The following is a 56907-nucleotide window of genomic DNA, read 5'->3' as shown; positions in this document are numbered from 1 at the left end:
GAAGTGGCCAAGCGTAGCGACAAACTCGGCGCACTGATTGCAGCGCTGCCCATGGTGACTGTGCTCGCGATGGTCTGGATGTATGTTGAGCATCAGCCGGCAGACAAGATTGCCAACCATGCCTGGTACACCTTCTGGTATGTGCTGCCCACCTTGCCGATGTTTCTGTTGTTTCCGTTCCTGTTACCCCGTTTGGGATTCTGGTTGTCGCTGGCGGTCAGTGCCGTGCTGACCATGATCTGTTTTGTTTCCCTGGCACTCGTAATGAAACGATTCGGCGTTGGTTTAATGTAATTTCAATGGCCAGATCAGAGCACATGTCTGATTGTTTTGAGCGAGATCAAAAATCCATTATTTAGGATAAATCTTTCAGTCACAGTTCAGGTTGCCCCTCTAGCATTCTCCGCATAACAGCCTTTTGCGGAGAATTCACTTTGCGTTATCTCAGACACCTTCCAAAACTGGGCATGGCCACGATGCTGGCCATCTCAGCCTTGCCCGCAGCGGCCCAGCAGGAGCTGGGCCTGACGTCGGCCATTGAAATCGCCATACGAAATGATCCCTGGCTGCAAGGCAGCGTTTATCAGGAACAGGCCCTCAGGGAAGAAGCGGTGGCGCAGGGCTCGCTGCCTGATCCCCGCTTGACGCTCGGTCTGGCAAACCTGCCAACAGACACCTTCGACCTCGGGCAAGAGGCAATGACACAGGCCACCGTTGGCATTACCCAACGCTTTCCCCGGGGGGACAGCCGCCGGATTGCCAAAACCAGGGTGCTGCAGATGGCATCAATACAACCTCGCCAGCGAGACAATCGCGAACTCAAGGTGACCGAAACAGTCACCCACCTGTGGCTGGATGTCTGGCGCGCTCAGCAAAGTGTGCAGCTGATCGAGAGCAGCCGTAGCCTGTTCGAGCAGTTGGAAGACGTTGCCCAGGCTGGCTACCGCTCGGCCACAATGAGCGCCCGGCAGCAGGACGTGATTCGCGCATCCGTTGAGCTGACCCGGCTGGATGACCGGCTAACTGCGCTGTCAGCAGAGCTCAGTTCCAGCCGTGAGGCGCTGGCGGAGTGGGTGGGAGCATGGGTTGACGAAAAAGCTGGAATCCGTGCCGACCTCCTGTCTGTTGACGACACCATACCGCCGTATTTGACAGCACTGTCTGCGAACGGCAGTCCGAAGGTCGATAGCGTGCTGGCGATCGACCACCCGATGATTCGTGCCACGGATGAACTGATTGAGGTGCGGACTCTGGAGGTTGACCTGGCGAAACAGGCCTACAAACCGGAGTGGTCACTGTCTGCGCAATATGGATACCGCGACAAGGCTCCTAACGGCCAGGACCGGGCGGATCTTTTCTCCGTCGGTATCAGCGTTGATCTCCCACTATTCACCAGTAACCGCCAAGACCGGAACCTCAAAGCCTCCGTGGCCCGGGCAGAGACCGTTAAAACCGAGCGTATGCTGCAGCTGCGCCAGTTGCAGGCGTTAGCCCGCAGTGCAGTGGCGCGCATCGAGCGCCTGGATGAACGCATTACACGTTACCGGGAAACCCTGCTGCCTCAGATGGAGCAGCAGGCCGAAGCCGCCCTGAGTGCTTACAACTCTGACGATGGTGATTTTGCCGAAGCCGTGCGCGCGCGTATTGCCGAGCTCAATGCCCGCATCGAGCTGTTTCAGATGGTGGCCGAGCGTGCCAGGTCGCAAGCCAGCTTCAATTACGTCACCGCCGGCGCGGATAACGCCCCCCTCTTTTCATCGACTCGTTATCAGGACTGACAACTATGGCCAATTTCATTCGCCCTCTGGGTTTTCTCGTGCTGGGCGGTTTCGCCGGTGCCGGCTTTAGCTGGTGGCTGGCGGCTGGCGCAAGCATGGACCACACCTTGGATCCTGCACATTCACAGGCCCGTGAGCCGCTTTACTGGGTGGCCCCCATGGACCCGGATTTCAGAAGGGATAAACCGGGCAAGTCGCCCATGGGGATGGACCTTGTACCGGTTTATGCGGACGACGGGGCTGCGGATGACTCAGCGGGCACCGTCCGGATATCGCCCGCGGTAACCAATAATCTGGGTGTGAGGACCGGCACGGTTATCCAGGGGCGCCTGCCACTAAACATCACCACCGTCGGGCACGTGCAGTATAACGAGGACGCCATGGCCCATGTGCATCCCCGTGTTGAGGGCTGGGTTGAGGCGCTGTATGTGAAGGCGGAGGGGGAGCCGGTTGAACAGGGCAAGGCCTTGTACTCGTTGTATTCGCCCACCCTGGTTAACGCTCAGGAGGAACTGGTTCTGGCGTTGAACCGGGGCAACGAGAATCTGGTCCGTGCTGCAGAGCAGCGTCTATTGGCGCTGAATGTTCCAACCAGCCTGGTACGGAGCCTGAAGGATACCCGCGAAGTGCGCCGTACCCTGACCGTCTACGCACCGGCGACCGGGGTTATCGAGAGTCTCAATGTGCGCGAAGGGATGTTCATCAAACCCGGCAACCAGGTGGTGACCATTGCCTCTCTGGACGAGGTCTGGGTTCTGGGCGAGTTGTTCGAGAGCCAGATTGCCGCAGTTAAGCCCGGCGATCGGGTAGTGATGACACTGGACTATATGCCTGACCGCCAGTGGCGAGGGCAGGTGGATTATGTCTATCCGGAGATCAACACAACAACTCGCACGGCCCGGGTCAGACTGCGTTTCACAAACACTGACGGCACTTTGCGCCCGGGTATGTTTGCCCGGCTGAACATACAGGGAGAGCGTGGCGACCGGCGCATGCTCGTGCCCCGTGAGGCGGTGATCCGCACCGGCCAGAGTGACCGCCTGGTGCTGGCCCTGGAAAAAGGAGCGTTCAAATCGGTTAACGTCCATGTTGGGCGGGTAGGTGAGGAGTATGTGGAAATTCTGCAAGGGGTAAGGCCCGGCGACACGGTGGTCACCTCCGCGCAGTTTCTGATCGATTCGGAATCCAGCAAAACCTCTGACTTTCTGCGTATGTCGCCCCGACCGACGGAGATGGATCACAGTGCCCATGGTATGCAGCATGAAGGGGGCCACTGATGATCGCGTCGCTGATTTACTGGTCGGTTCGTAACCGTTTTCTGGTCGTCATGGCAGCACTGCTGCTGACCGGTCTGGGACTGTACTCCCTGAAGAACACGCCAGTGGATGCACTGCCGGACCTGTCGGATGTCCAGGTCATCATTAAAACCAGCTATCCGGGACAGGCGCCTCAGGTGGTAGAGGACCAGGTTACTTACCCGCTGACCACCGCCATGCTGTCGGTGCCGGGGGCGCAAACCGTTCGAGGCTATTCGTTCTTCGGTGACTCCTACGTTTATGTGATCTTTGACGAAAACACCGATATGTACTGGGCCCGCTCTCGGGTGCTCGAATACCTGTCGCAGGTGGCGCCGAATCTGCCGGAGCAGGCCCGGCCGCAATTGGGGCCTGACGCTACCGGTGTGGGCTGGGTGTACCTGTACGCGTTGGTAGACCGCACCGGGCAGCACGACCTGAGCCAGCTCCGAAGCCTTCAGGACTGGTTCCTGAAGTATGAGCTGCAGACGGTACCCGGCGTTTCGGAAGTGGCCACTGTGGGTGGCATGGTCAAGCAATACCAGGTACAGGTGAGCCCGGAAAAGCTGCGTACCCTGGGGATTCCGCTGTCCCATATTGAAACCGCCATAAAGCGCGGCAATCAGGAAGTGGGGGCCTCTGTCATTGAAATGGCAGAGGCCGAGTACATGGTGCGGGCCTCGGGCTATATCCAGTCCCGGGAAGATTTGCTCTCGATTCCACTGGGACTCGACGACAACGGCACCCCCGTTTTGTTAAAGGATGTTGCCAGCGTTGAAGTGGGGCCACAGATGCGCAGGGGCATTGCCGAGTTGAATGGCGAGGGCGAAACGGTTGGCGGCGTTATAGTGATGCGTTTTGGTGAAAACGCCCAGGAGACTATACGGGGTGTGAAAGCCAAACTGGAGGCTTTGCAGGGGAGTCTGCCGGACGGTGTCGAAGTGGTCACGGTGTATGACCGCTCCGGTTTGATCGATCGCGCTGTGACCAACCTCTGGAACAAATTGCTGGAAGAACTTCTCGTTGTCGGGCTGGTGTGCGTGATCTTCCTGTTCCACGTGCGGTCTTCGCTGGTGGTGATGATCAGCCTGCCAGTCGGCATTCTGACAGCCTTCATCGTGATGTACTGGCAGGGCATCAATGCCAACATCATGTCGTTGGGTGGCATCGCCATTGCCATAGGCACCATGATTGACGGTGCCATCGTGATGATCGAGAACATGCACAAACACATGGAGCGTACACCGCTGACCAGGGAAAATCGCTGGCAAGTGGTGGCGAAGGCGTCGGCCGAGGTGGGGCCGGCGCTGTTTTTCTCATTGTTGATTATTACCGTCAGCTTTGTGCCGGTGTTTGTGCTGGAAGCCCAGGAGGGCCGCATGTTCTCGCCGCTGGCCTATACCAAAACCTATGCCATGGCGGCCAGTGCCGCTCTGGCGGTCACGCTGGTGCCGGTGCTCATGGGTTACTTCATTCGTGGCAAGGTGCTGTCGGAGCACCGAAATCCTGTAAACCGGTTATTGGTGTCGGGCTACTTGCCAATGCTGAAGGGTGTTCTTAAGTATCCCTCAACAACCCTGGTAGTGGTGGTTCTGATTCTGGCGGTAGGGCTGTGGCCTGCCTCCAGGATAGGCAGCGAATTCATCCCGCCTCTGGATGAGGGTGACCTGATGTACATGCCAACCACCTACCCGGGCATTTCCATCGGCAAGGCTCGGGAGTTGCTGCAACAGACCGATCGATTGATTGCCTCGCTACCGGAAGTGGAAACGGTGTTTGGCAAGGTTGGCCGGGCAGAGACCGCGACAGATCCTGCCCCGTTGACGATGATTGAAACGTTTATTCAACTCAAACCACGCGACCAGTGGCGTGAGGGGATGACCACCGAAAAACTGAAGCAGGAATTGAACGCCCTTATCCAATTTCCCGGCGTTACCAACGCCTGGGTGATGCCAATCATTACCCGGATTGATATGCTGGCGACCGGGATAAAAACGCCGGTTGGCATCAAGGTGGCCGGGCCTGAGCTGGCAACGATCGAGGCAGTGGGCAAGCAACTGGAAGCCATTCTTTCGGAGGTTCCCGGTACGGCATCTGTGTATTCGGAGCGCGTTGCCGGTGGCCGTTATGTTCAGGCTGATATCGACCGATTACGGGCGGCGAGGTATGGCCTCAACATTGCCGATGTTCAGCAAGTGATCGCTTCAGCCGTGGGCGGAATTAACGTGTCTCAAACCATCGAGGGGCTGGAAAGATACCCTATCAATGTGCGTTATCCTCAGGATTACCGTGACTCCCCCGAAAAGCTCCGGCAGCTGCCGATCGTGACGCCGTCCGGCCAACGCATTGCCTTGGCGGATGTGGCCGACATTCGGATTGAGGACGGCCCTCCAGCAATAAAAAGTGAGAATGCCCGGCTTAATGGCTGGACCTTTGTGGACATCGAGGGTGTTGATGTGGGCAGCTACGTAGAGCAGGCCATGGCGGTTGTAAATGATGAACTGCAGCTGCCGGCAGGCTACTCCGTGGCCTGGTCCGGCCAATATGAATACATGCTCCGGGCCAAGGAAAGGCTGACCTATGTGGTCCCGCTGACCCTGGCGATCATTGTCATCCTGTTGTTTATGAGCTTCCGCCGCATTGCTGAGGTGGCGATGATCCTGGGCACACTGCCGTTTGCTCTGGTGGGCGCAGTCTGGTTTATGTATCTATTGGGTTACAACTTTTCGGTTGCCGTTGGAGTGGGATTCATTGCCCTGGCGGGGGTTGCCGTAGAGATCGGGGTCATCATGCTGGTGTACCTTAACCAGTCTTACCAGTCCATGCTTGAGAGTTGCGAGCAAAAAGGTCTTGAGCCCAGGCGTGAAACTCTCCGGCATGCCGTTCTGCATGGTGCCGGGTTGCGGGTTCGGCCGATCATGATGACCGGAAGTTCCATCATCATTGGGCTGTTACCCATCATGTTCGGCACCGGGACGGGCTCGGAAGTGATGGGGCGCATCGCAGCCCCGATGGTGGGTGGAATGGTCAGTGCTATGCTGCTGGCATTGCTGGTGATTCCGGTGCTGTTTTACCTCTGGAAACGAAGGGGCCTTGCGCACCGATGACCTGCGTCAATTCTTGCCAAGAGAGGTTGTAGGTTTGGCCGCTATTTCAGGTTCGATTCAGTTTTATGGTCTTAACTGTAGTAGACACTCATCAACTGTGATGAAAAGGAGAATGTCATGAACCGGTTTACAAGGTTAATCGCATGTTCCGTCCTCGTTTCCGCACCCCTTCTGGTGTTTGCCCAGGGCAACTCCGGGCAAATGCCGCGGGGTGGCATGATGAACCAGGAACAGATGCAACAGAACATGTCGCAGATGCAGGAAATGATGCAGGAAATGCGCAACGCCAAGTCGGATGCGGAGCGCCAGCGTATTCGTGAGAAGCACATGGAGTCCATGCAGCAGCACATGCAGATGATGCGTGGTGGCATGATGGGGCAGGGCCAGGGAATGATGGGCCAGCACCAGGGCCAGATGGGCGGTGGCCAGGGCATGGGTAACCAGCCGAAAGGTCAGTCCGGCGGCAAAGGGCCTCGTTCGGGTGGCGCGGGTATGGAGCCGGAACAGCGAATGGAAATGATGGAACAGCGCATGGAGCATATGCAGATGATGATGGAGCAAATGCTGGAGCACCAGGCGCAGGGCCAGAGAGGACGTTAAATAGCTCACTGACATGGAGCGTTTATGACCCTTAGAAAATACCCTGGCGATCTGTTGTTGCTGGGGCTCTTTTTACTGCCTGTCGTAGTTGTTGCTCCGGCGTTGCCCTGGGGCAGCCAGGGCTGGCTGTATTCGCTGGCGGAGCTGGCCGGGGTGTTTGCCCTGTCAGCGTTTCTGCTGGCGGGTATACTGTCGGCCCGTGTTCCCGGTATGGATCCCTGGTTTGGCGGCTTGGTGCGGCTATGGACCATTCACCGCTGGCTGGGGTTCTCGGCCTTTATGCTGGTGATGGTCCATGTGCTGTTGTTGGCACTGGCCACCTTGCCGATGTCTCTTGGCACCAGTGTTGCCACGCTGTTCCCGCCCCTGAGTCATTGGGAGGTCTGGGTTGGCTGGGCCGCCTTACTCACCATGTTGGTTTTCATCGCCCCCACGCTCGGTTTCTTTGGCATCCTGCACTATCAAAACTGGAAACGCCTGCATCTGCTGTCGGCGCCGGCACTGGTGTTGGCGTTGGTGCATACCCTGATGCTTTCAGCTACAGCCTGGGTCTGGTGGTTGCTCTCGGCCCTGGCTTTGGCGGCCATCGCCTGGCGTAAGTTATTGTCACCCCGTCTGGCCAGGAAACCCTATGTGGTAGAAGGCACCGACAAACTTGCCCGGGATGTGGTGGAGCTGCGCCTGCGCCCGAAGGGTAAGGGGATTCGCTGGCAGGCCGGGCAGTTTGTGTACCTGACACCGATGGACTCTTCCCTGGTGGCCGGGTACAGGGAAGAACACCCTTACACCATCGCCTCGGGCTCCGGGGATGATGAACTAAAAATCGGCATTAAAGCCGTCGGCGATGCCACCCGGGCATTGCTTGATATCAAGCCGGGGGCAGAGGTGCGCATCGAAGGCCCTTACGGAACCTTTTTTGAGAATGAGGCTTTGGCGCAGAAGGGTGCTGGCCTGCCCGGTGAACCGCGCAAGCAGTTGTGGTTGGCCGGCGGTATCGGCATCACGCCGTTTGTCTCTGGCGCGCGGGACAGGGTTGGGAACAGTGCGGTTCAGGCGCCGGATGCCTGTTTGTTCTATCTGGCCAACCGGCCGGAAAGGGCCTATTACCAGGACGAGCTGGTCCGCATTGCCGAGGCCTGTGATGGCTTTGAGGTTCACACACACTACATGAACGAACACGGCGTAATCACCCGGGATTATCTGGCCGAGCGCTGCCCGGATTTCGCCGAACGGGACATCTACCTGTGCGGGCCGCCGGGTATGATCAACCACCTGCAAACCCTGCTCAGGCACGAAGGCGTGCCTGCCCATCGCATTCACACGGAGGCGTTTGATTTCCTATGACCAGCAACCGAATTGCCTATACAGGATTTGTTGCCTTTGTCAGCGTGGTGCTGACATTGGTGGTGGTTAACCTGGTTCAGGGCAACCCCGAACCGACAGCAGGCGGTACCGCTGAGAACGCCAATGGTGAGACGGTTTTCCGGCTCGATCAGGTGGCGGAACACAATCATGCCGGTAGCTGCTGGAAGGTGATTAGCGGTGTGGTGTACGACCTCACCGAGTACCTGCCGAATCACCCCACCGAGGAAGAGGTCTTCACCCGCTGGTGCGGCAAAGAGGCAACATCAGCCTGGCTCGATAAAGGCAACGGCCGGCCCCACAGCCCCCGGGCCGCTGCCCGGCTGGAGGATTATTGGATAGGTGTGCTTGAAGGCGGCGCCCCGGCACCAGCACCAGCTGAAAGCGTAGAATCGGCCACACAGCCCGCCACTGGCGATGACCGCCTTGGCCGAATGCTGCTGGGTTTGGCGCCGGGTAATTATCTGGATGGCACCTACCGGGGCAACTTCATCGACCGTGGGTTGATTCAGGTAAGCCTGCAGTTCCGGCTTGAAGGCGGGCGAATCAAGGGGATGTCCTACCGCCACCTGTTCTATCGGGATGAAGACTATTTGAAGATGGACAGTTCCGCCGAGCTTTACCCGGTTTTGCGTCAGTATCAGCAGATCACGGAGCGCCTGGAAGGCGAGCCGATGGAGGCGATTTTCCGGTTGTATGAGCCAGAGAACGTGGTGGATGATATTGACGGCTACACCGGCGCAACGCTTCGTGGTGCCAAGGTGATCAGTGCTTTTCGTGATGGTCTGAACCGGGGCGTCTACAGCTGGTAAGCCGGCGGTAGTGGACAGGTGACTGGGCTGCCTGCGGGGCTTGTTTTCCGGCCGGCGGGCAGACTGTGTTAGGCTTTTGGGAACTTTAACAGGGAGTTAGCGAACCAAGACCCTGTTGAACCCCGGGACAGGAGACCCTATGCAGTCAGCGCCATCGTTACCCGCCCTAAGTTTGTTGCTTCGTGGCGCTGCGTTATTGGTGGTTTGGTGGGCGCTAACGCTCGGTGAAACGTCTGCCCTGGGCTTTGGCCTGGGGGTGACCGCGTTGGTGGCCTGGCTGTCGGTACGCCTGTTTCCCCCATCCGGTTATCACCTCCGGCCCCTCGGGCTGATGTTGTTTCTCGGCTATTTTCTCAGCCGCTCGGTGGTGGCCGGTCTGGATGTCACCCGGCGTTTGCTGTCACCGGCCTTGCCGGTTCACCCCGGTGAAATCACCCTGACCCTTTACTTGCCCGAGGGCAGCCCTCGCTGGCTGCTGGCCAACACCCTGTCCCTTATGCCCGGCACCCTGAGCGCTTTGCTTGAGGGCGATCAATTGACCCTGCACTGCCTGGATACCCGAGAGCCAGTAGAGCAGGACGTGCGGGAGACTGAGCGGCAGGTGGCGCGGGTTTTCGGGCTCTCCCTGAACGACATCGGGAGGGCGGTGCAGTGACCCTGATACTCAATGCCGTTGCGGCCTTCCTGTTGCTGACCCTGTTGATTGCCCTGATCCGCATCTGGCGGGGGCCGGAGCCGGCGGACCGGATGTTGGCATCACAACTGTTTGGCACAACCGGCGTGGCCCTGTTACTGGTGCTGTCCTATGCCCAATCCATGCCCGCACTGATGGATGTGGCGCTGACACTGGCGGTGTTGTCGGTACTCGCGATCGTGGCGTTTGTGACCCGGGTGGTGCGCATCGAACAGCCCGTGGATGATGATGGAGGCCGCCATGATTGATTCTGCCGTGATTGCGGTTCAGGTGGTGTTGTTGGTTCTCGGTTGTCTGTTTTTTGCCGTGGGCACCCTCGGCCTGTTCCGATTCTCCGACACCCTGACTCGTATCCATGCCCTGACCAAGGTGGACAACCTCGGGTTGGGCTTTATTGTGCTGGCGCTTTTGCCACTGGCGCAGTCGCTGGCGGGTGGCGTAAAAATGGTATTGATCTGGGCCGCAGCTCTGGCTGCCAGCGCAACGTCTGCGCACCTGATTGCCCGCGCCGTTCATGTGCGCCCGGAGCATTCCGCGGTTGAGGAGGCAGCTGATGATTGACTGGCTGGTGGACTCCATCTTGGTGCTGGCGCTGTTGTCGACCGCGATCGGGGTGTTGTGGTCTGCAAACCTGTTTCGGGCGGTGGTGATGTTTATCGCCTTTGGCCTGCTGATGGCACTGGCCTGGGTTCGCCTGCAGGCGCCGGACATTGCCCTGGCAGAAGCCGCCATCGGCGCCGGCCTGACCGGCGTGTTGCTGCTGGATGCGGCCAGGCATTTGGGCTACAACCGGCGTTGCGGTGGTGAAGGCAATGGCCAGGGCGGGGCGTCGGAATGATGCGTTTTTTTGGCGTTACCATCCTCGCCGCCGTGTGTCTGGCCTTTGCCGGTGCCCTGATGATCACGGTCTGGCACATTTCTGGTACCCAGGCGCCGGTCGACCTGCCCGGACTGCTGGTGGAGAACCTGGAGGCCAGTGGGGTAGAGCATCCGATCACCGCTGTGCTGTTGAACTTTCGCAGTTACGACACGCTGCTTGAGATCGGCGTGTTGGTCATCGCCGGGATTGCGGGTATCTCCATGGCGAAAACGACGTCCCTGGAAGATCCTCTCCTGCGCACTTCAGATTCCTTGTTGTATGCCCTGCAGCGCTGGTTTGTGCCGCTGATGCTGGTACTTGCCGGCTACCTGTTGTGGGCGGGTTCCGACCGCCCCGGGGGAGCTTTCCAGGCCGGGGCCGTGTTGGCGGCGTCGGGCGTGATGATGCGCCTTGGCGGGATCCCGATGGAGTTTCTGCGACCCGGCGTGTTGTTGCGTTTGGGGCTGGCCCTGGGCTTTTCCGTATTCCTTCTGGTGGCGGTGGCCAGTGCCCTGGCCGGCGATGCGTTCCTGGCGTACCCGGAAGCCTTTAACAAACCCCTGATCCTGGTCATCGAAACCGTGCTTACGTTCTCCATTGCGATGGTATTGCTGGCTCTGTTTGTGTCGGCACCGGTTAACGGCGCTGAAGAGCCGGAAGAAGGGGAGCGCGGATGACCTCGGCCTTGTTGTATGCATTCGCTGGCGTTGCCTTATGTGGTATTGGCCTGTTCGGGTTTTTGCGCCTGCAGCACCTGCTGCGCAAGTTGATGGCGTTCAACCTGATCGGTTCCGGCGTATTCCTGATCATGGTGGGCCTGGCCCAGCGCAATGGTCAGCCAGATCCTGTGCCCCAGGCCCTGGTGCTCACGGGCATTGTGGTGGCTATTGCAGCGACGGCACTGGCTGTGGTGTTAATCCGCCGGTACTACCATTTGTCAGGCCAGACTACGCTGGCTGAGCCGGCCCGGGAAAATGCCAGGCCCAAGGCTCGGGCTGTGAACCGGGAGGGTGCTCCCGAATGACCTTGTGGTTAATGGCGGGATTGTTGTTCACACCCCTGGCCTGGGCGGTGCTGACCCTGTTGCTGGATTTCAGCAAAGGCCGGGTGGTGACCTGGCTTGGAATCCTGGTGCAGGTGTTGGTGTCTCTGGGCTTGTGGGCCGCCGTGGCCAGCGACGGCGGGTTTCTTTACCTGCTTGGCGGTTGGCAGGCGCCACTGGGCATTGAGCTGCGGGTGGATGGCCTGGCGGTAACCTTTGTGTTGCTGACGGCCCTGGTCGCGGCCGCTTGCGGCTGGCACGCCAGCATCTACCTGGACCCTGGCAAGCCGTGGCACCGCTATTTCTGGCCGCTGTTCTGGTTTCTTTGGGCCGGGCTGAATGCGGTCTGGCTGGGCGGCGATCTGTTCAATCTGTATGTGGGGCTGGAGCTGATCAGCCTTGCCGCCGTGGGGCTGGTGGCGTTGGGCGGCCAGGCGGATGCACTCAGGGCTGCCATTCGCTACCTTATGGCGGCTTTGCTGGGTTCCCTGGCGTACCTGCTTGGTGTGGCCCTGATCTACGGCCAGTTTGGCACCCTGTCGCTGGCAGGTGTGACCGAGCTGATCAATAGCGGTGATGTTCAGTCGGGCCTGACCTTCCCGCTGATTCTGATGTTACTGGGCCTGGCCCTGAAAACCGCGCTGTTCCCGATGCACGGCTGGTTGCCGCCGGCCCATGGCATCGCCAAGTCGCCGGTCAGTGCGCTGTTGTCTGCGTTAGTGGTCAAAGCCTCGTTCTACATTGCAGCCAGGCTTTGGCTGGACCTGGGAGGCGACCTGGGTGGCTACGCCATGGCTCAGTTGATAGGCGTGCTGGGTAGTTTGGCGGTTATCTGGGGTAGCTGGCTGGCGTTCCGGCAGGCCAAACTGAAACAGGTAGTTGCCTATTCCTCCGTGGCGCAGATTGGCTATCTGTTTTTGCTGTTCCCGCTCACCTGGGGCGTCACCGACGCCATATCCCAACAGGCGCAACAGGGCATTACCCTGCAGGTGGTCAGCCATGCCCTGGCCAAGGCCGCGATGTTCCTGGCGGCCGGCAATCTGATCATGTCGGTAGGCAGCAACCGGGTAGATGCCCTGGCGGGTGTCAGCCGGTTCCTGCCATTTTCGCTGTTTTCCTTCGGGCTGGCCGGGGTGTCGTTGATGGGGCTGCCGCCTACCGGGGGCTTTGCAGCGAAGTGGTTGCTCCTCCAGGCCAGCCTGGCCAGTGGCCAATGGTGGTGGCTGGGGGTTCTGCTGGCCGGCGGCTTGCTTTCTGCCGCCTATGTCTTCCGGGTTTACCGGGCGTCGTTCATTGAAGCGACAGACACGGACCAGTTCTATCACCCGTCCAGGAGCCTGGAGGTGATACCGATGATCCTGGCGTTGATGTCGCTTGGCCTTGGCCTGGTGGCAGAGCCGGTGCTGTCGGTGATGTCCCTGCCGTTTGAGGGTGCTGGCCAATGACCCTGAGTGTATTAATGCCGGTTTTCGCCTTGATGACTTCGTTGCTGGCGTCGGTGGTTCTGTTCGCGCTGCCGGAGAAAGGGCATCGTCTGAGAACCATCATTAACCTGGCAGCCGCCATTCTGAAGATTGCCCTGGTTGGGTTGATGATCTGGGGTGTGGCCCAGGGGCGCGAGTACGAGGCCGCGTTCACCATGGTACCCGGTGTGGAATTCGTGCTGAGGGCCGATGCGCTGTCGATGTTGTTTGCCGGGTTGTCTGCCCTGCTGTGGTTACTGACCACCATCTATGCTGTGGGCTATCTCGAGGACTCCCCGAACCGGAGCCGGTTCTTCGGGTTCTTCAGTCTGTGTGTGGCCAGCACCATGGGTATTGCCCTGGCGGGCAACCTGTTCACCTTCTTTCTGTTCTACGAAATGCTCACCCTGTCCACCTATCCGCTGGTGGTCCATCGTGGCACGACCAAAGCGCTACGAGCCGGGCGTAACTACATCATCTACACCCTGACCGGTGGTGCGGTTTTGCTGTTTGCCATTGCCTGGCTGCACGGACTGGTGGGGGATCTCAGGTTCCAGGAAGGGGGCTACTTCTCAGACATTGACCCATCCATGCAGGGGCCTCTGACGATCATTTTCGTGCTAATGATTGTCGGACTGGGGGTAAAAGCAGCCCTGGTGCCATTCCACGGCTGGCTGCCCCAGGCAATGGTAGCGCCGGCACCGGTCAGTGCCCTGTTGCATGCCGTGGCGGTGGTGAAAGCTGGTGCCTTTGGCATTATCCGCGTGGTCTTTGAGATCTACGGGTTGGAAGCGGCCAAAGACATGGGGCTGCTGGCCGGGCTTTCGGTCGTGGCAGCCTTCACCATTATCTATGGCTCCACGCGTGCCCTGTACCAGGTTGACCTGAAACGTCGACTGGCGTTTTCAACGGTCAGCCAGGTGTCCTACATCGTGCTGGGGCTGTGCCTGTTCGGGCCCGTGGGCGTGGCCGGTGGCCTGGTGCATCTGGTGCATCAGGGCATCATGAAGATCACCCTGTTTTTCTGTGCCGGTAATTACGCTGAAACCCTCGGAGTGCACCGCATCGATGAACTGGACGGCGCCGGCAAACGCATGCCGGGCACCTCGGTGGCGTTTACCCTGGGCGCCTTTGGCATGATTGGTGCCCCACCGTTGGCGGGGTTTATTACCAAGTGGACCATGGGCAGCGGTGCACTGGCGGTCGGTATGGATTGGGTAGTGGCGGTGCTGGTGATCAGCAGCCTGCTCAATGCGGCGTATTTTCTCCCGATACTGCACCGGCTCTGGTTTGCTGAACAGTGCGAGCCGTGGCCCCACGAGCGCCGTTGGGGGCGCCTTGAAACCAGCGCCTGGCTGCTATGGCCGCCGTTGATTACTGCCGCTCTTATGCTGGTAGCCGGGCTGATTGCCAACCTGCCATTCAGCCCCCTGAGTTGGGCTGAGTTGATTGTGGCAAGGGAGGTGGCGCTGTGATGTTTGCGTCAAACCTCTTGCTGTTGTTGGCGATTATCCTGCCGCTGGCCTCGTTGTTACTGGCGCTGCGACCCGATTGGCAGCAGGCTTATCGTTACTGTTTGCCCTTGTTGCCCTTGCCCGCCTTGTTGGCAGGCCTGACATTGGGGCCAGACGCGTCCCTTGAACTGCCGGGGCTGCTGTTAGGCGGCCGGTGGGGGCTGGATGAGCTGCGCCAGGTATTCCTGGTTCTGACGGCAACGCTTTGGCTGGTGGCCGGTGTCTTCGCCGTCGGCTATCTGAAGGTACATTACCTGCGGCGTTTCTGTGTGTTCTGGGCGCTCACCCTGGCCGGGAATCTGGGGCTGGTGATGGCCCAGGATATTGCCAGCTTCTATAGCTTCTTCGCCCTGATGACCTTTGCCGGTTATGGCCTGGTGGTGCACGAGGGAACGGGAGAGGCCAACCACGCGGGGCGCGTCTACCTGGCCATGGCGGTGGTGGGTGAAATGGCCATTCTGTCGGGCCTTCTGATGGCCGCACAACAGGCCGGTAGTGGCTTGTTGGCCGATCTGCCTGCCGCCGTGGCGGAGGCCGACCGGCGCTGGTTGATCATGTTCCTGTTGTTGGCGGGATTCGGGGTGAAGGCGGGCCTGCCACTGCTGCATTTCTGGTTGCCCCTGGCGCACCCGGTCGCGCCGACGCCAGCCAGTGCGGTGCTCAGTGGCGCCATGATCAAAGCCGGCCTGTTGGGTTGGCTGGTCACTTTGCCGTTTGGTGAGGTGTCTTTGCCGGATTGGGGCAATGCGCTGGTGATCCTGGGCGCTGTCGGTTCCCTGGGTGGTGCTGTGCTGGGTGTGCGCCAGCGGCGCCCGAAAACCGTGTTGGCCTATTCCAGCATTAGCCAGATGGGCCTGATGACACTGATGGTGGGCGCAGCGCTGGCCAATACCGAGTATGCGGGCCCGCTGTTTGCGGTGATGGCGCTGTACGTGCTGCATCATGGCCTGGCCAAAGGTAGCTTGTTCCTCTCTACTGCCATGGCGTTGCCGGCGGGACGGGGTGGTCAATGGCTGTTGTGGCTGATGATCGCATTGCCGGGGCTGTCGCTGGCGGGGCTGCCGTTTACCAGTGGCGCTGCCAGCAAGCTGGCCATGAAGGAACTGCTCAAGCCGGGCAACTTCGAGTTTGCGATGGCACCCTACCTGCCCATGCTGATGAGTGCAGGTGCCGTGGCCACCATGCTGCTGGTATGGCGTTTTTTGTGGGTGCAGCGGGCAGCTGCCAGTGTTGGCAGCAATCCTGCGTTTATGTGTCTGGGCTGGGGCCTGGCCACGGCTGGCAGTCTGGTACTGTTCTGGTGGTTGCCCTGGCCCGGGGCCGTGCAGGATAAAGCCTGGCTAGCCACCATGGTTCATGAGGCCTGGAGCCTGTTCTGGCCCATTCTGGCGGCCACGGTTATCGCGGCGCTGGCCTGGCGTTCAGTCAAACAGCGATAGCTGGTTGTCCGGCGGCGGCTGGCTTGCCGGTTTCGGCCGTGTTTGATGCGGCCCCTTGCGGCTGCCGTGGCGGTGCAGCACCCGGCCAGTCTCTTCCCGGCTGACGTGTTGTTTTCGGAAGTCGCCCACCGCTTTGCGCGCCGCCCGGGCCGCCTGTTCATGGTCACATACCGGCGCAATGTAGGTGTTGCCGCCGAACTTCGCTTTCTGGGCGGGTGTCATTAACCAAGGGGTATGGATCATTTCTTCGGGAACCCCGGCCAGCTCCGGAATCCAGCGGCGGATAAACTCGCCGTGCGGGTCCAGCTTCTGGCTTTGCAGCACCGGATTATAGATGCGCAGGGCGTTGATGCCGGTCAGGCCGGATTGCATCTGGGTCTGGGAATAGTGAATGCCCGGCTCGAAATCGGTAAACAGTCGCGCCAGGTGCAGGGCAGGTTCACGCCAGTGCAACCACAGTTGGTAGCTGGCTACCGCCATCAGCATTGCCCGCATTCGGAAATTGAGCCAGCCGGTGTGTTGCAGGCTGCGCATGCAGGCATCCACCAGAGGCCAACCGGTTTGACCTTGTTGCCAGCGCTGCAGCCGTTCGGAATCGTTCGGCCCGGTTTTCATGCCCTCCAGTTCCCGGTGCATGGCGCGAAATTCCAGCTCCGGTTCGTCTTCGAGTTTCTGGATAAAATGACAATGCCAGTGCAACCGGGAGCGAAAGCTGGTCAGGCTTTTCTGTTTCCGGGGCAGGGTATTACGGTGAATGCCGGCATCCTTGGCCTGTTGGTAAATTTCTCGGAGGCTGACCGTGCCATAGGCGATATGAGGGCTCAGCCGGGAGCAGGCGCGCACGGCGGTATTGGGGCTGGAAATATTGTACTGGTAACCCACGCAGCGGCGCTCAAGAAACGACGCCAGTAACGTCTCGCCGCGAATGCTGCCACCAGTTTGTCGATCCGGGCACCGGTCTGCTGCGGTGGCGCCGGGTTCGATACCGCGCCAGGCTACACCTTGGATGGCGCCGGCAAACGGCACGGAGCCAGGTGCCTCAAGTACGGGCTGCCGCATCAGTTCTGTCCAGGCTTTGTCCCATATGTCCCGGTCTTTGAGCCGGCGTACCACCCCGAACTGGTTCCACTCCCTGAACTCAATCTGGTTGTCGGAGCACCACTTTATAACCGCTTTGTCGCGCTCGAAGGTCCATTGCCCACCGGTTTCCTGATGGCAAAACACACGCTCAATGGCATGGCTTGCCTTAAGCTCTCTCAGGGCTGCGATGACGGACCCTCGCAACACTACCAGTTGGTTGCCCGCTTTGCGCAACTGCTTATCGAGGTCATCCAGGGAATCCTGGATAAAACACCATTGGCGCCCGCTGGTATCCGGTTGCTGCCAATAGTTGTCTTCAATCACGTACAGTGCAATAACCGGCTCACCCAGATTGGCGGCCGCTACCAGCGGGGCGTGATCGCGGGTGCGCAAATCCCGCTTGAACCAGACCACGGTGGTCATGGCTGCAGGCTCCGGTTACGGCGGCACCGTTCGCTGCAATAGCGAACCTGGTCCCAGTCTTTTGCCCATTTCTTGCGCCAGCTGAAGGGGCGCTGGCACACCGGGCAGGTTTTCTCGGGCAAGTGTGGTTTTTTGTGCATTCGCGACTTTTGGTTTTAACTGAATGAATGTGGGCAGATATACGTGACTGAAACGGCAAAGGTTTTGTTATGACCACACTGAACGAAGGCATTCAACCCCCCTCGGTTCTGATCTTTGACTGGCACGGCACTTTGGTGGACACCCACGATGCCATGTTCAGCGCCATGGAAGATATGTTGCCGCAGCTGGAAGATCTGGGGCTGGTGGAAAAGTTGCTGCCGGAGGAGCTATGCCGCACACAGGATGATGCCCGGCTGGTGCGTTACATCCGTATCTTCCGGCGCCTGCACCCGAGGATTCTGGCGGAGCGGCGGGTGTCCAGAACCGATATCTTCAATGCCATCTTCGGTGATAACAAAGCGGCCAAGCTGGTTGCCCACGAAGCCTACAACAACGCCTACCGGAAATATTTTGGCCAGGTGAAGCCCTTTCAGCCGGGTGCCTATGAGTACCTGTGCGCGCTGAAAGCCATGGGCATCAAACTGGCGGTATCGACCAACCGCAACCGGGAGTTTCTGGACAAGGAACTGGAAACGGTAGATGAGGGCCGATGGCACCATCTGTTCGACGCAACGGTATGCGCCGATGATGTAACCGAATACAAGCCCGACCCTCAGGTGATTCTCAAAACTCTGGAGAAGCTGGGTCTACCAGCAGATGCCCGGGCCTGGTATGTGGGCGATAGCTATGTCGATATGCTCACCTCTCACAGTGCCGGGGTGTCCGGCGTGTTCTACAACGGCGCCTGCTGGGAGCCAGACCGGATTTCGAGCTGGTTCACCTCCCGGGATGCACCGGCGGCAGTGCTGGACAGTTTTGAAGACCTGATGGATTTGCTGGCGTTGCTGGAGCGGGAACAGCCTGAGGCGTTCGCCGCCAGCCCGGCGGAAGTGCGCCCGAAGCCCTTCCCGCCACCCGAACGGCCGGAGCCCCGTATTGAGCCGGATTGGCACCCGGCGTTGGTGAAGCTGATTCGCCCGGCGGTGGTGTTGTTCGACTGGCATGCCACCCTGGTGGACACCCTGGACGCCATGTACCACGCGGTAGACGATATGCTGCCGGATTTCCACACGCTGGGGCTGATGAACCGGATGGTGGCGCCGGAAGACAGCAAAACTCCGGAAGATGCCCGGCTGGTGGCCTATGTACGGGAGTACGCCAAGTTGCACCCCAAGGTAAAGGCAGACCGGAAAATCTCCCGCACCGATATTTTCGAGGTGCTGTTTGGGGACGATCAGCAAGCCAAGCAGGTTGCCCACAAGGCGTTTAACCACCACTACCGAAAGCACTACGGCACGGTGAAGGCCTTTGAGCCGAAAGTCCGGGAAGTATTGGAGGGGCTGCGACGACTGGGCATGCAGGTGGGCGTGATCACCAACCGGGATAGGGAGTTCTTTGAGCACGAGCTGGCGGCGGTGGAAGACACCGGTTGGACCCATCTGTTCGATGTGGATGTGTGCGGTGACGACACGCCCCTGAGAAAACCGCACCCGGATCAGTTACTGCTGGCGGTGCAGAAACTGGATTACCCGCCGGACCCGAGTGTGTGGTACGTGGGAGATTCTACTACCGATGTGATTGCCGCGAAGCGGGCAGGTATGACGTCGGTGTTCTTCAACGGTGCCCAGTGGGACTTGCCCTGGCTGAACCGGATTTTTCCGGGCACTCACAAACACCCGGACAAACCGGACGTGGTGGTCAATGATTTTTCCGAGTTCTGGGCTTTGGTGCTGGCCTGTGAGCTGGGGCCGGCCTGAGGGTGTTACTCGGCTACCGGTAACTCCATGGGGACCTGCTCAGAACGAGCCCGCGCCAGCCGTTCGTAGTTGTGCAGCGCCTTTTCGATGGCCAACCCCATGGCCAGAATACCTTCCAGGCCGTTATTCGGCTCTTTCAGGGGGATGGGCACACTGACGATAATCTGGAACTGGCGGGTAGACGCATCGTAGCGAATGGGTGATATCCACAAATCGGATTTGCGCTCCATACCACGTTCGGTTTCAACGGCAATTTCCTGGAACTTTGGCTCGTCGCCCTGCCAGTAATCGGATGACAGCTGACTCATGGCAACCAATGCGCCCTTGTTGTCGGTCAGCAAAAGTTCCGTTACCAATCCGCCTTGCTCGTCTTGCCACTGCTTCAGGGCCTGAGATGCCGGTAGCCCGAGTATCTCAGAGGCCAAGGGTGTCGGTTGCTCAGGGGCGAGAGCCTGCCAGAGGGTGTCCTGGGTGAGAATCTCTGTGAAGCTGTCGTAGACTGGCCCCTGATGAATTGCCTGAGCCAGATTCAGACGTTGCTCCAGGTCTTGTATGAGCCCCCTGGCTTGCCCTGCTACATGCTGATACTCATCTGCAGACAGCAGCATGTGCTGCTCCATACACGCCGGCAATTGACGGTTGAATCGGGTCAGGACCCCCGGGTGTTCGCTGACAAATCGTCGGTTGAGATAGAGGTGCAGCGGGGCGTAACGAAGGAATTCCCGGTTCAGCGTTTGGCCAAGTGCCAGTGAGTCTTCGCGCAGTGTCTCCATCACCTGTTGATCCATCAGTGCAAGGTCAATTCGTTGGCGTTTCAGCAAAGCCGGTAATTGTTCGGTTGAACTGACGGTCACAAACGGCTCAAAGCCGTTCTGGATGAGCCAGACTTCTTCGTTGCTGCCACCGACAACACCGATTTTTGCAGTTGTCGGGTCAGGGCGTTGGCCAAGGTAAAACCAGTACCATTTTTCCAATGCCACCGGGTGGCTGATATCCGCTGCCTCATCCATATCGGGTGATGGATCTACGGCAAAGTAGCCATCCACGAGTTGACGCTGCAGTGCGAAGCGGGCGCGGTTCTGGGGCATCAGGCGAATGTTTACCTGCGCCCCCGCATGTTCCATGGCGCATCGAACGGTCTCGACCGTTTCCCCGGTCACCTCCGGGCCGCCTGGGATCGGGTTGGCCTGCTGGTAGGGGGGAGAGTCAAATGTATATAAACTGAATGTTTCATGGTCTGCAGCAACTGTCCACGGAATCAAGGTGAACAGTAATCCTGCTGCTATGGGCCTGATAGACATGCCGGACTCCAGCGTCCTTATTGCTGACAATTTGCCGATGGATACAGCATAGCAGTCAACCGGCTTATTTTCTCTTAGCTGTTTTTCCCAGGTAGGTTACAGTTGCTCAAGATTGGCAAGCAGCCACTCCCCGCGGCTGAGAATGGCACGGCGCCGCTCATCTGGCTGTTTATCCCAGTTCCGATACATCATGGCCATGCGCGGATTGTTGGCAAAGTCATCCCGATGGCGGTCGATAAAATGCCAGTAAAGTGCATTAAACGGGCAGGCTTTCTCTCCAGTGGCATCTTGCACCCGGTAATGGCAGTTCTGGCAGTGGTCCGACATGCGCTGGATGTATTTGCCACTGGCGGCGTAGGGTTTGGAGCCCAGATAGCCGCCATCGGCGTGTATCACCATGCCCAGTGTATTGGGCAGTTCCACCCAGTCGAAGGCGTCGATGTAGACCGCCAGGTACCAGTCACAGATGTCCTCCGGATGTATGCCGGCCAGCAGGGCGAAGTTGCCGGTCACCATCAGGCGCTGGATGTGATGGGCGTAGGCGTTTCTGGCGGTGGCATCAATGGCTTTGTGCATACAGCGCATTTTGGTTTCACCGGTCCAGTAGAACCAGGGCAGGCTGCGCTGGTTGTTCAGCCGGTTCTCTTTGGCGTAACCCGGCATCAGAAGCCAGTAAATGCCGCGAACAAACTCGCGCCAGCCGATGATCTGGCGGATAAACCCCTCTGCCGCGTTCAGTGGCGCCCGCCCGGAATACCACGCTTGTGCCACCGCCTGGCAAACGTCCGTCGGGTCCAGTAATCCGGTGTTCAGATAGGGGGACAGGATGGAATGGAACAACCAGTCTTCGTGGTCGGACAGCGCATCCTGATAGTCACCGAAACAGGGCAGGGCGAAGTCGATAAAGTGTTCCAGAGCTGCCTGGGCCTGGTCCGCCGTGACGGCAAAATGGAAGTCCTCTGAGGTGCCGAAATGGTCGGGAAAGTACTCCTCTACCAGCTGGATCACCTCTCGGGTAACCGAATCCGGCTCCACGCGAAACGGTGCCGGCGCGGGCGGTTTGCCGGACCATTTCTTTCGATTGTCGGAATCGAAATTCCACTGGCCACCCTCCGGTTTGCCTTCGGGTGTCATCAGCAGGCCGGTTTTTTTGCGCATTTCCCGGTAGAAGAATTCCATGCGCAGTTGTTTGCGACCCTTGGCCCAGTCGGCGAACTCCTGTTTGCGGCACGCAAAGCGGGTGTCTGGCCGAATCTCCACTGGAATACCCAGGTGTTCGTGCCACTGGCTGATCTGCGAGTGCAGCCGCCATTCACCGCACTCGGTGGTGATCAGTCTCTCGGGCCTGTGCTCTGCGGCGAGCTTTGAAACGACCGCTTCCAGGGATTGTTCCGGGTTATCCGGATGGTAGTGCTGGTAATGCACGTGCCAACCTTGTTGTTCCAGTTCCCGGGCGAAGTGGCGCATGGCGCTGAAAATATATATCAGCTTTTTCTTGTGGTGATTGGTGTAGCTGGCCTCGTCATGGACTTCGGCCATCACCACCCGATCGTTGTCTTTATCTGCGTCTTCGAGTGCAGAAAGCTGGAGGCTCAGCTGGTCGCCGAGAATCAGAATCAGGTTGGCCATGGCATCGGCTCCGGTGTTGGCATTATCCCAAAGGGGTAGGCTGAATACGCCATGGGCGCAAGGGTGGTTCAGTGCCTATGCTGATAGACTCCAGATGATACGCATCAACTGATGCTCGGGGCCGATAGGGCATAATGGGTGCTTTCCGGCTTGCCGACCTTTTCTGACGACAGAGTTTTAACTATGGCTTCCAACAACGCTGCAGAAAACAACCTGCCCGCCTTCATCTGGGATGAGGCACTGATACGCCGCTACGACCTCAGTGGTCCCCGCTATACGTCCTATCCCACGGCGGTCGAGTTCACCCAGAAGTATGGCATCGAAGACATGGTGAAGGCCGCCGGCCGCAGCAAGGCGTCTGGTGGCCCTATCTCTTTGTACACGCACCTGCCGTTCTGCGCGCACCTTTGCTACTACTGTGCCTGCAACAAGGTGATCACCAAAAAGCGCGATAAGGCCATGCCTTACGTAGAGCGAGTGCTGAAAGAAGCTGCTATCCAGTCAAAACTGTTCGGGGCGGACCGCCCGGTGCAACAGTTGCATTGGGGCGGCGGCACGCCAACGTTCTTGCCCCGGGATGTGATGCAGCATCTGATGGCCGGTTACTCTGAACTGTTTAACCTGCAATCTGGTGATGAGCGGGATTACAGCGTCGAGATTGACCCTCGGGAAGTGGACCAGGATACCCTGTCGACCCTGTGGGAGCTGGGCTTTAATCGCATCAGCCTCGGCGTTCAGGACGTAAACCCGGAAGTGCAAAAGGCGGTTAACCGTATTCAGCCCAAGGACATGACCGAGGCGGTTTTGAACGAAGCCCGTCGCATTGGTTTCCGTTCCATTAACCTGGACCTGATCTACGGCCTGCCGTACCAGACCCCGGAAAGTTTTGCACAAACCCTGGAATCGGTGATCGAGATGTCCCCGGACAGGCTCTCCGTGTTCAGCTACGCGCACCTGCCGGACCGCTTCTACCCGCAAACCCGGATTCAGGCCGACACTCTGCCAAGCCCGCAGCAGAAGCTGACCATTCTGCATAACACCATCAACCGCCTGCTGGAAGCCGGTTACGAATACATCGGCATGGACCACTTCGCCAAGCCGGACGACAGCCTGGCCGTGGCCCAGCGGGAAGGCCGGCTGCACCGGAACTTCCAGGGCTACACCACGCATTCGGATTGCGATTTGGTGTCTCTGGGAGTGTCTGCCATCGGCCAGACTGACGACGCCTATTTCCAGAACAACCATGATTTGCCGTCCTGGGAAGCCTCAATTGATGCCGGGCAACTGGCGATCGTTCGCGGCGTTGGCCTGAGCCGGGATGACCGGATTCGCCGGTGGGTGATCGGCCAGCTGATCTGCCAGTTCCGCCTGGATCGCAAACAGTTTGCAGACAAATGGAGCGAAGACTTCGATCGGTACTTCGCGGATGAACTGAACCGCCTGAAGCCGATGATCCAGGACGAACTGATTGGCGATGATGGCGGTGCACTTCAGGTGCAGCCCGCCGGCCGGTTGCTGATTCGGGCCATCTGCCAGATCTTCGATATGTACCGCAAGGAAGGTGCCAGCCAGCGGTTCTCGCGGATTATCTGACCGGGTTTGCTGTAAACAGAACCAACAAGGGCTGCCAAATGGCAGCCCTTGTTGGTTTGACTTGATGAATTAGCTAGCCACTTTGAACTCGTTGGCCAGGTCTTGAAGCTTGCGGGCAAGCCTGGCCTGCTCTTGAGTCACCTGATTAATCTCCTGTGATCCGGTCAGCGTCAGAATGGCCGCTTCGCTGACCGTCTCCATACTGCCTGCCAGTTCACGTGTCACCGCGACTTGCTGTTCCGATGCAGTGGCAATCTGGGTGGCCATGTCGGAGATGCTATTTACGTCCGTCAGGATGTCCGCGAAGGTTTTTTCCATCTCAGAGGCCTGTTCGCTGGTCTGGTTGGCGAGCTTGTGGCTGGCAACAATGGATCGGCTGGCGCTGTCGGTAATGTTCTTGAAGCCGTTGATGATGTCTTCAATCTGGGTAGTCGATTCATGAGTTTGTTGGGCCAGGGTCCGTACCTCATCGGCCACCACTGCAAAGCCGCGACCGTGCTCGCCAGCCCGTGCCGCCTCGATGGCAGCATTCAGAGCCAGAAGGTTGGTCTGGTCCGCCACTTTACGTATGACATCCACCACTTCACTGATGGTGCCGCTGCGTTCCTCCAGTTCTTCGATCACCTGATTCACTTCCTGAACCGATTGCGCCAGGGTGCGGATTTGCTTAACGCTTGAGTGCAGTACCTGCTCACCGGTCCGGCTCTTCTCCATGGCACTGTTGGAAGCGTCCGCAACCTGTTGGGTGTTTTGGGAGATTTCCTCCGAGGTGGCGGACATTTCTTCGGTGGCGGCAGCAACCTGCTCAATCTGCTGTTGCTGGTTCTTGATCTGGCCGGAATTCTGGCCCGCGGTGGAGCTGGTTTCTTCGGTGGCGGTGGCCAGTTGCACGCTGGCCTTATCGATCTGCATCAGGGCTTCGCTGAACCGGCCGAAAAGTTCGTTGACCGCCTTGGCAATAGTGCCGGTTTCGTCCTGGCTGGACACCGGGATATGCCGTGTCAGGTCTTTGTTGTCCATGGCATAACGAACGCCAGACAACAATGCGGCTACCTGGTTATGGATGGCGTGGATGATCACCAGCATCAGCAAGATCACGATAATGATGGCACCGCCTGCAATCGTAGAGGCGCCAATAAGTGCCTTGCGGGCATCACCTACCGCTTCGGTAGCCGCGGCTTCCACTTGGGCCAGCATCTGGCTGCGGATACGGTTGATGGCTTCAATTCGTCTGGTTGCTGCGGTGAACCACTCGCCGGGGTCCAGGGCATACATGCCAGACGGACTGCTCAGCAGGGTTTCACGCTGGCTCCGGAACTCGCGGCTTACCGGCAGGTTTGCCAGTTGGGAGATGTCTCCCCGAAGTTCTGAATCGCTTGGCAACATGCTGATGGCCGCATTCAGATAGGCATCCTGTTGGCCACTCATGCCGGTTACCCGCCCGAGCGTCGGCAAGTCAAAGTCTCCGGATCGAATCAGTGCCGCACCGTTGGCGCGTTCCCGTCCTGCCATTTCCACGGCCTCTGCCAGTGCAAAGTAGCCGTTGATCTGGCGGCTCAGGTCGGCGTCGGTTGAGCGGCGTACCAGAAGGGGAACCCGGTCAACCATTTCCATGATCATCGTGGTGTACTGGCTGGCGGAATCGGCACCGTTGATGTTGCGGTTGTCGATGCCCTGGCGAAGCCTGCCAAGGCCGGACAGCTGCTGCTCAAGACGGTCAATACTGGCTTTGATCGCGCCATCAAATTCAGTGTCAGCCACCAGGGCCCGGAGCCCGTCGCGGTAGGTTCGCAGGCTTCGGTCTGTGTCCTGCCGTTGGGAATCCAGCTCGCGCTTTGCCTGTTGCTCACCACCGGAACCGGCCGCGCTCGATAGCAGAACGGCGGAACGGCCCCGTTCCTTCTGCAGGGACTCGACCAGAGGGTCACCCAGTTCTGCCAGGTTCACCATGGCCTGTAACTGGCGCATGTTGCCCAGCTCATCCGCGTTACGGCTGATACTGAAAGCGGCAAAGAAAACGATGACCAGCAGGGCCGGAAGCACGAGGGTAATGAGCTTGCCCCGCATGGAGAGGTTATTAAGGAATGACATGGAAGATCCCCTTCACTGAATTAATTCGTCCATTGTGGGCAAGTGTAGCAGCCGAGGGTATTCACGAATCGGGGTAGCTGATGGGGTAGGTTGGGCTTTGTAAGTGCCTGTAAAGTAATGCTATCTGTATGGCCTGGTTAGAAAAAATGGTCCTGTACGGGCAACTGCGTAGAGTACTGCTTTTGGGGTAGAAGGCGGTTATCGCCCGCTCCGCTGACAAAGGTCAAGGTGCCTTAGTGGCTTGGCGGGTATGGTGCCGGCACGTCTTTCAGCGGAGAAAACCATGGAACTTGTCTGCCCCGCCGGTAGCCTTCCCGCACTGAAAACCGCCGTCGATAACGGCGCCGATGCGGTGTACTTCGGCTTTCGCGACAGCACCAATGCCCGCCAGTTTGCTGGTCTGAACTTCAACGAAAAGCGCGCAGGGGAGGGCATTGAATACGCCCACTCCAAGGGCAGCCGGGTATTCTGTGCCATCAATACCTATCCGCAGCCTGATGGCTGGGAACAATGGAAGGGTGCGGTGGACCGCGCCGCGAACCTGGGTGTGGACGCCATCATCCTGGCCGATATGGGCTTGCTGGAGTACGCCGCCAGCAAATATCCGGACACCCCTCGCCATTTGTCGGTACAGGGCTCGGCTACCAGCCACGAAGCTCTCTCTTTTTATAAAGACAACTTCGATATCCGCCGCGCGGTTCTGCCACGGGTGCTTTCCATTGACCAGGTGAGGGGCGTGGCCAAACACAGCCCGGTGGAGCTGGAAGTGTTCGCCTTCGGCAGTCTGTGCATTATGGCGGAGGGCCGTTGTTATCTGTCTTCCTATCTCACCGATGAGTCTCCCAACACACGAGGCGCCTGCTCGCCCGCCAAAGCCGTGCGCTGGCAGGAAACCCCGCAAGGTCTCGAATCCCGCCTGAACGATGTCTTGATCGACCGTTATGGCCAGGGCGAGTCGGCCGGTTACCCGACCCTGTGCAAGGGCCGCTTTGAAGTGGAGGGCAGTGTCTATCACGCCATTGAAGAGCCGGTCAGCCTCAATACCCTGGACCTGCTGCCAGAGCTAAAAGAGCTGGGTATCAGCGCGGTGAAGATCGAGGGGCGCCAACGCAGCCCCGCCTACATTGCCGACGTGGCCCGCACCTGGCGCCAGGCGCTGGATCGGCTGGAAGCAACACCGGGCGTGTTTTCTGTAGAGAGCCAGTGGAATCAGACGCTGGCCGGGCTGTCCGAGGGTGGCCTGACCACCATTGGCGCCTATCACCGCAAGTGGAAATAAGGTTCAGCTGATCATGATGAAACTATCCCTTGGCCCGATTCTGTGGTTCTGGTCCAAGCAGTCCGTGTTCGACTTCTACGCCAAGGCCGCTGAATGGCCGGTAGATATCATTTATCTTGGCGAGGTGGTCTGTTCCCGTCGCCGGGAACTGAAGCCGGATGACTGGCTTGACCTGGCCCGGGACCTGAGAGCCTGCGGCAAGAACGTGGTGCTTTCCACCCTCACGCTGATTGAATCCGAAGCCGACCTGCGCCGCCTGCGCCGGTTCTGCGAACAGGATGATTTCCTGGTGGAAGCCAACGACCAGAGCGCCCTGCAGGTGGCCATCCGTAACAAGATCCCTTTTGTTACCGGCCCCTCCATGAACATCTACAACACCGCCACCCTGAAAATCCTGGCCAGACAGGGACTGCAAGGCTGGAACCTGCCGGTGGAACTCGGGAAGGAAACCCTGGAACAGCTGATCAGGGAATTGAAAGCCGAAGGCCTGGATCTGCCCGCCGAGGTATTCTCCTGGGGCTTCCTGCCGCTGGCCTGGTCGTCCCGTTGCTTCACCGCCCGGCATTACAACCTGCCCAAGGACAACTGCGAGTTCCGCTGTTTGGAGCATCCGGATGGCATGGAGCTGCGCTCCCGGGAAAACCAGGAGTTGTTCCGCCTGAACGGCATTTCGACCCTGTCTGGTTCCCGCTATGACCTGATGCGGGAGCTGCCGGATATGGAACGAATGGGCGTGAGCACCGTGCGCCTGAGTCCGGAGCATCAGGGCATGGATGAGGTAGTCAAACGTTTTGACCGGGTACGCCGGGGGGAAGTGCCGGCCACCGACCCACTGCAGCTGGTGGAAGCGCCGCCGTGCAACGGGTATTGGTATGGCAGGCCGGGTATGGAATTGGTGCAGGACCCTGGACTACAATAAACTTTTAATTGCAACGAGCTTTGGACGGCTGTTGCATCACAGGGATGTTTAAACTCAGTCAACGGATGACGAACGATGGATATTGTCAAAACTTTCGATCTGGTTGCGGCACATCTGCCCAACCTGGAATCTCCCTTCTTTGCTGCCGAAAAAGCCAGAGACATGCTGGTGAATGACCGTCACGGTCATCGCTTCAATTTACACCAGATACTTGACCGGGTGGCTTCGTCCGGTTTACGGCCCGACCAACGGACACAATTGATAAATGAAGTCAGTAATCGACTCCGAGAAGGAAGGTTGTGGCTGGTATACGGCCCTTGTGGTGGAAAGCCCTTTGATCCGGTAGTGAGCTGGAGAGAGGATTCATCTGGGCAAGGGCGCTGGATGATCAATGACAGCGCCTGTCGGTTTGCCCTGGGGGATGCCGTCCAGAGCTTGAACGAAAACAATATCACTCCGCAACAACTGGCCCGTCAGAATGGTAGAAGCATTGGTTCGTTGTCTGTTGGCCTCTTCAGCACAGAGCTGCGGCTCCTGCGCAAGGAGGAGGCTTTGCAACGGCAATCAGTGGCATCCTCGGACAGTCCCTTCCCGGCTACCCCTGTTGCGCCCTTGCCGTCAACGACCCAAACCCCACAATCGTCTGCGTCTGAAATGCCTCCGGAGGTTCATCTGGAAATTGGCCTATTCACCGACGGTACCCTGAATAACGCGGATAATTCCAGGGCAATGGAAGACCGCGTTCAGGAGGAATGCCTCACCCCGCTTGAAGACGGTGAAATTACCGAAGCGGAGTGTCGGTATCGGCTGGCAATGATGCTGGGGGGGAGTTACGCCAATGCGCCGAGTAATGTGGCGAAGTTGGCAGATTTGTATCACGAATCGAAAGTTGTCGAGGGTAGCACCGTTGCCCATCGCTTGGTGCATTATGCTCCAGGCATCGGGACTAGGACTGGCGATAAGGATTCTTTAATCGGAATGACAACGGGAGGTGGCGAAACTGGCATCGTAAGTCAGGTCGAGCAGGCATTTTTTAGAATTGCTGAACGGATTAATGAACTGGCACTTTCCGGACCGATTAAGTCACTAACCTTTGACCTCTTCGGTTTCAGTCGAGGGGCAGCCTCGGCGCGCCATGCTTCCCACGAAATCACGCGGGGTTTGGAGGGTGCGTTCGCTCAGGCTCTCAATCATTATAGTATTTATTGGCCGGAGCAGGTCAGAGTTCGTTTTGTAGGGCTGTTCGATACCGTTGCTGCCATTGTGAATCCATTGGCCCTGGATTTGTCTCCCGGTAATGGTCGGAACGACCCTGTCAATTTATATCTGGATCCCAGTGCCGTTGAGCAAGCTGTTCATCTGGTGGCTTCAGACGAGCACCGAGAAAACTTTGCCCTCAACAGTTTACGAAGCGCGGACGGCAGTCTCCCGGATAATTTTCGGGAGATTTCTTTGCCCGGAGTGCACTCTGACATTGGGGGCGGTTACGGTGAGACCATGCGTGAAGATGTTTTGATCAGCCCCATAGAAAGAGTTTCCCTCACTTGGTTTGATCAGCCAGAACAGACCCGGCAATGGCAAGTGCTGGAAAGCCTGAAGAAGCAGAAGGAAGCTGAGGGCTGGATCGGTGCATACAGCCTGCCGGTAAGAGCATCGGAACAACCGAACCCACCGCCCAGTGACCTGGGGCCGGAGGATGCGGCAAGTTTCGCTATCCACACAAACATCTTCACTCAGCGGAGCCCGCACAGTGGGCGTATGGCGGAGTTAGCACTGCGGAAGGTTCGTCAAGTGCGCGGTGAGTATTCAAGGGTCACTTTGAGACTCATGCATGACTTGGCTCTCCGGGCACAGGTTCCGTTCGATATTATTGATCCGGAGGAGGATGCGCTCCGTCTTCCTGAGGATTTGATGCCGATTGTCGATTGCTTGTTGTCACAGGTTGCGGTCGGCTCAGAAAAACCTCGACTAAAAGGGCAGCAAATGGACTTGGTTCGCCAGAGATATACCCATTACTCTGCGCATTACAATCCTATCGACTTTATGGCTCTAGGAGCGTCAGCTTCGTTGAGGTTGCCTAAACTCGTCGCCCCGAACGCTCCCACGCAATCCGGTGAACGAGTTGTTTACCCTAATCGTTAAGGAATACTGATGGTCCATGTGCGAAACTTTTCTTGGCTAGTATGCTTATCGGTCTTGGTTGGATGTTCAGCTTGGCAGGATGACGATATTCCCTGGTACGTGGGTGTCGCTGCACCAAGTCACTACGACATGTGGGTCATTAACCTGCATCTGGAGAAATCTGGGGAACGCAGTTGGCGAATTCCCGCTGGCCATAAGGGCTGTTGTTGGAAAGGCGATGGAGGGCCCTTTGGAACCGGCGGTGATATGGATCCGTTCCCCAACCTGATTGCGATCCATTGGTTTTCCTTTGCGGAGCAGAAATACTATTCCATCTTGATTGATGTTCCGCCGGATCTGCAGGATCAAATGCGTGTGCCCGCTCCTACCACCACTCAAAGTGGTGAAGTTAGGATGAAGCCGAGAGGCACTTTAGTGTTGGGGCTTGCACCCGGCGGTGAGGTGGTTGTGTGGATGATGAGTCAGCGGACAAACGCTGTAGAGGTGATGCGTGTTCAGGCGATTGAAGTTGAGGGTAATCTCAATGCTTTTAAAGAACGGACCAAGAACTACCTCAAGCGAAGCGGCGCCTATCTCGAGGAACACGGTGTGCCGTTGGAGGGCTGGTGATCCTATCGGTGTCCGCCTTTGTGAAGCGGGCATTCAAAAAACGACCAATCGCTGTGGTTTGCGGAGTGGGGCTTGCCGTATGGGTCGGTTTGTCGTTTTGGCCTAAGGATGATCTCCCTTGGTATGTTGGGGTCGCTGCCCCGAGTCACTACGATGTGTGGGTCATTAACCTGCATCTGGAAAAATCCGGAGAACGCAGTTGGCGAATTCCTGCAGGCCATAAAGGCTGCTGCTGGGAGGGCGGCCGAGGTCCTTTCGGAACAGGGGGCTCGATGGATCCGTTCCCCAACCTGATCGCGATCCATTGGTTTTCTTTTGCGGAGCAGAAATACTATTCCATCTTGATTGATGTCCCGCCGGATTTGCAAGATCAAATGCGAGTGCCTGCTCCCACCAGGACTCAAAAAGGTGAGATACGCCAGTTGCCAAGAAGCGACTTGATTTTAGGGTTGGCGCCCGGAGGAGAAGTGGTTGTCTGGATGATGAGCCAGCGAACAAACGCGGTAGAGGTAATGCGTGTTCAGGCAATCGAAGTTGAAGGTAATCCTGATGATTTTTCGGAGTCAACGGAAGGTTACCTCGAGCGAAGCGGCGCCTATCTCGAGGAGCACGGTGTGCCGTTGGAGGGGTGGTGATCAGATCAGTGGCCGCCTTTGTGCAGCTTCAACATAGGAAGAGACATCGACTTGCAATCTTTTGTACGGTTTCGCTAGCGATATCGGTAGGCTGCTCCTATTGGGAGGAAGACGATATCAGCTGGGGTATTGTTGCTGTCGCACCCCAGCACTACGAAATGTGGATAATCAATGCTCATTTGGAGAAGCCTGGTGTTAGGAGCTGGCGCGCACCTATTGGAGGTGGGGTTCGATGTTGCTGGATGGGTCCTGACGGCCCCTTCGGTTCTGGAGGCCCGATAGATCCGTTCCCCAGCTTGATCGCATTGCATTGGTTCTCATTTTCTGAACAAAAATTCTACTCCACGTTGTTTGAGGTTCCCTCGGACCTGCAGGACCGTATGCGTGTCCCTGCTCCTACAGCCACGCAAAGCAAAGATGTTCTGATGAAGCCAAGAAGGACTTTGGTTTTGGGGCTTGCGCCTGGTGGTGAGGTGGTTGTGTGGATGATGAGCCAACGATCTAATGCCGTCGAAGTCATGCGAGTGCCCGCTGTCGAAGTTGAGGGCGACCTCGAGGCGTTTGAAATTCGCACAAGGGAGTACTTAGAACAACACGGTGCGTATATCGAAGAACACGGTGTGCCTTTGGAGGGTTGGTGACCGAGTAATTTAGATACGCGCGGTTTCTACATAGCTTTCTGCAAGACTCTCATTAATGCCCCGTCCCCAGCACCAATGGACCACCCGCTTCGGCAGCAATTAACACGATCCTGGCCAGACCATGGCTGCATTACTGGAACCTGCCGGATACATCGGTGTGAAGTACCCGTCGCCGATCCGACATCAAATAAAAAATAATCCAGGTACATTTTAATTTGCAGGGTGCACAATCTCCGTATATAGTTAAATTGTCTTGGCAAGCCACAACATGTTGTGTTTGTGGCAAGGAATCCGGTGAGAGTCCGGAACTGACGCGCAGCGGTATTGGGGAACGACCGTGGCATGATGACACTGGCGAAAGCCGGGAAGTCGCCACGCAAGGCAGAGCCGAAAGGCTCACGCCCCTGAGTCCGAAGACCTGCCAGGGCAACAAGCACTGCACCTTCGCGATTCAGGGTGAACAGCTGATCATGTCTCGGGTATTCGCCCGTGCCTGACCTCCTGTCTTCGCGAACGTTGCTGCAGCTATTGCGACAACCTGACGCGTTTCCAGGAGGAACCTGATGTCTACCCACACTGCCTCACACCCTGTTGATCCCGCCTTGCTGGATATCTCCGCTACTGTTGGTGAATACCTGGACCGCAGCGACTGGCGGGTGAATGCCAATGCTAACCAGGGCTATTCCCTCGGCGGCCTGATCCTGAATACCGCCGGCAAGGTGATTGCCAACTACTGGCTGAACGAGGTGTATACCCCGGAAATTGGCCAGGCCCACCGGCAGGCAGATTTGCACATTCACGACCTGGACATGCTCAGTGGTTACTGTGCTGGCTGGTCTTTGCGTACCCTACTGCACGAAGGCCTGAACGGTGTGCCAGGCAAGGTTGAGGCGGCCCCGCCCAAGCACTTGTCCAGTGCCATCGGCCAGATGGTCAATTTTCTTGGCACCCTGCAGAACGAATGGGCAGGTGCTCAGGCTTTCAGCTCCTTTGACACTTACCTGGCGCCATTTATCCGCAAGGACACCCTGGATTACGCCACCGTGCGCCAGTGCATTCAGGAATTCGTCTACAACCTGAACGTGCCGTCCCGCTGGGGCACCCAGACGCCATTTACCAACATCACTTTTGACTGGGTTTGCCCGGACGATCTGCGGGAGCAGATACCCATTATTGCCGGTGAGGAAATGCCATTCAGCTATGGCGAATTGCAGGCCGAGATGGACATGATCAACCAGGCCTACATCGAGGTAATGACCGCAGGCGACAGTATGGGCCGGGTATTTACCTTCCCGATTCCTACCTACAACATCACCCGGGATTTCGACTGGGCATCCGACAACGCCCTGCGATTGTTCGAAATGACCGCCCGTTACGGCCTGCCGTACTTCCAGAATTTCCTCAACTCAGACCTGGAACCCAACATGGTTCGCTCTATGTGCTGCCGCCTGCAGCTAGACCTGCGGGAACTGCTCAAGCGTGGCAATGGCCTGTTTGGCTCAGCAGAACAGACCGGTTCCCTGGGGGTGGTCACTGTGAATTGTGCTCGGCTGGGCTACCTCTACAAAGGTGACAAGCTGGCACTGTTTGCCCGGCTGGATGAGCTGATGGATCTGGCCCGGGACAGCCTGGAAATAAAGCGCCAGGAGATCGGCCGGTTAATGGTTGAAGGCCTGTTCCCCTACACCAAGCGTTATCTGGGTACCCTGAGAAACCACTTCTCCACCATTGGTGTGAATGGCCTGAACGAAATGGTCCGCAACTTTACCGGTGACCAGGAGGATATCAGCAGCGAGCAGGGCAGGGCCTTTGCGCTGGAGCTGCTGGATCATGTACGGGAACGGATGAAGCAATACCAGGAAGAAACCGGCCATCTCTACAATCTTGAAGCCACCCCGGCTGAGGGCACCACCTACCGGTTTGCCAAGGAAGACCAGAAACGGTTTGCCGACATACTGCAAGCCGGTACACCGGATGCCCCTTACTACACTAACTCCAGCCAGCTTCCGGTGGGCTACACAGATGACCCGTTTGAAGCCCTGGACCTTCAGGATGAACTGCAAACCCGCTACACCGGCGGCACGGTGCTGCACCTGTATATGCGCGAACGCATCAGCGATGCCGCCACCTGCGGCCGGTTTGTGAAAACGGTGCTGGAGAATTACCGGCTGCCGTACATCACAGTCACGCCCACCTTCTCTATCTGTCCGGTACACGGGTACCTGAACGGAGAACACGAATTCTGCCCGAAATGTGACGAGCTGTTACTCGCCGGGCAGCAAAAGTCGGCAACGCCCGACACTTCCCCAAAAAGCAAAGAAGGAGTTCAGCATGGATAACCAGAAACTTCCCGATGACAGCCAACGCCAGCGCTGCGAAGTGTGGACTCGGGTAATGGGCTACCACCGCCCGGTCTCGGCCTTTAACAAAGGCAAACAGTCCGAGCATCGCGAACGCACCCACTTCCGGGAGCGTTGAAATGACTGCGGATAACCTGGTGATCGGAGGCATGGCGGCCTTCTCCACCGTCGATTATCCGCAACACCTGGCGACAACCCTGTTCCTGAAGGGTTGTCCCTGGCGTTGCCATTACTGCCATAACCCTCATCTTATACCACTTGAAGCTGGTGATGAAAAAATCACCTGGAAACAAGCTCATCGGCACCTGACAAGCCGGCGGGGGTTGCTGGATGCTGTGGTGTTTAGTGGTGGCGAACCCACCATTCAGAAAGCACTGTTGCCTGCCCTTCAACAAACCCGCGAGTTGGGTTTTCGTAACGGCCTGCACACCGGCGCCCCGCATCTGAAACTGCTGGAACCGCTGTTGCCCTGGCTGGACTGGGTGGGCCTGGACATCAAAGCGCTGCCTTCAGACTATGAAATCATCACCACCAACCGCCATGCCGGGCAGGAAAGCTGGGCGGCTATCTCCGCACTGCAAAAGGCCGGCGTGGACTTTGAATGCCGGATGACTTGGCATGGCGCCCTGCAGTCACCGGAGCAGGTGATTACCGTGGGGGAGCAGTTGTCAGATCAGGGCGTGCGCCGGTTTGCGGTGCAGATCGCCCGAAGTGATCAGATGCTGAATGGCACCATCGGGGCCGGGTATCTGAGCATGGAAAACAAGCAAAACGTCCGTAACAAACTCACTCCGCTTTTTGAAACCCTCGACATGCGGGAGTAGTCTGGGAGCAGACTTGTTCAATCGGAGAGCGTTAATGGATATCCGACTCAAACGAGCCTACGACACCGCCGCCCGCTCAGACGGCCCGCGTATACTGGTAGACCGCATCTGGCCCCGGGGCGTTGCCAAAGAAGATGCCGACATCGCCCACTGGCTGAAAGGGCTTGCTCCGTCTACTGAATTGCGTAAGTGGTTCGGCCATGATCCGGACAAATGGCCGGAGTTCTGCGACAGCTACCTGAAAGAGCTTCAGTCCGACGGTGCCGCAGAGGACCTGGAAACACTCTGGAAGATCCTTGATGAGCACAAACGCATAACGCTGGTGTTTGCTGCCAAAGACACCGAGCACAACAACGCGGTGGCGCTGCGGGGTTATATCCTGAACGAAACGCTCTGAAGCCATCCGCTATCCGCTTTGGGTTGGGCCAGTTGTTACAAACCCTTACTGTCACGACCTTAAACATGTATAAAATATAAATCATTATTAATGGGCTGGAGTAAGATTATGGGTTTTTGGCCGTCCACAAAGCGTGTGGAAGCGCTTGAAGCGGAGCTGTCGGCATTGAACAAGGCATTTGCTGAGCGAGATGAGCAGAATTGCAGGCTGGAAGCCGAACTGGAAGAAGAGCGCAGTGCGCTGGTAAAGACCCGCTCAGAACTTGAGCTTGGTCACCGATTGATGGCAGGCCTTGGTCAATTTAGTTCCTCGCTGAGCGAACTCAAAGGATCCTTCAGCGAGTTGTCGGATTTGCTCGGCTCCCGGCGCAGTGAAGCCCTGAAAACCCGGGATGAATCCGGCCAGGTGCGCGACGGCATGGCAACGCTAGTACAGCGTCTGGATGGAGCGCGCCAGAGAGTAGTAAGTTCTGCCGGGCAGATGGAGGCGCTGGAAACAGAAACCGGAAGCATAACTTCGCTGGTGGATGTTATTGACGGTGTGTCTGACCAGACTTCGCTACTCGCTCTGAACGCCAGCATTGAGGCCGCCCGGGCCGGCAATCATCAGCAGTACCATGAAGCCGTGAATAAACGACGGTGGCAGTGTGGCGCTGCTGAATCTGCATCTTTAGTAGCAACGCCATGAGCTTAAAGATTCATTGAAAATAGTTGTATTATGGTCCATTAATGGAGGTGCTTCCCTTTAGAGGGTTTTGACTGATGAGATGCAAGGAGATTCTGATGATGAAAACAAAAAAACAGCTAGCCGCCGTATTGGCCGCACTGGCCATGCTCATACCGATGGTGATTCAGGCAGAGGAGAAAGCTGACGTCTGGTTGCCCAGCCTGATTACGGATACCCCACAGGAGGGTTTTGAGCTAGCCATCAAGCTGTCCCGAATGGGAGTAAAAAGCACCCAGTCCAGTAAAGAGGTTCTGTTCCGGGAGCGGGCAAAATATTCAGAGGATGGTGAGGCCCTGATGCATGCATCAGAAGTGATCGCGGTTCACTTCCAGACGGTTGCAGCGGCCAACGATTACTGGAAATAATCAACGCGGCGGCCCGCTGCGGGGCCGCCAGTTTGGTTACTTTGCCTGGCTTGCGGTGCTCAAACCTGTTCCCGCACCAGCATCGCCTTGATTCGGCCGATGGCTTTCATGGGGTTCAATCCCTTGGGGCAGTAGGCTGTGCAGTTACCGATACCTCGGCAACGAAATACACTAAAGGGGTCTTCCAGCTTCTCCAACCGCTCTCTGGTGGCCGTATCCCGCGAATCCACCAGAAAACGATAAGCCTGAAGCAAACCGGAGGGGCCGATGTACTTTTCCGGGTTCCACCACCATGAAGGGCAGGCTGAGGTGCAACAAGCACAGAGAATACATTCGTAAAGGCCATCCAGCTTTGCTCTGTCTTCCGGGCTTTGGAGGCGTTCAATGGCCGGTTCCGGCTTGTCATTGATGAGCCAGGGCTGTACCCGGGCATACTGTTTAAAGAACAGAGACTGATCCACCACCAGATCCCGGATAACCGGCATGCCCGGTAGCGGCCGGATTTGGAGAATGCCCCTCTTCCCAAGCACATCCTCTACCCGTGTGATACAGCCGAGCCCGTTACGGCCGTTGATGTTTAGACCGTCTGAGCCACACACGCCCTCCCGACAGGAGCGACGGAAGGCCAGTGTAACATCTCGGGTTTTCAGGTGTTCCAGGACATCGAGCACCATGCGATTGCGGAATTCACCGTCGACCTGGATATCCTGGTTGTAAGGGGCGTCATCCTGTTCCGGGTTGTAGCGATACACACGAGCGATAAAGGCAGACATTTTGCTATTCTCCAGAAAATGATTCATTTCCTGTATTAGTTTAATGTCAGGTTAGCAGAGGAAAGTGTGTTTGGAGTATTAGACGGTGGGAAAACGCAGGTGTAACTTGTGCCATTCTCGCGCTGCACGGAAGTGTTTAACGCCGAACACACACCAGCTATGCTGCATCAAGCGGTGAAGTAACCCAGGAGGCAACGGATGGATACCCGGGAGAGTCGGGAATGGCAAAGGCTGGCCTTTGTTGAGAGCCGTGATGGTAGGGCAGCGGCATTGGTCTTTGCTCATCAGGGTATTGCCCAGTACGAGTCTGCCATTCGGGAATCGGATTCCTGTGGCAATCAATACGGTGCCGCTTATCGGGAAAGCCTGATGGCCTCCATCCAGGTATACCGGGAGTATCTTCAGAAAAACGAAACCCCGGCTTGACCGGGGTTTCATGCGGACCGTAAGCGTTGGTGGTGCGTCGTTAGTACATTTCCAGCCGCCCAATATCCCTGGATTGCAGGCGGGCTTCTGCCTGTTGGTTGGCTGCCAGCTCCCTGAAGAGTTCCGCCTCACGATTATTCTGGGCAAGTTTGGCGCGCAGTTCATACATTTCCGTCAGGGTTTTGTGTGAACCCAGAATGTTCTTCAGAACATCCTGTATGTCATGGCACCCTGTACAGGCTGGTATCCGGTCCGGGATCCGGCGGCTTTCGAAATCCTGAGAGTCAACCAGCCAGGCGTCCATCAAATCATCGTCGGTATCCTGCAGGAAGTCCTCCATGGCTTCCGCCTGGCGATGCTCCCGACTTGCAAGAAAACTGAGCGCCATTTGCATACGTTCGTCTTCCTGCACTTCAGCCAGCATCTCATACTGTTTTTCGAGCAGTTCGTGGTATTCGGTTATCCACTCGATCAGGTTTTTCAGTTGTTTAAAGGCCATAATTCTGTCCCCTCTGTTCAGAACTGAAAACGCGGGAACAGTACATCCCGCTCCAGGTAGATTTGTTCGGAAAGCCTGAAATCCAGCGCTTTCAGTTCATGGTAGAAGCGCCTCCATGAACGACATGCCGACTCCGGTGCCCGGTAGTTTCGGGTCATGTCGCGGAGCTTTTTCAGTTGTTTTTTGATGATTGAATGTTCTTCGTTCATTTGGGCGATGGGCGTTTCCGGGCGTGGGGGCTGGTCATGCGCCATCTGGTTCAGTACGTGAGTGTTCTCCTTCTCGATATGATCTCGAAGCAGGCGCTCCAGCTTTTTGACCGCCAGCGTGATGCCTTTCGGTACGTCCGGGTTGGCTCTGTGAACCGCTTCAATCTTGCGGGCGAGCCGGTGGATTTCGGGCAGTTTTGCGAGGTGAGCAGCATCGTACCCCCGCAGTATCAGCTCCAGCAGTACGTCAGTATCCAGCTCTTCAATAGATGTCTGCTCCATGACTGTGTCAAACAGCTCCTGGCATAACTGCCCTGGTTCAACATTGGCAATGGAGGCGACCATTTCCACGGTGGCCTGACGGTGTTTGTCGATATGTGGCACGTATCGGCGGAACACGTCGAGTGTTTCCGGGCTTCTGCTTGCCAGCTGGCTGACAGTGGTTTCGCTGCAGCGTCCAAGAATATCCTGATAGTTCATTGCTCATCCTCCTCTCTTGCTTTAAAATACATATAAAATACATGTTACAGATAGTCAAGAATTATTCTCATTTTCTTGTCGTGTGAGGGAGGAGATGGTGATGACGTGCAGTAAGCCGGAACACATAAAAGAAGAGCTCTGGGCGCAGCACCTGAGCTGGCTGGAGCTGGTTCGGGATGAATGCAAATCCAACTGGGCGAAATATCTTCGGGAAAAACAGAGAGAGCGGGAGGTGGTGAACTGTGGAGATCAACGCTGAAGTAACACCGGCTGCCCGCGACTATCTGAATGCGGTGTTGGCAAAGCAGGAGGTGCCGGGTATGGCCGCCAGAGTGTATGTGGATAAGGGTGGTACCTCTCAGGCAGAAACGTGCCTGGCCTTCTGCCCGCCGGGAGAGGAGTCCGCCAATGATATCCGTCGGGATTTTGAAGATCTGACCCTGTTCTTTGATGCCTCCAGTGTGCCTTACCTCAAAGATATGGAAATTGGTGTGCATGGCGAAGGCAAGCTGCAGACTCTGACCATTAAGGCCCCGAACAGCAAGAAGCCGGCAAAACCACCCAAAACCTTTACGGTATCTCAGGATTGTCCTGCCTTGCGCGTTCCCTACGGAACGGACTTTACGATCCCGGAGGGGGCAGAGGTCACCATTACTCAGGCACTTGGCGGCAGTTTTACAGTGAACTACGAGGGTAACCTTTACCGTTTGTCTCCGGAGGTGGCCCGTCAGTTGGGCCTGCAAACTGATATCATCATGTTTGAACCACCGGAGGATGGCCTGATCAGTGAAGATCAATGCCGGGACAGCCTGCGCCAGGTATATGACCCGGAAATCCCCGTCAATATCGTCAGTCTGGGTCTTGTCTACGGCCTGGATATCAACCAGGAAAAACAGTTGGTGAAGGTCACTATGACTCTGACCTCGCCGGGGTGTGGCATGGGCGACATTATCGCTGATGATGTCAGGAGCAAGACCTTGCAGGTGCCTTATGTACAGGAGTGTCAGGTGGATATCGTGTTCGATCCGCCCTGGAGTTATGACAGCCTGGATGAGGAAGCGCGCCTCGAGCTTGGTATGATCTGAGCCGCTGCCTTCCCTGGCACGGCTCATCGAAATCAGAAGCGGCCGGAGACTTTAGCGACCAGCCCGCGGCCCGGCGATAGTATACCGCCGTCCGTCAGGTGCTCCCGATAACGCTTGTCCAGCAGGTTGTTGCCTTCAACCGAGACTTCCAGTGCACTGAGGCTGCCGGCAGCGCCAAAGTTCCAGCCCAGCTCAACGTCCACAGTTGCATAGCCGGGGGTGCTGTTTTCCGTACCGTTGGAAAAGACATCGGCAGTCCGATCCTGTTCGGCTACCGCTCGCACTTGCCCATGCCAGTTAAAGCCGAGGCGGTTTTGCTGGCCCAGTCCCAGGGTCAGTTCCGGTGCCGGCATCTGGTACAGCGGTTCATTGTCCTGTTTGTTTTTACCCCGCAGCCAGGTCAGGCTGCCATCCAGGTCGATGGCGGGGGCGGTGGTGTTCAGGGCTTCCAGTGGCATCACGAAACCGGCTTCGGCACCGTAGATGACCACTTCATCCAGATTCTCGGTCTGTTTGATGGGCAGGTTATTCTGGGGGTGGTTCTGGCCTGTGATACGCCCTGCAATATAGTCATCAATCCGGGTGTAGAAGGCTGCAACCTGGTATTGGCCCAGACGGCCGCGACCTTTCAGGCCAACTTCCGCACTGGTGGATTTTTCCGGATCCAGTTGAGGGTTACCGCGGTGGAAGAACCCGTCACCCCGGGTGGCATCTTCAAAGCGTTCGCGCATGTCAGGTGCACGGTAGGCGGTACCGATATTAAGGTAAGGGTTGACCATGTCGCTCAGGTTGTAGATGGCACCGGCAGACCAGGACAGCGTTTCGGAAGTGTTCTTTAACCCCTCGGTTCTGGCTGCCGGTCCGTTGCCCACCACCCGTGCATCGCCTGTCACTTTGTCATAGCGTGCACCGAGCTGTATGTTCCAGTTGCCGGCCATGATGTCATCCTGCACGAACAGGCCCCGACTCTCGATTTCGCCATCCCGGAAGGGTGAGTTGGCAACAGCGTTATCTGACATGGGCGGGTTGTAGGTAAAACGCTCAGGGTCACCGGTCATTTCCCAGCCCTCGGCCCCAACCGTGACCAGGTGGTTATCACCCACAGGCAACCTGTACTGCGCTTTAACACCGTCGGTGCGGAAACTGACATCGTTCCACACCTGGTTGCGCTCCTTGAAATCCCACCAGGCGCGGATTTGCCGGTCCACTTCCTGCCGATAAATGCTGGTCTCCAGGGTACCGGTACCGATACCGGCCTCGTAGCCAAGCTCCGCAAGTGTGCGCTTCTGCTTGGGCGAATGGATCGTCAGGGTTCCGTTGCCGCCCGGGCCGGGCTTGGCAGACCCCGGATACCAGACTTCCCGGTCTTCATGGTTCTGCAGGTTCAGGGTCAGTTTCTGGTTGTCGGTTAACCTGAAAGCGTATTTCGCCAGAAAGGATTCCGAGCGGAAGCCGCTGTTTTCAACATCACCGTCGGGTGTTTCATAGTCGTCCACATCTTTGGCGGCGGCACCGATGACAAGGCCGTGGTTCTTGCTGGAAAGCTCCAGCAGGGCGCCGCCAGCCAGGCTGCTGTCCACCGTGCCAGTGCTGCCGGAGAATCGACCATGGGCTTCAGGTTGTTCCGAGAAAGTCGCCTCTGGAGTCCGAAGGTTGATAGCGCCGCCCATGGCGCCGGTGCCATGCAGTACCGAGGCCGGGCCTTTGACCACTTCGACGGTTTCCAGCAGGCTCATGTCTGCCAGGGATGCAATGGCCCCCTGGGGCTGGGCAGAGTTCAGGCGGACACCGTCCACCAGAAGTACCACACTCTCCTTTTTCAGGCCGCGAATAACCGGGTTGCCACCCCAGGCGCCGCCATCGCCCTGGACCGCCAGACCGGGTTTGCCACGGAAGAGATCGCCGGCGGTTTTCGAAGCGGCAGTGTTGTCCGTGGTTAAACGCTCTGTTGCGCTCGCGGTTTCCAGCGTGTCGGATTCGTAGCCTTTGGCGGTTATGACCAGTTCCTTAAGTTCTGAAGAATGGCCGGTTGCAGCGTGTGCTGCGGGTAAAGCGGAAAAGGCAAAGATGGCTAAAGCCAGTGGATGGGGGCGTCGATTCATGGAGTTCTCCGATAACTGCTGACGGTTGAGAATGGTTCGCAATATACTGCAAATGAAACTGATTCGTATTTGATTTTCGTCAACAGGAGTTTGTGTTCGTGCGGGTACACTCATGTCAGTCATTGCAGGGTGTGAGTGTATGGGCAGTTTGATTCGCAGTGGTCTGAGTTGGGGTGGCAGCCTTACCGGAGTTTTATTATTCGTGGCGCTCTGGGAGTGGGGGAGTTTGTCATACGGTAGTTTTTTGCTCCCCGGCCCGCGGGATGCGCTATCGGCCATCGTAGGCTTTGCCGACAACGGTGAGCTCTGGACGGCCGTTTGGGCCACCACCTGGCGGGCCATGACCGGCTTTGCCATTGCTGCGCTGGCTGGTGTCGCCCTGGGCCTTATTGCAGGGTTGTCCCACACGGTTGGCCGAGCGCTGGAGCCGGTTTCAACGGTACTTCTGGGCATACCGCCCATCGCCTGGATTGTGCTGGCACTGTTGTGGTTCGGTAGCGGCTCCCTGGCAGCGATCTACACGGTGGTGGCCACCACCATTCCTGTCGCTTTCGCCGGTGCTCAGATCGGGGCCCGGACCCTGGACCAGCGCCTGCAGGAGATGGGCGATGTGTTCCGCGTGCCCTTTGCCATGCGCCTTTGGGATTTCTATCTGCCCCACATTGTTTCCTACGTATTCCCGGCATTGATTACCGCTCTGGGGGTGGCCTGGAAAGTCACCGTAATGGCGGAATTGTTTGCCACAGAAGATGGGGTAGGGGCGGGCATGGCCATGGCCCGGGTGAGCCTGGACACTGCCGGTGCCATGGCCTGGATTTTGGTGGTCGTGGTGTTGCTATTGGTGGCCGAACACGGATTTCTGCGCCCCTTGCAGAAAAAAATGGAACCCTGGCGGCAGGTCAAAGGCCCTGCCATGCCGGGCTGAGGAGTTTGCGATGCTGACGCTGCAAAAGGTTTCACTGGATCTTGGCCCGAACACCATTGTGTCGGGCGTGGATCTTCAGGTGGCACCAGGTGAATCCGTGTGCCTGGTGGGGCCGTCCGGCTGCGGAAAAACCAGCCTGTTGCGTCTGGCATCGGGGGTGCTTGAGGCTACTTCGGGACAGGTGAGCAATCACTTTACAACCACCGCGGCAGTATTCCAGGAATCCCGGTTGCTGCCCTGGCGGCGGCTGCTCGACAACATTGCCCTGGGCCTGAAAGCCCGGGGCGTGCCCCGGCGAGATCGACTGACGCAGGCGAAAGAGTTGGCCGACCAGGTAGGGCTTTCAGATTATGACGAGCATTTTCCCCACGAGTTGTCCGGTGGCATGCAACAGCGGGTGGCTCTGGCCCGGGCGCTGGCCGTCGGCGCCGATTTCCTGCTGTTGGATGAGCCTTTCAGTGCCCTGGATGTGGGGCTGCGCAGCGAAGCCCAGGATCTGGTGGAACGGCTTGTGGTCGATCAGGGTATAGCGACCTTGATGGTGACTCACGATCTCACTGAAGCCCTGCGTCTGGCCCATCGAATTATTGTTGTTTCCGGCTCGCCCGGTACCGTGGTGTTTGAACATCCGGTCACCACCCCTTACCGGGAGCGCAGCCATGCCTGGCTGTATGAAGAAGCTGGCCACCTGCTGAGGCAACCGGTAGTCAGCGAGAGTTTTCTGTTTCACCCGGATTCGGAGGTGGCATGAATCGTCGTGAACTGCTCAAACTGGCGGCCTGTTCGGCTTTGATCTCAGCCGTTCCCCTGCAAAGGGCGTTTGCAGCCAAACCCGGCAAACTGATTGCAGCTACACCTCTTGGCTTGCCTCAGGTGATCCTGGCCCGGGCGCTGGAAGATCCGGAGCTGAATAACCTGATCCCTGAACGGGAACTTCTGGACTGGAAAGACCCGGATCAGTTGCGGGCCTGGCTGGCGCGGGCGGAAGTGATGGTGACGGCGACCCCAACCAATGTGGCCGCCAACCTGTATAACCGTGGCGTACCCGTGGTGCTGATGAACGTGAATGTGTGGGGCACCCTGGGCATGCTGGGCCTCAAGCAGAAAGGCCCGTTGGCGAAGATGGAAGATCTGGCTGGCAGGCATGTGGGCGTGCCCTGGCGCGGGGATATGCCGGATCTGGTGTTCCGCTACTTACTCGGTAAGGCGGGCCTGGAAGTGGGGCGTGACGTCAGGGTGAGCTATCAGTCCAGCCCGTTCGAGACGGTACAGATGTATGTGGCGCAACGCCTGGACGCTGCGGTGTTGCCGGAACCCATGCGCACGGCAACCCGGCTACAGAGCATGCAGTTCGGGCAGTCACCTAATGAGCTGGATCTTCAGCAGGAGTGGGCGCGGCTGGCCGGTGGCGAGCCACTGCTGCCCCAGGCAGGGGTACTCTGCCGGCGGGAGTTGCTGGAGCAGGCGCCCGAGCAGGTGGGAGCGTTACAGTCGGCCATTGCCCGGGCGGTTGACTGGGTAGTCAGCCAGCCGGAGGACGCGGCGAGGTTGGGGGCGGATCGGTCGCCCCTGAGCCGTCAGGTGTATGAAGGAGCGATTGCCCGCACCGCGCTGAAAATGGTCAATGCGCAGGAAGCCCGGCCAGCTCTGGAGGACTTCTTCTCGGCACTGTCTGAATTGTCGTCTGGGTTCATTGGAGGCAAGTTGCCGGATGCGGATTTCTACCATGTTTGACCATCCCTGGCTGGCTTACGGCTTCCGGCCCTTTTTCCTGTTAGGTGCCCTGTACGCGCCAATTGCGCTGCTGCCCTGGATCGGTACGCTGATGCAGCAGTTCACCCTGTCCATGGCGTTGCCTCCGTTGGCCTGGCATGGCCATGAAATGCTGTTCGGGTTTGTCAGTGCCGCCCTGGTAGGGTTTCTGCTGACCTCGATTCCCTCCTGGGCCAGTGTGGCACCCATCGCAGGAAAGCCTCTGGCTGCTCTGGTTGTGCTCTGGCTGGCAGGGCGGGTGCTTTTCTGGTCATCCGCCCTGATACCGGGCTGGCTGGTGGCTATTGTGAACCTTGCCTTTCCTCTTGTTTTGTTACTCTGGGCAGCCCCGGCCTTGCTGTCCGAGGCTGGCCGCCGACACCTGAGTATCGGCATGGCACTGATCGGCTATGTGCTGGTTCAGGGGCTTTTCTATGCGGCCTGGTTGTGGCCGGAGGTCACCGGCACGATCACTACGGTGGCGGTGCTTAACACCACCGTCAATCTGCTGCTGGTACTGATTGCCCTTACGGCTACCCGCATTGTCCGTGTGGTGGCCATGGAGGCACGAAAGGAAATTGGCTTTTCAGGCCCTGGTCGATTAACACCTGCCCGGGAGCATCTGGCGGTGGCCGCGTTGATTCTGTTTGTGATTGCGGATTTCTGGGCTCCCGGTCATGTAGTTACCGGCTGGATTGCCCTCGCCGCTGCGGCAGCCCAGGCCGACCGCCTGAGTGAATGGCCGTGGGGCAGGGCGATGACCCGGTTATACCTGTTGCTGCTGACGCTGGCGTATCTGTGGATGGTGGTCGGGCTGGTTCTGGTGGGTATCACCGCACTCATCGACACCTTGCCAGGTTACACCGGCCGCCATGCCTTGTCGGCCGGTGCAGCGGGTACCGCAATTCTTGCTGTGTTCTGTATTGCCGGGCTGCGCCATACCGGAAGATCGCTGGCGCTGCCGTGGCTGATCTGGCCTGCGCTAGTAGCATTGGTCGCAACGGCACTGTTGCGAACATTTGTACCGGTCTGGTGGCCGGAGTACTACCTGTTGGCGGGCGTCGTGCTGCCCTTTGTGCTCTGGTTGGTTTCCTATCTGCTTTACGCAATCACTTACGGGCGTTTTCTTGTGACCGCCAGGGCGGATGGAATGCCTGGGTAATCGTGCTCTGATATTCCCGGTTCTATGACAATTAGCAAGAGCACATTTTGGTGATTGCGCTATGCTCAAAACGGCAGTGTCCGTTTTGGGAGAGCGTACTTCGTGATCAACGCACCAGATACCTCGGATGCCTTCGAAATTTTCCCCTGGAATCGTAATTTCGAAACCGGCATTCAGGAAATCGATGAGCAGCACAAGGTGCTGGTTAATATCCTTAATCGTCTTGCCTGGCACTTCGCATCGGATAGCTCTGAACTTTCCGCGGACCACGTCCTTGATGAGTTGCTTTCCTATGCCGCGTTTCACTTCCAGTTTGAGGAAAAAATTTGGAATAAGACACTGGGTGAAGATGGTATGGCCAGAAACCATCACGATGCCCACCAGATGTTCTTTGTTCAGATTCATGAATTGCGTAAAAGTGGCGAACCCCACGAAGACATACTGACCAATCTTTTTGATTTTCTGACTCGTTGGTTGGCGTTTCATATTCTGGAGTCTGATCGCCGCATGGCCCTCACTGCCAAGATGGTAGAAAAGGGCTACGCGTTAAATGAGGCCAGGGACCGGGTGGACTCAGAACTCAGCGGTTCGGTATCTGTGCTGGTTAATGCGCTTCTGGAGATTTACGGCAAATTGTCTTCAAGCACCATTCAGTTGATGCGTGAAAAAATGGCGCGCCACAGGGCCGAAGACGATTTGCAGCGAATCCAGAACGAACGCTTGAGTCAGGCTCTGGAAGAACAGGCCAGCGAATATCAGCAGCACCTTGAAACCCTGGCCTACAACGATGCCCTGACAGGCCTCTGGAATCGCAACGGGATCATTCGAAGAATCCGCGACTGCATGGCCGAGGCGGGTCGGGTGGGCAATTCGGCCGCTCTGGTGTCCATCGACCTCGATCATTTTATTGATCTGAACGCGTGCCTTGGGGAGGATGCTGCAGACCGTTTACTTGGCCTGTTGGCGCGGCGCTGGCTTGATGCCATACCGGCTGATGCCTGTCTGGCCCGGACTGGCGGTGATGAATTTGCGCTTCTGCTGCCTGATGCCAGCCAGACGGAATCCCGACTCGAGGCCCTTCGGTTGACGGCGCGCCAGCCTTTTGAGCTTGATGGGGCGGAAGTGTCTGTTACTTTTACGGCTGGAGTTGTTCTATTTCCTGATCAGGCAGTTCAGGATGCTGACATCCTGTTGCGACAGGCAAATAACACGCTTTATCGTGCGAAACATGAAATGCATGGCGGGTGGTTGTATCTGGATGCAGGTGAACAAAACCAGTACCACGCCCGCCAATTGTTACTGGATGACATTCGAAGAGGCCTCAGTCATGAAGAGTTTCGGCTGTTTTATCAGCCTAAGGTGAACCTTCGGACCGGTGAAGTACTGGGCGTTGAGGCGCTTATCCGCTGGCAACACGCTCAGAAAGGCTTGTTGTCACCGATTCATTTTCTGCCAGGCATAGAACATCATGCCCTGAACGTTCAGGTTGGCGAATGGGTGTTGCGGGAATCTCTTCAGCAAATGCAGCGCTGGGACAAGCAGGGCGTAGAGTTGAATGTCAGCGTCAATGTCTCGGCTTTCCAGCTTCAGAGTGGTGATTTTCCAGAACGGCTTAAGCACATCCTTTCAGAGTTCCCGCAGATTGACCCTGCCAGGCTGGATCTGGAAATCCTGGAGACGGCTGCCTTGGGGGAGCTGGACAGGGCTGTCCAGACAATCAACGAGTGTCGGGAGCTCGGCGTTCGTTTCTCGCTCGACGATTTTGGTACAGGCTATTCGTCGTTGTCTTATCTGAAGCGACTCCCTGTCGACACTCTCAAAGTGGATCGGGAGTTTGTATCCGGGGCCGACGGAAGTCGAGAGAACCTTTCAATACTTCGGGGGATTGTCGGGCTGTCGGGTGTATTCGGAAAACAGATCATTGCTGAGGGTGTTGAAACGATCAAACAGGGCCAGATTCTGTTGTCGCTGGGGTGCCAGCAGGCCCAGGGTTATGCGATGTCTCCCCCTGTTGAGCCGGACCGCCTCCTGGAGTGGATCGCCAACTGGAAAACTTTTCCGGAGTGGCAGGACGATGGGGTGCTCTAACGTCTCAGTTGCCAATTCCTTGGATTTTTGAAAATTTCAAGCGCAACTACGAGAGTGACTAAGTAGCTGGCGTACCGAAAAGTTCCACTCCAGACTATCCAGAAGATTCTTCAAAGCCAGCCCCAGCTCGGTATCCCCCTCAATCACCAGGCGCCGCTGGAAAAACAGCTGGTCCGGGTCTTGCCGGCGCTCTGCCAAGGTCTTGAAGGCTGCCAGGGACCCCCGAATGGTCGCTTCGCCTGGGCCTTCCACAACGCGAAGCCGGCCTGCCCAGAAACCGATGGTAATGCCTGGTTGACCTCCATTGACCTCCAGCCGAATTGTGCGGCCTTCAAAATCATCGAATTCGCCCTCAGCCAGCGCTTCTGCAAACAGCCGGTTTAGCGGGGCTTCGGCAACCAGTTGTTTGAAGCTAACGGGCACGTTGCGGTCGATGGTGTCCAGTAGTGGCGTCGGGGAGGGCAGGTATTCTTTCAGAACCGCGATGGATTGCTCCAGTAATGGGCTGTGCAAAGACGCGATGGGAGGCAGTGAAAAGGCCATGTTCAACTCCGGGCAGGACGACAACCCGCCCAGAGTATCAAATGGTCGCAAGCGGCGACTTGATTTAACTCAGCCCTTGTGGAGACCTTCTTCCACGGCCCAAACGGCTACTTCAACCCGCGAGCGCAGGTTGAGTTTCTTGAGCAGGTGCTTTACGTGCACTTTTACTGTGCCGTCGCTGATGTCCAGCTTGCGGCCGATCATCTTGTTGGAGAGGCCTTCGGCAATCAGGCGCAGTATGTCTTTTTCACGCGGCGTCAGGCTGTCGAAGTCCGGCCGGGATGACTGCTGCGGTTTGTTGGAACGCAGGGCCTGGGCCAGTAACGTTGTTAGCCGGTCACTGATGACCATTTTGCCAACAGCCGCCTGGTGTAACTGGGCGATCATATCTTCCGGCTCCATGTCTTTCAGCAGGTAGCCGTCGGCACCGGCACGCAGGGCGGCAACCACATCGTCTTCCTGGTCAGACACGGTAAACATGACAATACGCGAGCTGATGTTCTGGTCCCGCAGGTGTTTGAGAGCTTCAATGCCGTCCATCTCGGGCATGTTCAGATCCATCAGGATCAAATCCGGCTCGGTTTCCAGGGCCAGCTTGATGCCGTCGGCGGCGTTGCTTGCCTCGCCGATCACTTCCATGTCGTCTTCCATGCCGATCAACTGCTTGATGCCCTGTCGCAGCAGGGGGTGGTCGTCAATCAGCAGTATACTTGCGGGTGTCTCAGCCATGGTTTCTCTCGTTGATGTTGGTGTTTGGGTCAGGCCGGTGAAGATTCGGTAGGAATCAGGTTACGGCTTTTGGGAACGAATGTTAATGTCACTTCCACGCCGCCTTCGTCCCGGTTGTCCACCTTTACCTTACCCCCGAGCGTTCGGGCGCGGTCCTGCATGATCACCAGGCCGTAATGGTTAACCGGCTGGTCGCCGCCGGGCAGGCCCTTGCCGTTGTCGCGAATACTTGCCCGAACCTGCGGAGACTCGAACAGCACCTTAACGGATATGACCGTAGCGTCGGCATGCTTGACGGCGTTTGCCAGACCCTCGCGGATAATCTGAAGGGTATGGATTTCCTCGTTTGGCGACAGCGTCTGGGGGGGCAGGTTGTATACAAACTCCACCGGGTGGCCCAGTCTCTCGGAAAACTCGTCGATGGTCTTGCGCAAAGCCGTGGCCAGGTCTGGTGTGTCCAGTTTCAGGCGGAACGTGGCCAGTAGCTCACGCAGTTGGCGGTAGGCGCTGTTCAGACCGGTACTGAGTTCATCCAGAATGTCATCGTGAACGGGTTTCTGGTCGCCCGTGATATTGAGCCGGCGCAGCCGGGTTACCTGCATCTTCAGGTAAGACAACGACTGGGCCAGTGAATCGTGCAACTCCCGGGCGATCACGGTGCGTTCTTCGGCCAGGGTCAGCTGCTGTTCCTCGGTTATTTGCCGTTCCAGGAAAATGGCGGTTGCCAGTTGGTCGGTCAGGGTCTCCAGCAGCCGGCGAGAAGTGGCAGATAAGCCTTTTTCTGCCGGGTACCACACCTCCAGGGTGCCGAGTAACTGGCCGGGGGTGCGGATGGGGAGCAACAAACGGCGGCCGTCATTGTTCTCCAGGGGCATCTCATCGTAGACCTCGGGGGTCACCAGGCAGGCATTGCAGTGATGGTCGCGACAGTAGAACGGCCGTTTGTCCGTGGCTGTGGTAATAGCCTCGACAGGCTCTGCGGATTCCTTGTCGTGCAGGAACAGGCGGATGGGACCAATGCCCAGCAGCAGTTCCAGTTCCTGCAGCATGGGAATGGCACCGTTACAGAGGTCATGGTTGGCAAACAGGTCTCTGCTGGCCGAATGCATGACCTGCAGGGCCTGGTGGCTGACTTCCAACTCTTCAGTTTTCTGCCGGGCCTTGGCTTCCAGTTCGTAGTAGGTCAGGGCCAGTTCGCTGGTCATCTGGTCGAAGGCCTGGCCCAGTTGTGCCAGCTCGTCTGCACCTTTCAGGTCGGCTTTCCGGGAGAAATCTTTCTCGCCAACGGCGCCGGCGATGGCCACGAGTTTTCGCAGGGGGCGAAGGATCCGGTTTTTCAGGTCGTAGAACAGGGCGATCACGATCAGCACCGAGAACACCATGCTGATGATCTGAATCAGGTGCAGCAGATCAACACGTGCTTCTGTGCGCTGTTCCAGCATAGTCACCAGTCGGTCAACTTCCTGGATGTAGTCCTCCACAGCCTGAACCATAGCCGGGGTGATGGGTGTGCCTACTTCATGTTGTTCAAGGGCTGGTTTAAGTTCGTCCTGCCATGCCGCCAGCATCTGACGGTACTGTCGTGCCAGAGGGTGGTCGTCTGCGCCGGGAACCGAGCGAAGGATGGCGGTGTCCTCAAGGCGGCGCTCATAATCATTGATGCGTGCGCCTGAGGTAGCCCGTCCATTTTCGTAATCTTCGGTGGCAGAACGGGCAATTAACTGGAAGGCGCCCATTCGCAGCGCTCCGGCCAGGTTGATGGCCGTGGCATTGCCTTCAATGCTGTTGGAAACCGCCAGGGTTGTAGACATGCTGACGATAGCGGTCAGCACGATGGCGCCGATCACCACAGCGAGTCGGTTTACTAGCGGACTTCTGGATGTCATGGGTTGTTGTCTGTTAGGGAGTTCGAAAGGTGCCTTTCCAGGCCAGATTATGACCGAGGAACTGCGGTTCCGATACCTCCTTGAGGATAGTCAATTACCCCAATGGATAGTCCTCCATCATAGCCTTTGACCCTTTGGAGAGCAAAAGCCGACACTAAAGGTTGGTTAATTCGAGGTGACAGGATGCAAACCCGACTGGAGCAGGATGACGACAGGCTGGCGTCGCTGGTGGTGATTCTGCCGCTGGCAGTGACAGGCTTTGTTGTTGCGGCAGGATGCTGGACTCTGTTTGCCGTGGCGGGAGTGCACCTCAGGGCCGATCTTGCCTTGAGCAGTCTTCAGTTCGGCATATTGCTGGCCGCGCCCATGGCCGTCAGTGCTGTATTGGCAATTCCGGCCGGGTTGGCCGCCCAGCGTTATGGTGCCCGCGCCGTGATGCTAACGTGCCTGGTCGGGCTGGCAATGTGTATGGGGTTACTCCTGCTAGTCGAAAGTTTCTATGGTTACCTGCTGGTTGCCGGCGGGCTGGGGCTGGCCGGTGGATTCTACAGTGCCGGCCTGCAGTTTGTGGTTAGTCACTGCAAGCCGAAACGGTTGGGGCTGGTGCTTGGCGTTTTTGGTGCGGGAGTCACTGGGGCTGGCTTCAGCTATTACCTGGTACCGCTGTTTCACGATGCGTTCTCCTGGCAGGGAGTACCTCTGGCCTACCTGATTGTATTGCTGCTGGTGATTGCCTTGCTGGTGATGTTGACCGATCCGGAATCCAGGGAATCAGGGGCGGACAGGCCCTGGTCTGTCGGGCAGGTGGTTCGAATACTCAGACGTGGTCGCTCGCTCCCGCTCACTGCCTATTTTGGCGTGGTGGCCGGAAGCTTCTTTGCCTTGGCGCTCTGGTTGCCGGATTTCCTGTCGGCACAGTTTGGCTTGTCCCTGGACGCGGGCGCACGCCAGGCTCAGTGGTTCGTTATTCCCGGTGCCCTTGCGCAGATTCTGGGTGGTGGCCTGGCTGACCGGTTTGGCAGTGCCAGGGTCGCCACGCGGTCACTGGTGTTGTGCCTGGTGGCGCTGGCTGTGTTGTCTTACCCGCCAATGACGTTATTTGTCAGGGGTGTAGATGAGATCATCACTGTGGAATTTGCCCTGCCTCTGATGATTGAAGGTAGTTTGATTGTGGTGCTGGGTGTCGCCATGGGGAGTGCCATGGGGAGCCTGCAACGAATGGTGATACTCGCCAATCGTGCCGAGGCCGCCTTGTTTGCAGGCTTTCTGCTGGTTTCTGCCTGTTCCGTTGCGTTTGTTCTACCGGTCCTGTTTGGCGCGGTTAACCAGTGGCTGGGTGTTCGAACAGCGGTGTTCATGATTCTCTTCCTGTTGCTCAGCACCAGTCTTCTGATGTTCGCCCGCGACACCCGTCGTGAGGAGCGAAGAACCCTTCTCCACCCGGGGATATAGTCCTGCTACCACCTCGGTGGTACAGCCGGGTTATGTGGTAGTAACCACGCAGATTTCGCGGTTTTTCTCACACACAATGGTCTCAAATCGGAGCAACGATCCGGCAGACGGAGAGAGAGACCATGAGTCATTTAATCGACAAACTGAATTACTTCAGGAAGAAGCGCGAGCCGTTCGCGGGCGGCCACGGCGAAACCCATGAAGTCAGTCGCGAGTGGGAAGACAGCTACCGCCAGCGCTGGCAGCACGACAAGGTTGTGCGTTCCACCCACGGCGTAAACTGCACCGGCTCCTGCAGCTGGAAGATTTACGTCAAGAACGGCCTGGTCACCTGGGAAACCCAGCAGACCGACTACCCCCGTACCCGCCCGGACCTGCCCAACCACGAGCCCCGCGGCTGCCCTCGGGGTGCCAGCTATTCCTGGTACATGTACAGCGCCAACCGCTTGAAGTACCCGCTGATGCGCAAGAGCTTGATGAAGCTCTGGCGTGCGGCCCGTATTCAGTTCAACGACCCGGTACAAGCATGGGCGTCCATTGTTGAAGACCCCAAGAAAACCGCCGAGTACAAGCCCCGCCGCGGTATGGGCGGTTTTGTCCGTTCCAATTGGGACGAGGTCAACGAGCTGATTGCTGCCTCCAACGTCTACACCGCCAAGAAGTTTGGTCCGGACCGCATCATCGGCTTCTCGCCGATTCCGGCCATGTCCATGGTGTCCTACGCCGCCGGTAGCCGTTACCTGTCGATGATTGGCGGCGTGTGCATGAGCTTCTACGACTGGTACTGCGACCTGCCGCCGGCCTCCCCACAAACCTGGGGCGAGCAGACCGACGTGCCGGAATCCGCTGACTGGTACAACTCCGGCTACATCATTGCCTGGGGTTCCAACGTGCCCCAGACCCGTACCCCGGACGCCCACTTCTTTACCGAAGTGCGCTACAAGGGCACCAAGACCGTTGCCATTACCCCGGATTACGCGGAAGTGTCCAAGCTGTCTGACGAGTGGTTGAACCCCAAGCAGGGCACCGACGCCGCCCTGGGCATGGCCATGGGTCACGTGATCCTGAAAGAGTTCCACGTCGACAAGCCCAGTGAATACTTCACCGACTACGTGCGCCGTTACACCGACATGCCCTACCTGGTCATGCTGGATGAGAAAGAGGACGGCAGCTTCGTGCCGGGCCGTTTCCTGCGCGCCAGTGATCTGGTGGACGGACTGGGTGAGGAGAACAACCCGGAATGGAAAACCATCGCCATTGACGAGAGCACCGGCGAGCTGACTGCACCAAATGGCTCCATCGGTTACCGCTGGGGCGAGAAGGGCAAGTGGAATCTGAAGCAGACCGCCAAGGGCTCCGATGTAAACCTTCAGCTGTCCATGGTCGAGAAGCACGACGACGTTGTGGACGTTGCCTTCCCGTACTTCGGTGGTATTGAGCACGACCACTTCAAGCACGTGGAAATCAAGGACATCCTCAAGCACAAGCTGGGCACTCGTAAGGTCAAGCTGGCTGACGGCACTGAAGGCCGTGTGGTCACCGTTTACGACCTGATGGTCGCCAACTACGGCATCAGCCGTGGCCTGGGTGATGACGACGGAGCTTCTTCTTATGACGAAGTGAAGCCCTACACTCCGGCCTGGCAGGAAAAGATCACTGGCGTACCCGCCGAGAAAGTGATCCGCATTGCCCGTGAGTTTGCGGATAATGCCGACAAGACCAAGGGCCGTTCCATGGTCATCGTGGGTGCCGGTATGAACCACTGGTACCACATGGACATGAACTACCGTGGCCTGATCAACATGCTGATCATGTGTGGTTGTATCGGCCAGAGCGGCGGTGGCTGGGCCCACTACGTTGGCCAGGAAAAACTGCGCCCGCAGACTGGCTGGCAGCCGTTGGCGTTTGGCCTGGACTGGCAGCGCCCGCCACGCCACATGAATTCTACCTCCTTCTTCTACGCCCATTCCGGCCAGTGGCGTTACGAGAAACTGGGTGTCGACGAAATCCTGTCGCCGCTGGCGGACAAGTCCAAATTCAGTGGCAGCCTGATCGACTACAACGTGCGCGCCGAGCGCATGGGCTGGTTGCCCTCTGCGCCCCAGCTCAACCGCAACCCGCTGGGTATTGCGGCGGAAGCCGAGAAGGCTGGCATGGACGTCTCCGATTATGTGGCCAAGTCCATGAAGGACGGCTCCCTGGCCTTCGCCAGTGAGGATCCGGAAGCGCCGGAGAACTGCCCGCGCAACCTGTTCATCTGGCGCTCCAACCTGTTGGGTTCGTCCGGCAAAGGCCATGAATACATGCTCAAGTACCTGCTGGGCACCAAGAACGGCCTGCAGGGTAAAGACCTGGGTGTGGAAGGCGGTGCCAAGCCGCAAGAGGTCAAGTGGCGCGACGAAGCCCCGCAGGGCAAGCTCGACCTGCTGGTGACCCTGGACTTCCGCATGTCCACCACCTGCCTGTATTCAGACATCGTTCTGCCGACCGCTACCTGGTACGAGAAGAATGACCTGAACACCTCAGACATGCACCCGTTCATCCATCCGCTGACCGCCGCCACCGATCCGGCCTGGGAAGCGCGCAGTGACTGGGAAATCTACAAGGGCATTGCCAAATCCTTCTCCAAGGCGGCTGAGGGCCACCTGGGTGTCGAGAAAGATGTGGTGACCCTGCCGCTGCTGCACGATGCGCCGGCGGAACTGGGCCAGCCGTTCGATGTGAAGGACTGGAAAAAAGGTGAATGCGACCTGATCCCGGGCAAGACTGCGCCCAACTTCATCACCGTTGAGCGGGATTACCCGAACACCTACGCACGCTTCACCTCGCTTGGCCCGCTGATGGACAAGTTGGGTAACGGTGGCAAGGGCATCAACTGGAACACCGAGAAGGAAGTCAACTTCCTGAAGGAGTTGAACTACACCCATCTGGAAGGTGCCAACGCGGGTCGTCCGAAGATTGAAAGCGCCATTGATGCCGCGGAAGTGATTCTGACCCTGGCGCCGGAAACCAACGGCCAGGTTGCCGTGAAGGCGTGGGCCGCACTGTCTGAAATGACCGGCCTGGACCACACCCATCTGGCGAAGAACAAGGAAGAGGAGAAAATCCGCTTCCGGGACATCGTGGCGCAACCGCGCAAGATCATCTCCAGCCCGACCTGGTCTGGTCTGGAAGACGAGCATGTGTCCTACAACGCTGGCTACACCAACGTGCACGAGCTGATTCCCTGGCGCACCCTGACCGGCCGCCAGCAGTTCTACCAGGACCACGAGTGGATGCGCGCCTTCGGTGAAAGCCTGCTGGTGTATCGCCCGCCCATCAACACCAAGGCGATTGAGAGCATGCAGGATCAGCGCAGCAACGGTAACCCGGAGAAAGCGTTGAACTGGATCACGCCGCACCAGAAGTGGGGTATTCACAGTACCTACAGCGACAACCTGTTGATGCTGACCCTCTCCCGCGGTGGCCCCATCGTGTGGATGAGTGAAGACGATGCCAAAGACATCGGGGTTGAAGACAACGACTGGATCGAGCTGTTCAACAGTAACGGTGCCATTGCGGCCCGGGCGGTGGTCAGCCAGCGGGTGATGCCTGGCATGGTGATGATGTACCACGCCCAGGAACGCAACGTGAACGTACCGGGCTCTGAAATTACCGGTACCCGGGGCGGCATCCATAACTCGGTCACCCGTGTGTGCCCGAAACCGACCCATATGATCGGTGGCTATGCCCAGTATTCCTACGGCTTCAACTACTACGGCACCGTAGGTTCCAACCGGGACGAGTTCGTGGTGGTCCGCAAGATGAAGAACGTGGACTGGCTCGACGGTGAAGGCAATGACTATGCTCAGGAGGCAGTAAAATGAAAATCCGTTCCCAAGTCGGCATGGTGCTGAACCTGGACAAGTGCATTGGTTGC

52 protein-coding genes, 1 pseudogene and 1 riboswitch (2 of these 54 cut by a window edge) are annotated in these 56907 nt (G+C 57.8%); of the genes and pseudogenes, 41 read left to right on the top strand and 12 right to left on the bottom strand.

Features of this window, described 5'->3' with window-relative positions:
- The 16 genes from QUE75_RS15795 to QUE75_RS15720 form a co-directional block, all read left to right on the top strand.
- On the top strand, positions 1-294 hold the 3' portion of the coding sequence (locus QUE75_RS15795) for a DUF3147 family protein (RefSeq protein ID WP_061333244.1). Its footprint begins 57 nt before the window's first position; the window shows 294 of its 351 coding nt (coding positions 58-351); its start codon lies off the left edge, out of view; the stop codon is at positions 292-294.
- A gap of 140 nt (positions 295-434) precedes the next feature.
- Positions 435-1778 carry a TolC family protein gene (locus tag QUE75_RS15790; protein ID WP_286251646.1) on the top strand — a complete coding sequence of 448 codons (1344 nt, stop codon included), beginning with the start codon at positions 435-437 and terminating at the stop codon, positions 1776-1778.
- Between the two features lie 5 nt (positions 1779-1783).
- Positions 1784-3055: an efflux RND transporter periplasmic adaptor subunit gene (locus tag QUE75_RS15785; protein WP_286251644.1), complete on the top strand. Its 1272-nt coding sequence runs from the start codon at positions 1784-1786 to the stop codon at positions 3053-3055.
- Positions 3055-6180, top strand: a complete 3126-nt coding sequence (locus QUE75_RS15780) for an efflux RND transporter permease subunit (RefSeq protein WP_286251642.1) — start codon at positions 3055-3057, stop codon at positions 6178-6180. The genes QUE75_RS15785 and QUE75_RS15780 overlap by 1 nt, the downstream gene beginning before the upstream one ends.
- Positions 6181-6297: 117 nt before the next feature.
- Positions 6298-6780: a hypothetical protein gene (locus QUE75_RS15775; RefSeq protein WP_286251639.1), complete on the top strand. Its 483-nt coding sequence runs from the start codon at positions 6298-6300 to the stop codon at positions 6778-6780.
- Between the two features lie 24 nt (positions 6781-6804).
- A complete protein-coding gene (locus tag QUE75_RS15770; RefSeq protein ID WP_286251637.1) occupies positions 6805-8124 on the top strand; it encodes a ferredoxin reductase family protein in 1320 nt (439 codons plus the stop codon).
- Positions 8121-8954, top strand: coding sequence for a cytochrome b5 domain-containing protein (locus tag QUE75_RS15765; protein WP_286251635.1), 834 nt, complete (start codon positions 8121-8123; stop codon positions 8952-8954). The genes QUE75_RS15770 and QUE75_RS15765 overlap by 4 nt, the downstream gene beginning before the upstream one ends.
- 139 nt (positions 8955-9093) lie before the next feature.
- Positions 9094-9609 (top strand): Na+/H+ antiporter subunit E, encoded by a 516-nt coding sequence (locus QUE75_RS15760; RefSeq protein WP_058092660.1) that lies wholly within the window; start codon positions 9094-9096, stop codon positions 9607-9609.
- A complete protein-coding gene (locus QUE75_RS15755) occupies positions 9606-9896 on the top strand; it encodes a monovalent cation/H+ antiporter complex subunit F (RefSeq protein ID WP_072676421.1) in 291 nt (96 codons plus the stop codon). Before QUE75_RS15760 ends, QUE75_RS15755 begins: the two co-directional genes overlap by 4 nt.
- On the top strand, positions 9889-10209 hold the full coding sequence (locus tag QUE75_RS15750) for a cation:proton antiporter (RefSeq protein WP_286251631.1): 321 nt from the start codon (positions 9889-9891) through the stop codon (positions 10207-10209). Before QUE75_RS15755 ends, QUE75_RS15750 begins: the two co-directional genes overlap by 8 nt.
- Positions 10202-10486, top strand: coding sequence for a Na(+)/H(+) antiporter subunit B (locus QUE75_RS15745; protein ID WP_068351428.1), 285 nt, complete (start codon positions 10202-10204; stop codon positions 10484-10486). Before QUE75_RS15750 ends, QUE75_RS15745 begins: the two co-directional genes overlap by 8 nt.
- Positions 10483-11184, top strand: coding sequence for an MnhB domain-containing protein (locus QUE75_RS15740; RefSeq protein WP_286251628.1), 702 nt, complete (start codon positions 10483-10485; stop codon positions 11182-11184). Before QUE75_RS15745 ends, QUE75_RS15740 begins: the two co-directional genes overlap by 4 nt.
- Positions 11181-11531: a cation:proton antiporter subunit C gene (locus QUE75_RS15735; RefSeq protein WP_082780619.1), complete on the top strand. Its 351-nt coding sequence runs from the start codon at positions 11181-11183 to the stop codon at positions 11529-11531. The genes QUE75_RS15740 and QUE75_RS15735 overlap by 4 nt, the downstream gene beginning before the upstream one ends.
- Entirely contained in the window at positions 11528-12994 is a 1467-nt protein-coding gene (locus QUE75_RS15730) for a complex I subunit 5 family protein (protein ID WP_286251623.1), read from the top strand. The genes QUE75_RS15735 and QUE75_RS15730 overlap by 4 nt, the downstream gene beginning before the upstream one ends.
- A complete protein-coding gene (locus QUE75_RS15725) occupies positions 12991-14487 on the top strand; it encodes a complex I subunit 5 family protein (RefSeq protein ID WP_286251622.1) in 1497 nt (498 codons plus the stop codon). Before QUE75_RS15730 ends, QUE75_RS15725 begins: the two co-directional genes overlap by 4 nt.
- Complete coding sequence (locus QUE75_RS15720) at positions 14487-15965, top strand: complex I subunit 5 family protein (RefSeq protein WP_286251620.1); 1479 nt, start codon at positions 14487-14489, stop codon at positions 15963-15965. The genes QUE75_RS15725 and QUE75_RS15720 overlap by 1 nt, the downstream gene beginning before the upstream one ends.
- Here the strand turns inward: QUE75_RS15720 and QUE75_RS15715 are convergent.
- Positions 15948-17468, bottom strand: coding sequence for an FAD-binding domain-containing protein (locus tag QUE75_RS15715; protein ID WP_286251617.1), 1521 nt, complete (start codon positions 17466-17468; stop codon positions 15948-15950). The two genes, QUE75_RS15720 and QUE75_RS15715, sit on opposite strands and share 18 nt — an antisense overlap.
- Positions 17465-17608, bottom strand: coding sequence for a DUF2256 domain-containing protein (locus QUE75_RS15710; RefSeq protein WP_106694711.1), 144 nt, complete (start codon positions 17606-17608; stop codon positions 17465-17467). Before QUE75_RS15710 ends, QUE75_RS15715 begins: the two co-directional genes overlap by 4 nt.
- 69 nt (positions 17609-17677) lie before the next feature.
- On the opposite strand from QUE75_RS15710, the gene QUE75_RS15705 reads away from it, so the two are divergent.
- Complete coding sequence (locus tag QUE75_RS15705; RefSeq protein ID WP_286251613.1) at positions 17678-19366, top strand: HAD family hydrolase; 1689 nt, start codon at positions 17678-17680, stop codon at positions 19364-19366.
- Positions 19367-19371: 5 nt separating this feature from the next.
- Here the strand turns inward: QUE75_RS15705 and QUE75_RS15700 are convergent, their stop codons facing one another.
- Complete coding sequence (locus tag QUE75_RS15700; protein ID WP_286251611.1) at positions 19372-20667, bottom strand: substrate-binding periplasmic protein; 1296 nt, start codon at positions 20665-20667, stop codon at positions 19372-19374.
- Between the two features lie 96 nt (positions 20668-20763).
- Complete coding sequence (locus QUE75_RS15695) at positions 20764-22296, bottom strand: cryptochrome/photolyase family protein (protein ID WP_286251609.1); 1533 nt, start codon at positions 22294-22296, stop codon at positions 20764-20766.
- Positions 22297-22479: 183 nt separating this feature from the next.
- Here QUE75_RS15695 and hemN point away from each other — a divergent pair, with 183 nt between their 5' ends.
- Positions 22480-23889, top strand: coding sequence for an oxygen-independent coproporphyrinogen III oxidase (gene hemN / locus QUE75_RS15690; protein ID WP_286251607.1), 1410 nt, complete (start codon positions 22480-22482; stop codon positions 23887-23889).
- 69 nt (positions 23890-23958) lie between these two features.
- On the opposite strand, the gene QUE75_RS15685 is transcribed toward hemN, so the two are convergent.
- Entirely contained in the window at positions 23959-25980 is a 2022-nt protein-coding gene (locus QUE75_RS15685; RefSeq protein ID WP_286251606.1) for a methyl-accepting chemotaxis protein, read from the bottom strand.
- A gap of 283 nt (positions 25981-26263) precedes the next feature.
- On the opposite strand from QUE75_RS15685, the gene ubiU reads away from it, so the two are divergent.
- The 12 genes and pseudogenes from ubiU to QUE75_RS15625 all read left to right on the top strand — a co-directional run bounded on the left by ubiU (position 26264) and on the right by QUE75_RS15625 (position 36877).
- The gene (gene ubiU, locus QUE75_RS15680; RefSeq protein ID WP_061333221.1) at positions 26264-27259 is read left to right on the top strand and encodes a ubiquinone anaerobic biosynthesis protein UbiU; all 996 of its coding nucleotides are present in this window, start codon (positions 26264-26266) and stop codon (positions 27257-27259) included.
- Between the two features lie 13 nt (positions 27260-27272).
- Positions 27273-28178 (top strand): U32 family peptidase, encoded by a 906-nt coding sequence (locus QUE75_RS15675; RefSeq protein ID WP_286251604.1) that lies wholly within the window; start codon positions 27273-27275, stop codon positions 28176-28178.
- 75 nt (positions 28179-28253) lie between these two features.
- Complete coding sequence (locus QUE75_RS15670) at positions 28254-30320, top strand: T6SS phospholipase effector Tle1-like catalytic domain-containing protein (protein WP_286251601.1); 2067 nt, start codon at positions 28254-28256, stop codon at positions 30318-30320.
- Between the two features lie 9 nt (positions 30321-30329).
- Complete coding sequence (locus tag QUE75_RS15665) at positions 30330-30929, top strand: DUF2931 family protein (protein WP_318036576.1); 600 nt, start codon at positions 30330-30332, stop codon at positions 30927-30929.
- Entirely contained in the window at positions 30926-31564 is a 639-nt protein-coding gene (locus tag QUE75_RS15660) for a DUF2931 family protein (RefSeq protein ID WP_318036575.1), read from the top strand. Before QUE75_RS15665 ends, QUE75_RS15660 begins: the two co-directional genes overlap by 4 nt.
- A gap of 158 nt (positions 31565-31722) precedes the next feature.
- A complete protein-coding gene (locus tag QUE75_RS15655; protein ID WP_286255711.1) occupies positions 31723-32205 on the top strand; it encodes a DUF2931 family protein in 483 nt (160 codons plus the stop codon).
- 237 nt (positions 32206-32442) lie between these two features.
- A riboswitch (cobalamin riboswitch) is annotated at positions 32443-32645 on the top strand.
- A 186-nt stretch (positions 32646-32831) separates the two neighbouring features.
- A pseudogene (locus tag QUE75_RS15650) lies at positions 32832-34544 on the top strand (ribonucleoside triphosphate reductase); the annotation flags it as partial.
- On the top strand, positions 34537-34683 hold the full coding sequence (gene nrdD, locus QUE75_RS15645) for an anaerobic ribonucleoside-triphosphate reductase (RefSeq protein WP_048496192.1): 147 nt from the start codon (positions 34537-34539) through the stop codon (positions 34681-34683). The pseudogene QUE75_RS15650 and the gene nrdD, both read left to right, overlap by 8 nt.
- Position 34684: 1 nt before the next feature.
- Positions 34685-35389, top strand: a complete 705-nt coding sequence (locus tag QUE75_RS15640; protein WP_286251590.1) for an anaerobic ribonucleoside-triphosphate reductase activating protein — start codon at positions 34685-34687, stop codon at positions 35387-35389.
- A 34-nt stretch (positions 35390-35423) separates the two neighbouring features.
- Positions 35424-35786: a DUF488 domain-containing protein gene (locus QUE75_RS15635; RefSeq protein ID WP_286251589.1), complete on the top strand. Its 363-nt coding sequence runs from the start codon at positions 35424-35426 to the stop codon at positions 35784-35786.
- A 108-nt stretch (positions 35787-35894) separates the two neighbouring features.
- Positions 35895-36473, top strand: coding sequence for a methyl-accepting chemotaxis protein (locus QUE75_RS15630; RefSeq protein ID WP_286251587.1), 579 nt, complete (start codon positions 35895-35897; stop codon positions 36471-36473).
- Positions 36474-36568: 95 nt separating this feature from the next.
- The gene (locus tag QUE75_RS15625; protein WP_244178244.1) at positions 36569-36877 is read left to right on the top strand and encodes a hexameric tyrosine-coordinated heme protein; all 309 of its coding nucleotides are present in this window, start codon (positions 36569-36571) and stop codon (positions 36875-36877) included.
- Between the two features lie 59 nt (positions 36878-36936).
- On the opposite strand, the gene QUE75_RS15620 is transcribed toward QUE75_RS15625, so the two are convergent.
- Entirely contained in the window at positions 36937-37650 is a 714-nt protein-coding gene (locus QUE75_RS15620) for a succinate dehydrogenase iron-sulfur subunit (protein ID WP_106695154.1), read from the bottom strand.
- Positions 37651-37848: 198 nt separating this feature from the next.
- Here QUE75_RS15620 and QUE75_RS15615 point away from each other — a divergent pair, with 198 nt between their 5' ends.
- A complete protein-coding gene (locus QUE75_RS15615) occupies positions 37849-38076 on the top strand; it encodes a hypothetical protein (protein ID WP_286251584.1) in 228 nt (75 codons plus the stop codon).
- 40 nt (positions 38077-38116) lie between these two features.
- Here QUE75_RS15615 and QUE75_RS15610 read toward each other — a convergent pair whose 3' ends face one another.
- The gene (locus tag QUE75_RS15610) at positions 38117-38575 is read right to left on the bottom strand and encodes a hypothetical protein (protein WP_106694726.1); all 459 of its coding nucleotides are present in this window, start codon (positions 38573-38575) and stop codon (positions 38117-38119) included.
- Between the two features lie 17 nt (positions 38576-38592).
- Complete coding sequence (locus QUE75_RS15605) at positions 38593-39264, bottom strand: hemerythrin domain-containing protein (protein ID WP_106694727.1); 672 nt, start codon at positions 39262-39264, stop codon at positions 38593-38595.
- Positions 39265-39364: 100 nt separating this feature from the next.
- Here QUE75_RS15605 and QUE75_RS15600 point away from each other — a divergent pair, with 100 nt between their 5' ends.
- Together QUE75_RS15600 and QUE75_RS15595 are read left to right on the top strand one after the other, a co-directional pair.
- Complete coding sequence (locus QUE75_RS15600) at positions 39365-39523, top strand: hypothetical protein (RefSeq protein WP_286251579.1); 159 nt, start codon at positions 39365-39367, stop codon at positions 39521-39523.
- A complete protein-coding gene (locus QUE75_RS15595) occupies positions 39507-40349 on the top strand; it encodes an iron-sulfur cluster assembly protein (RefSeq protein WP_286251577.1) in 843 nt (280 codons plus the stop codon). The genes QUE75_RS15600 and QUE75_RS15595 overlap by 17 nt, the downstream gene beginning before the upstream one ends.
- 32 nt (positions 40350-40381) lie before the next feature.
- Here the strand turns inward: QUE75_RS15595 and QUE75_RS15590 are convergent, their stop codons facing one another.
- On the bottom strand, positions 40382-42451 hold the full coding sequence (locus QUE75_RS15590; RefSeq protein WP_286251576.1) for a TonB-dependent receptor plug domain-containing protein: 2070 nt from the start codon (positions 42449-42451) through the stop codon (positions 40382-40384).
- A gap of 139 nt (positions 42452-42590) precedes the next feature.
- On the opposite strand from QUE75_RS15590, the gene QUE75_RS15585 reads away from it, so the two are divergent.
- The 5 genes from QUE75_RS15585 to QUE75_RS15565 all read left to right on the top strand — a co-directional run bounded on the left by QUE75_RS15585 (position 42591) and on the right by QUE75_RS15565 (position 48378).
- A complete protein-coding gene (locus QUE75_RS15585; RefSeq protein WP_286251573.1) occupies positions 42591-43376 on the top strand; it encodes an ABC transporter permease in 786 nt (261 codons plus the stop codon).
- A gap of 10 nt (positions 43377-43386) precedes the next feature.
- Positions 43387-44127, top strand: a complete 741-nt coding sequence (locus tag QUE75_RS15580) for an ABC transporter ATP-binding protein (protein WP_286251571.1) — start codon at positions 43387-43389, stop codon at positions 44125-44127.
- Positions 44124-45110: an ABC transporter substrate-binding protein gene (locus QUE75_RS15575; protein WP_286251570.1), complete on the top strand. Its 987-nt coding sequence runs from the start codon at positions 44124-44126 to the stop codon at positions 45108-45110. The genes QUE75_RS15580 and QUE75_RS15575 overlap by 4 nt, the downstream gene beginning before the upstream one ends.
- Positions 45103-46290, top strand: a complete 1188-nt coding sequence (locus QUE75_RS15570) for an NnrS family protein (protein ID WP_286251568.1) — start codon at positions 45103-45105, stop codon at positions 46288-46290. The genes QUE75_RS15575 and QUE75_RS15570 overlap by 8 nt, the downstream gene beginning before the upstream one ends.
- 102 nt (positions 46291-46392) lie before the next feature.
- Positions 46393-48378: a putative bifunctional diguanylate cyclase/phosphodiesterase gene (locus tag QUE75_RS15565; RefSeq protein WP_286251566.1), complete on the top strand. Its 1986-nt coding sequence runs from the start codon at positions 46393-46395 to the stop codon at positions 48376-48378.
- A gap of 36 nt (positions 48379-48414) precedes the next feature.
- On the opposite strand, the gene ubiT is transcribed toward QUE75_RS15565, so the two are convergent.
- From ubiT to QUE75_RS15550, 3 genes are all read right to left on the bottom strand, one after another.
- Positions 48415-48921: a ubiquinone anaerobic biosynthesis accessory factor UbiT gene (gene ubiT / locus QUE75_RS15560; protein WP_286251563.1), complete on the bottom strand. Its 507-nt coding sequence runs from the start codon at positions 48919-48921 to the stop codon at positions 48415-48417.
- Between the two features lie 69 nt (positions 48922-48990).
- Positions 48991-49650, bottom strand: a complete 660-nt coding sequence (narL, locus tag QUE75_RS15555) for a two-component system response regulator NarL (RefSeq protein WP_058092689.1) — start codon at positions 49648-49650, stop codon at positions 48991-48993.
- A gap of 29 nt (positions 49651-49679) precedes the next feature.
- On the bottom strand, positions 49680-51536 hold the full coding sequence (locus tag QUE75_RS15550) for a histidine kinase (protein ID WP_286251540.1): 1857 nt from the start codon (positions 51534-51536) through the stop codon (positions 49680-49682).
- Positions 51537-51719: 183 nt separating this feature from the next.
- On the opposite strand from QUE75_RS15550, the gene QUE75_RS15545 reads away from it, so the two are divergent.
- The 3 genes from QUE75_RS15545 to narH form a co-directional block, all read left to right on the top strand.
- Positions 51720-52988, top strand: a complete 1269-nt coding sequence (locus tag QUE75_RS15545; RefSeq protein ID WP_286251538.1) for an MFS transporter — start codon at positions 51720-51722, stop codon at positions 52986-52988.
- Between the two features lie 122 nt (positions 52989-53110).
- Positions 53111-56854, top strand: a complete 3744-nt coding sequence (locus tag QUE75_RS15540) for a nitrate reductase subunit alpha (protein WP_286251536.1) — start codon at positions 53111-53113, stop codon at positions 56852-56854.
- On the top strand, positions 56851-56907 hold the start of the coding sequence (gene narH / locus QUE75_RS15535; RefSeq protein WP_286251534.1) for a nitrate reductase subunit beta. 1521 nt of this gene lie beyond the right edge of the window; 57 of the gene's 1578 nt are visible here — the first part of the coding sequence; the start codon lies at positions 56851-56853; its stop codon lies beyond the right edge, outside the window. Before QUE75_RS15540 ends, narH begins: the two co-directional genes overlap by 4 nt.

It is taken from the genome of Marinobacter shengliensis, from assembly GCF_030297115.1.
GTDB classification, from domain to species: Bacteria; Pseudomonadota; Gammaproteobacteria; order Pseudomonadales; family Oleiphilaceae; genus Marinobacter; species Marinobacter shengliensis.
The sequence above is the reverse complement of the archived record's forward strand: the minus strand, read 5'-3'. Positions and strand labels throughout refer to the sequence as shown.

Coding starts and splice junctions, on each gene's coding strand:
- QUE75_RS15785 (WP_286251644.1), top strand. CDS start 1,784: ATGGCCAATTTCATTCGCCCTCTGGGTTTTCTCGTGCTGGGCGGTTTC.
- QUE75_RS15780 (WP_286251642.1), top strand. CDS start 3,055: ATGATCGCGTCGCTGATTTACTGGTCGGTTCGTAACCGTTTTCTGGTC.
- QUE75_RS15775 (WP_286251639.1), top strand. CDS start 6,298: ATGAACCGGTTTACAAGGTTAATCGCATGTTCCGTCCTCGTTTCCGCA.
- QUE75_RS15770 (WP_286251637.1), top strand. CDS start 6,805: ATGACCCTTAGAAAATACCCTGGCGATCTGTTGTTGCTGGGGCTCTTT.
- QUE75_RS15765 (WP_286251635.1), top strand. CDS start 8,121: ATGACCAGCAACCGAATTGCCTATACAGGATTTGTTGCCTTTGTCAGC.
- QUE75_RS15760 (WP_058092660.1), top strand. CDS start 9,094: ATGCAGTCAGCGCCATCGTTACCCGCCCTAAGTTTGTTGCTTCGTGGC.
- QUE75_RS15750 (WP_286251631.1), top strand. CDS start 9,889: ATGATTGATTCTGCCGTGATTGCGGTTCAGGTGGTGTTGTTGGTTCTC.
- QUE75_RS15745 (WP_068351428.1), top strand. CDS start 10,202: ATGATTGACTGGCTGGTGGACTCCATCTTGGTGCTGGCGCTGTTGTCG.
- QUE75_RS15740 (WP_286251628.1), top strand. CDS start 10,483: ATGATGCGTTTTTTTGGCGTTACCATCCTCGCCGCCGTGTGTCTGGCC.
- QUE75_RS15735 (WP_082780619.1), top strand. CDS start 11,181: ATGACCTCGGCCTTGTTGTATGCATTCGCTGGCGTTGCCTTATGTGGT.
- QUE75_RS15730 (WP_286251623.1), top strand. CDS start 11,528: ATGACCTTGTGGTTAATGGCGGGATTGTTGTTCACACCCCTGGCCTGG.
- QUE75_RS15725 (WP_286251622.1), top strand. CDS start 12,991: ATGACCCTGAGTGTATTAATGCCGGTTTTCGCCTTGATGACTTCGTTG.
- QUE75_RS15720 (WP_286251620.1), top strand. CDS start 14,487: ATGTTTGCGTCAAACCTCTTGCTGTTGTTGGCGATTATCCTGCCGCTG.
- QUE75_RS15715 (WP_286251617.1), bottom strand. CDS start 17,468: ATGACCACCGTGGTCTGGTTCAAGCGGGATTTGCGCACCCGCGATCAC.
- QUE75_RS15710 (WP_106694711.1), bottom strand. CDS start 17,608: ATGCACAAAAAACCACACTTGCCCGAGAAAACCTGCCCGGTGTGCCAG.
- QUE75_RS15705 (WP_286251613.1), top strand. CDS start 17,678: ATGACCACACTGAACGAAGGCATTCAACCCCCCTCGGTTCTGATCTTT.
- QUE75_RS15700 (WP_286251611.1), bottom strand. CDS start 20,667: ATGTCTATCAGGCCCATAGCAGCAGGATTACTGTTCACCTTGATTCCG.
- QUE75_RS15695 (WP_286251609.1), bottom strand. CDS start 22,296: ATGGCCAACCTGATTCTGATTCTCGGCGACCAGCTGAGCCTCCAGCTT.
- hemN (WP_286251607.1), top strand. CDS start 22,480: ATGGCTTCCAACAACGCTGCAGAAAACAACCTGCCCGCCTTCATCTGG.
- QUE75_RS15685 (WP_286251606.1), bottom strand. CDS start 25,980: ATGTCATTCCTTAATAACCTCTCCATGCGGGGCAAGCTCATTACCCTC.
- ubiU (WP_061333221.1), top strand. CDS start 26,264: ATGGAACTTGTCTGCCCCGCCGGTAGCCTTCCCGCACTGAAAACCGCC.
- QUE75_RS15675 (WP_286251604.1), top strand. CDS start 27,273: ATGATGAAACTATCCCTTGGCCCGATTCTGTGGTTCTGGTCCAAGCAG.
- QUE75_RS15670 (WP_286251601.1), top strand. CDS start 28,254: ATGGATATTGTCAAAACTTTCGATCTGGTTGCGGCACATCTGCCCAAC.
- QUE75_RS15665 (WP_318036576.1), top strand. CDS start 30,330: ATGGTCCATGTGCGAAACTTTTCTTGGCTAGTATGCTTATCGGTCTTG.
- QUE75_RS15655 (WP_286255711.1), top strand. CDS start 31,723: ATGTGGATAATCAATGCTCATTTGGAGAAGCCTGGTGTTAGGAGCTGG.
- nrdD (WP_048496192.1), top strand. CDS start 34,537: ATGGATAACCAGAAACTTCCCGATGACAGCCAACGCCAGCGCTGCGAA.
- QUE75_RS15640 (WP_286251590.1), top strand. CDS start 34,685: ATGACTGCGGATAACCTGGTGATCGGAGGCATGGCGGCCTTCTCCACC.
- QUE75_RS15635 (WP_286251589.1), top strand. CDS start 35,424: ATGGATATCCGACTCAAACGAGCCTACGACACCGCCGCCCGCTCAGAC.
- QUE75_RS15630 (WP_286251587.1), top strand. CDS start 35,895: ATGGGTTTTTGGCCGTCCACAAAGCGTGTGGAAGCGCTTGAAGCGGAG.
- QUE75_RS15625 (WP_244178244.1), top strand. CDS start 36,569: ATGATGAAAACAAAAAAACAGCTAGCCGCCGTATTGGCCGCACTGGCC.
- QUE75_RS15620 (WP_106695154.1), bottom strand. CDS start 37,650: ATGTCTGCCTTTATCGCTCGTGTGTATCGCTACAACCCGGAACAGGAT.
- QUE75_RS15615 (WP_286251584.1), top strand. CDS start 37,849: ATGGATACCCGGGAGAGTCGGGAATGGCAAAGGCTGGCCTTTGTTGAG.
- QUE75_RS15610 (WP_106694726.1), bottom strand. CDS start 38,575: ATGGCCTTTAAACAACTGAAAAACCTGATCGAGTGGATAACCGAATAC.
- QUE75_RS15605 (WP_106694727.1), bottom strand. CDS start 39,264: ATGAACTATCAGGATATTCTTGGACGCTGCAGCGAAACCACTGTCAGC.
- QUE75_RS15600 (WP_286251579.1), top strand. CDS start 39,365: ATGACGTGCAGTAAGCCGGAACACATAAAAGAAGAGCTCTGGGCGCAG.
- QUE75_RS15590 (WP_286251576.1), bottom strand. CDS start 42,451: ATGAATCGACGCCCCCATCCACTGGCTTTAGCCATCTTTGCCTTTTCC.
- QUE75_RS15585 (WP_286251573.1), top strand. CDS start 42,591: ATGGGCAGTTTGATTCGCAGTGGTCTGAGTTGGGGTGGCAGCCTTACC.
- QUE75_RS15580 (WP_286251571.1), top strand. CDS start 43,387: ATGCTGACGCTGCAAAAGGTTTCACTGGATCTTGGCCCGAACACCATT.
- QUE75_RS15575 (WP_286251570.1), top strand. CDS start 44,124: ATGAATCGTCGTGAACTGCTCAAACTGGCGGCCTGTTCGGCTTTGATC.
- QUE75_RS15570 (WP_286251568.1), top strand. CDS start 45,103: ATGTTTGACCATCCCTGGCTGGCTTACGGCTTCCGGCCCTTTTTCCTG.
- ubiT (WP_286251563.1), bottom strand. CDS start 48,921: ATGGCCTTTTCACTGCCTCCCATCGCGTCTTTGCACAGCCCATTACTG.
- narL (WP_058092689.1), bottom strand. CDS start 49,650: ATGGCTGAGACACCCGCAAGTATACTGCTGATTGACGACCACCCCCTG.
- QUE75_RS15550 (WP_286251540.1), bottom strand. CDS start 51,536: ATGACATCCAGAAGTCCGCTAGTAAACCGACTCGCTGTGGTGATCGGC.
- QUE75_RS15545 (WP_286251538.1), top strand. CDS start 51,720: ATGCAAACCCGACTGGAGCAGGATGACGACAGGCTGGCGTCGCTGGTG.
- QUE75_RS15540 (WP_286251536.1), top strand. CDS start 53,111: ATGAGTCATTTAATCGACAAACTGAATTACTTCAGGAAGAAGCGCGAG.